The 56,151-nt window shown below is 67.0% G+C and carries 52 protein-coding genes, 3 tRNA genes and 1 pseudogene (2 of these 56 only partly in view); 23 read left to right on the top strand and 33 right to left on the bottom strand.

Annotated elements, in window-relative coordinates:
- Window positions 1–1,685 carry the 5' portion of an FAD-dependent monooxygenase gene (locus EZE58_RS07455; protein WP_009377678.1) on the bottom strand. Its footprint begins 250 nt before the window's first position, so only the first 1,685 of its 1,935 coding nucleotides appear in the window; the start codon lies at window positions 1,683–1,685; the stop codon falls past the left edge of the window.
- Between the two features lie 176 nt (window positions 1,686–1,861).
- Here EZE58_RS07455 and EZE58_RS07450 point away from each other — a divergent pair, with 176 nt between their 5' ends.
- A complete protein-coding gene (locus EZE58_RS07450) occupies window positions 1,862–2,542 on the top strand; it encodes a GntR family transcriptional regulator (protein ID WP_009377680.1) in 681 nt (226 codons plus the stop codon).
- 114 nt (window positions 2,543–2,656) lie between these two features.
- Here the strand turns inward: EZE58_RS07450 and EZE58_RS07445 are convergent.
- The 4 genes from EZE58_RS07445 to EZE58_RS07430 all read right to left on the bottom strand — a co-directional run bounded on the left by EZE58_RS07445 (window position 2,657) and on the right by EZE58_RS07430 (window position 3,268).
- A tRNA-Phe gene (locus tag EZE58_RS07445) sits at window positions 2,657–2,732 on the bottom strand.
- Between the two features lie 69 nt (window positions 2,733–2,801).
- Window positions 2,802–2,875 (bottom strand) — tRNA-Asp (locus tag EZE58_RS07440).
- A 37-nt stretch (window positions 2,876–2,912) separates the two neighbouring features.
- Window positions 2,913–2,985: transfer RNA gene (locus EZE58_RS07435), tRNA-Glu, on the bottom strand.
- Window positions 2,986–3,130: 145 nt separating this feature from the next.
- The gene (locus EZE58_RS07430) at window positions 3,131–3,268 is read right to left on the bottom strand and encodes a hypothetical protein (RefSeq protein ID WP_164672042.1); all 138 of its coding nucleotides are present in this window, start codon (window positions 3,266–3,268) and stop codon (window positions 3,131–3,133) included.
- A gap of 132 nt (window positions 3,269–3,400) precedes the next feature.
- On the opposite strand from EZE58_RS07430, the gene EZE58_RS07425 reads away from it, so the two are divergent.
- Both EZE58_RS07425 and ybaK read left to right on the top strand, forming a co-directional pair.
- Complete coding sequence (locus tag EZE58_RS07425; RefSeq protein ID WP_009377681.1) at window positions 3,401–3,748, top strand: metallopeptidase family protein; 348 nt, start codon at window positions 3,401–3,403, stop codon at window positions 3,746–3,748.
- 231 nt (window positions 3,749–3,979) lie between these two features.
- Window positions 3,980–4,480, top strand: a complete 501-nt coding sequence (gene ybaK / locus EZE58_RS07420) for a Cys-tRNA(Pro) deacylase (protein ID WP_009377682.1) — start codon at window positions 3,980–3,982, stop codon at window positions 4,478–4,480.
- A gap of 34 nt (window positions 4,481–4,514) precedes the next feature.
- Here ybaK and EZE58_RS07415 read toward each other — a convergent pair whose 3' ends face one another.
- A complete protein-coding gene (locus EZE58_RS07415; RefSeq protein WP_009377683.1) occupies window positions 4,515–5,126 on the bottom strand; it encodes a YigZ family protein in 612 nt (203 codons plus the stop codon).
- Window positions 5,127–5,247: 121 nt separating this feature from the next.
- On the opposite strand from EZE58_RS07415, the gene EZE58_RS07410 reads away from it, so the two are divergent.
- Complete coding sequence (locus tag EZE58_RS07410; RefSeq protein ID WP_009377684.1) at window positions 5,248–6,609, top strand: aspartate aminotransferase family protein; 1,362 nt, start codon at window positions 5,248–5,250, stop codon at window positions 6,607–6,609.
- Between the two features lie 5 nt (window positions 6,610–6,614).
- On the opposite strand, the gene EZE58_RS07405 is transcribed toward EZE58_RS07410, so the two are convergent.
- Both EZE58_RS07405 and EZE58_RS07400 read right to left on the bottom strand, forming a co-directional pair.
- Window positions 6,615–8,246: an amidohydrolase gene (locus EZE58_RS07405; protein WP_167560160.1), complete on the bottom strand. Its 1,632-nt coding sequence runs from the start codon at window positions 8,244–8,246 to the stop codon at window positions 6,615–6,617.
- A gap of 22 nt (window positions 8,247–8,268) precedes the next feature.
- Entirely contained in the window at window positions 8,269–10,077 is a 1,809-nt protein-coding gene (locus EZE58_RS07400) for a thiamine pyrophosphate-dependent enzyme (protein ID WP_009377686.1), read from the bottom strand.
- A gap of 126 nt (window positions 10,078–10,203) precedes the next feature.
- On the opposite strand from EZE58_RS07400, the gene EZE58_RS07395 reads away from it, so the two are divergent.
- From EZE58_RS07395 to EZE58_RS07375, 5 genes are all read left to right on the top strand, one after another.
- Window positions 10,204–13,056: a beta-eliminating lyase-related protein gene (locus EZE58_RS07395; protein WP_167560158.1), complete on the top strand. Its 2,853-nt coding sequence runs from the start codon at window positions 10,204–10,206 to the stop codon at window positions 13,054–13,056.
- Between the two features lie 35 nt (window positions 13,057–13,091).
- Window positions 13,092–13,451, top strand: a complete 360-nt coding sequence (locus EZE58_RS07390) for a UBP-type zinc finger domain-containing protein (protein ID WP_063249973.1) — start codon at window positions 13,092–13,094, stop codon at window positions 13,449–13,451.
- 26 nt (window positions 13,452–13,477) lie between these two features.
- Window positions 13,478–13,726 (top strand): DUF2630 family protein, encoded by a 249-nt coding sequence (locus EZE58_RS07385; protein ID WP_009377690.1) that lies wholly within the window; start codon window positions 13,478–13,480, stop codon window positions 13,724–13,726.
- 178 nt (window positions 13,727–13,904) lie between these two features.
- Window positions 13,905–15,614, top strand: coding sequence for a GMC oxidoreductase (locus EZE58_RS17690; protein WP_346773175.1), 1,710 nt, complete (start codon window positions 13,905–13,907; stop codon window positions 15,612–15,614).
- 68 nt (window positions 15,615–15,682) lie between these two features.
- Window positions 15,683–16,288 carry a GNAT family N-acetyltransferase gene (locus EZE58_RS07375; RefSeq protein ID WP_009377693.1) on the top strand — a complete coding sequence of 202 codons (606 nt, stop codon included), beginning with the start codon at window positions 15,683–15,685 and terminating at the stop codon, window positions 16,286–16,288.
- A gap of 20 nt (window positions 16,289–16,308) precedes the next feature.
- Here the strand turns inward: EZE58_RS07375 and EZE58_RS17200 are convergent, their stop codons facing one another.
- Window positions 16,309–16,824, bottom strand: coding sequence for a hypothetical protein (locus tag EZE58_RS17200; protein ID WP_205772156.1), 516 nt, complete (start codon window positions 16,822–16,824; stop codon window positions 16,309–16,311).
- Window positions 16,825–17,001: 177 nt separating this feature from the next.
- Between EZE58_RS17200 and EZE58_RS17195 the strand changes: the two genes are divergently transcribed.
- Window positions 17,002–17,361, top strand: a complete 360-nt coding sequence (locus tag EZE58_RS17195) for a hypothetical protein (protein ID WP_205772155.1) — start codon at window positions 17,002–17,004, stop codon at window positions 17,359–17,361.
- 16 nt (window positions 17,362–17,377) lie between these two features.
- Here the strand turns inward: EZE58_RS17195 and EZE58_RS17190 are convergent, their stop codons facing one another.
- The 6 genes from EZE58_RS17190 to EZE58_RS07340 all read right to left on the bottom strand — a co-directional run bounded on the left by EZE58_RS17190 (window position 17,378) and on the right by EZE58_RS07340 (window position 23,510).
- Window positions 17,378–17,881, bottom strand: coding sequence for a protein-tyrosine phosphatase family protein (locus EZE58_RS17190; protein ID WP_081590995.1), 504 nt, complete (start codon window positions 17,879–17,881; stop codon window positions 17,378–17,380).
- Between the two features lie 22 nt (window positions 17,882–17,903).
- Entirely contained in the window at window positions 17,904–18,689 is a 786-nt protein-coding gene (locus tag EZE58_RS07360) for an amino acid ABC transporter ATP-binding protein (protein WP_205772154.1), read from the bottom strand.
- Window positions 18,686–19,561, bottom strand: coding sequence for an amino acid ABC transporter permease (locus tag EZE58_RS07355; protein WP_330932555.1), 876 nt, complete (start codon window positions 19,559–19,561; stop codon window positions 18,686–18,688). Before EZE58_RS07355 ends, EZE58_RS07360 begins: the two co-directional genes overlap by 4 nt.
- A gap of 122 nt (window positions 19,562–19,683) precedes the next feature.
- Window positions 19,684–20,490, bottom strand: a complete 807-nt coding sequence (locus EZE58_RS07350; protein WP_040341661.1) for a transporter substrate-binding domain-containing protein — start codon at window positions 20,488–20,490, stop codon at window positions 19,684–19,686.
- A gap of 176 nt (window positions 20,491–20,666) precedes the next feature.
- The gene (locus EZE58_RS07345) at window positions 20,667–22,094 is read right to left on the bottom strand and encodes an MFS transporter (RefSeq protein WP_009377701.1); all 1,428 of its coding nucleotides are present in this window, start codon (window positions 22,092–22,094) and stop codon (window positions 20,667–20,669) included.
- 207 nt (window positions 22,095–22,301) lie between these two features.
- Window positions 22,302–23,510, bottom strand: a complete 1,209-nt coding sequence (locus EZE58_RS07340) for an MFS transporter (protein ID WP_009377703.1) — start codon at window positions 23,508–23,510, stop codon at window positions 22,302–22,304.
- 215 nt (window positions 23,511–23,725) lie between these two features.
- Between EZE58_RS07340 and EZE58_RS07335 the strand changes: the two genes are divergently transcribed.
- Window positions 23,726–25,144 carry an MFS transporter gene (locus tag EZE58_RS07335; protein WP_009377705.1) on the top strand — a complete coding sequence of 473 codons (1,419 nt, stop codon included), beginning with the start codon at window positions 23,726–23,728 and terminating at the stop codon, window positions 25,142–25,144.
- A gap of 4 nt (window positions 25,145–25,148) precedes the next feature.
- On the opposite strand, the gene pcaC is transcribed toward EZE58_RS07335, so the two are convergent.
- From pcaC to EZE58_RS07310, 6 genes and pseudogenes are all read right to left on the bottom strand, one after another.
- Window positions 25,149–25,568, bottom strand: a complete 420-nt coding sequence (gene pcaC, locus EZE58_RS17375) for a 4-carboxymuconolactone decarboxylase (RefSeq protein ID WP_236586993.1) — start codon at window positions 25,566–25,568, stop codon at window positions 25,149–25,151.
- Between the two features lie 87 nt (window positions 25,569–25,655).
- Window positions 25,656–26,603 (bottom strand): annotated as a pseudogene (locus EZE58_RS17370) (alpha/beta hydrolase); the annotation flags it as partial.
- A complete protein-coding gene (locus EZE58_RS07325; RefSeq protein ID WP_009377709.1) occupies window positions 26,494–27,882 on the bottom strand; it encodes a lyase family protein in 1,389 nt (462 codons plus the stop codon). The gene EZE58_RS07325 and the pseudogene EZE58_RS17370, both read right to left, overlap by 110 nt.
- A gap of 31 nt (window positions 27,883–27,913) precedes the next feature.
- Complete coding sequence (gene pcaG, locus EZE58_RS07320) at window positions 27,914–28,489, bottom strand: protocatechuate 3,4-dioxygenase subunit alpha (protein WP_009377711.1); 576 nt, start codon at window positions 28,487–28,489, stop codon at window positions 27,914–27,916.
- Window positions 28,482–29,282 carry a protocatechuate 3,4-dioxygenase subunit beta gene (gene pcaH / locus EZE58_RS07315; RefSeq protein WP_009377713.1) on the bottom strand — a complete coding sequence of 267 codons (801 nt, stop codon included), beginning with the start codon at window positions 29,280–29,282 and terminating at the stop codon, window positions 28,482–28,484. Before pcaH ends, pcaG begins: the two co-directional genes overlap by 8 nt.
- Window positions 29,283–29,334: 52 nt before the next feature.
- The gene (locus EZE58_RS07310; protein ID WP_009377715.1) at window positions 29,335–30,519 is read right to left on the bottom strand and encodes a 4-hydroxybenzoate 3-monooxygenase; all 1,185 of its coding nucleotides are present in this window, start codon (window positions 30,517–30,519) and stop codon (window positions 29,335–29,337) included.
- Between the two features lie 245 nt (window positions 30,520–30,764).
- Here EZE58_RS07310 and EZE58_RS07305 point away from each other — a divergent pair, with 245 nt between their 5' ends.
- Genes EZE58_RS07305 through EZE58_RS07285 form a run of 5 tightly spaced genes read left to right on the top strand, consistent with a single transcriptional unit; the run spans window position 30,765 to window position 33,643 of the window.
- Window positions 30,765–31,820, top strand: coding sequence for a YeeE/YedE family protein (locus EZE58_RS07305; protein ID WP_009377717.1), 1,056 nt, complete (start codon window positions 30,765–30,767; stop codon window positions 31,818–31,820).
- Window positions 31,817–32,041 carry a sulfurtransferase TusA family protein gene (locus EZE58_RS07300; RefSeq protein WP_009377718.1) on the top strand — a complete coding sequence of 75 codons (225 nt, stop codon included), beginning with the start codon at window positions 31,817–31,819 and terminating at the stop codon, window positions 32,039–32,041. The genes EZE58_RS07305 and EZE58_RS07300 overlap by 4 nt, the downstream gene beginning before the upstream one ends.
- A 20-nt stretch (window positions 32,042–32,061) precedes the next feature.
- Window positions 32,062–32,595, top strand: a complete 534-nt coding sequence (locus EZE58_RS07295) for an O-acetyl-ADP-ribose deacetylase (protein WP_009377720.1) — start codon at window positions 32,062–32,064, stop codon at window positions 32,593–32,595.
- 9 nt (window positions 32,596–32,604) lie between these two features.
- Window positions 32,605–32,958, top strand: coding sequence for a VOC family protein (locus tag EZE58_RS07290; RefSeq protein WP_009377722.1), 354 nt, complete (start codon window positions 32,605–32,607; stop codon window positions 32,956–32,958).
- Between the two features lie 19 nt (window positions 32,959–32,977).
- Window positions 32,978–33,643 (top strand): SDR family oxidoreductase, encoded by a 666-nt coding sequence (locus EZE58_RS07285; RefSeq protein WP_009377724.1) that lies wholly within the window; start codon window positions 32,978–32,980, stop codon window positions 33,641–33,643.
- 17 nt (window positions 33,644–33,660) lie between these two features.
- Here the strand turns inward: EZE58_RS07285 and EZE58_RS07280 are convergent, their stop codons facing one another.
- Window positions 33,661–34,389: a GTP pyrophosphokinase family protein gene (locus EZE58_RS07280; protein ID WP_009377726.1), complete on the bottom strand. Its 729-nt coding sequence runs from the start codon at window positions 34,387–34,389 to the stop codon at window positions 33,661–33,663.
- A 117-nt stretch (window positions 34,390–34,506) separates the two neighbouring features.
- Here EZE58_RS07280 and EZE58_RS07275 point away from each other — a divergent pair, with 117 nt between their 5' ends.
- Both EZE58_RS07275 and EZE58_RS07270 read left to right on the top strand, forming a co-directional pair.
- Window positions 34,507–35,082: a dihydrofolate reductase family protein gene (locus EZE58_RS07275; RefSeq protein ID WP_040341662.1), complete on the top strand. Its 576-nt coding sequence runs from the start codon at window positions 34,507–34,509 to the stop codon at window positions 35,080–35,082.
- Between the two features lie 3 nt (window positions 35,083–35,085).
- A complete protein-coding gene (locus tag EZE58_RS07270) occupies window positions 35,086–35,349 on the top strand; it encodes a DUF2277 domain-containing protein (protein WP_009377730.1) in 264 nt (87 codons plus the stop codon).
- A gap of 2 nt (window positions 35,350–35,351) precedes the next feature.
- On the opposite strand, the gene EZE58_RS07265 is transcribed toward EZE58_RS07270, so the two are convergent.
- Window positions 35,352–36,125 carry an IclR family transcriptional regulator gene (locus EZE58_RS07265; protein WP_009377735.1) on the bottom strand — a complete coding sequence of 258 codons (774 nt, stop codon included), beginning with the start codon at window positions 36,123–36,125 and terminating at the stop codon, window positions 35,352–35,354.
- A gap of 162 nt (window positions 36,126–36,287) precedes the next feature.
- Between EZE58_RS07265 and mdlC the strand changes: the two genes are divergently transcribed.
- From mdlC to EZE58_RS07250, 3 genes are read left to right on the top strand one after another with little or no spacing between them, the layout of a single operon-like run.
- The gene (mdlC, locus tag EZE58_RS07260; protein ID WP_009377737.1) at window positions 36,288–37,871 is read left to right on the top strand and encodes a benzoylformate decarboxylase; all 1,584 of its coding nucleotides are present in this window, start codon (window positions 36,288–36,290) and stop codon (window positions 37,869–37,871) included.
- A 12-nt stretch (window positions 37,872–37,883) separates the two neighbouring features.
- Window positions 37,884–39,347 (top strand): benzaldehyde dehydrogenase, encoded by a 1,464-nt coding sequence (locus EZE58_RS07255; RefSeq protein ID WP_009377739.1) that lies wholly within the window; start codon window positions 37,884–37,886, stop codon window positions 39,345–39,347.
- Between the two features lie 42 nt (window positions 39,348–39,389).
- The gene (locus EZE58_RS07250; protein WP_009377909.1) at window positions 39,390–40,655 is read left to right on the top strand and encodes an aromatic acid/H+ symport family MFS transporter; all 1,266 of its coding nucleotides are present in this window, start codon (window positions 39,390–39,392) and stop codon (window positions 40,653–40,655) included.
- 29 nt (window positions 40,656–40,684) lie between these two features.
- Here the strand turns inward: EZE58_RS07250 and EZE58_RS07245 are convergent, their stop codons facing one another.
- From EZE58_RS07245 to EZE58_RS07225, 5 genes are all read right to left on the bottom strand, one after another.
- Window positions 40,685–43,072 carry a bifunctional salicylyl-CoA 5-hydroxylase/oxidoreductase gene (locus EZE58_RS07245; protein WP_009377912.1) on the bottom strand — a complete coding sequence of 796 codons (2,388 nt, stop codon included), beginning with the start codon at window positions 43,070–43,072 and terminating at the stop codon, window positions 40,685–40,687.
- A 29-nt stretch (window positions 43,073–43,101) separates the two neighbouring features.
- The gene (locus EZE58_RS07240) at window positions 43,102–44,679 is read right to left on the bottom strand and encodes an AMP-binding protein (protein WP_009377914.1); all 1,578 of its coding nucleotides are present in this window, start codon (window positions 44,677–44,679) and stop codon (window positions 43,102–43,104) included.
- Between the two features lie 125 nt (window positions 44,680–44,804).
- Window positions 44,805–45,755, bottom strand: a complete 951-nt coding sequence (locus EZE58_RS07235) for an acyl-CoA thioesterase domain-containing protein (RefSeq protein ID WP_009377916.1) — start codon at window positions 45,753–45,755, stop codon at window positions 44,805–44,807.
- Window positions 45,756–45,780: 25 nt separating this feature from the next.
- A complete protein-coding gene (locus EZE58_RS07230; protein WP_009377918.1) occupies window positions 45,781–46,254 on the bottom strand; it encodes a cupin domain-containing protein in 474 nt (157 codons plus the stop codon).
- 36 nt (window positions 46,255–46,290) lie between these two features.
- Window positions 46,291–47,106 (bottom strand): fumarylacetoacetate hydrolase family protein, encoded by an 816-nt coding sequence (locus tag EZE58_RS07225; protein ID WP_009377920.1) that lies wholly within the window; start codon window positions 47,104–47,106, stop codon window positions 46,291–46,293.
- Window positions 47,107–47,299: 193 nt separating this feature from the next.
- Between EZE58_RS07225 and EZE58_RS07220 the strand changes: the two genes are divergently transcribed.
- Window positions 47,300–47,728, top strand: a complete 429-nt coding sequence (locus EZE58_RS07220; RefSeq protein ID WP_009377922.1) for a RidA family protein — start codon at window positions 47,300–47,302, stop codon at window positions 47,726–47,728.
- 10 nt (window positions 47,729–47,738) lie between these two features.
- Here EZE58_RS07220 and EZE58_RS07215 read toward each other — a convergent pair whose 3' ends face one another.
- Together EZE58_RS07215 and EZE58_RS07210 are read right to left on the bottom strand one after the other, a co-directional pair.
- Window positions 47,739–48,572, bottom strand: coding sequence for a PaaX family transcriptional regulator C-terminal domain-containing protein (locus EZE58_RS07215; protein WP_009377924.1), 834 nt, complete (start codon window positions 48,570–48,572; stop codon window positions 47,739–47,741).
- Between the two features lie 229 nt (window positions 48,573–48,801).
- Entirely contained in the window at window positions 48,802–50,172 is a 1,371-nt protein-coding gene (locus tag EZE58_RS07210) for an aromatic acid/H+ symport family MFS transporter (protein ID WP_236586900.1), read from the bottom strand.
- A gap of 116 nt (window positions 50,173–50,288) precedes the next feature.
- Between EZE58_RS07210 and EZE58_RS07205 the strand changes: the two genes are divergently transcribed.
- Window positions 50,289–51,464 (top strand): PrpF domain-containing protein, encoded by a 1,176-nt coding sequence (locus tag EZE58_RS07205; protein WP_009377929.1) that lies wholly within the window; start codon window positions 50,289–50,291, stop codon window positions 51,462–51,464.
- A gap of 162 nt (window positions 51,465–51,626) precedes the next feature.
- On the opposite strand, the gene EZE58_RS07200 is transcribed toward EZE58_RS07205, so the two are convergent.
- The 3 genes from EZE58_RS07200 to EZE58_RS07190 all read right to left on the bottom strand — a co-directional run.
- Window positions 51,627–54,506 carry an ExeM/NucH family extracellular endonuclease gene (locus EZE58_RS07200; protein ID WP_167560156.1) on the bottom strand — a complete coding sequence of 960 codons (2,880 nt, stop codon included), beginning with the start codon at window positions 54,504–54,506 and terminating at the stop codon, window positions 51,627–51,629.
- 186 nt (window positions 54,507–54,692) lie between these two features.
- Window positions 54,693–55,373: an HAD family phosphatase gene (locus EZE58_RS07195; RefSeq protein WP_009377933.1), complete on the bottom strand. Its 681-nt coding sequence runs from the start codon at window positions 55,371–55,373 to the stop codon at window positions 54,693–54,695.
- 95 nt (window positions 55,374–55,468) lie between these two features.
- A protein-coding gene (locus EZE58_RS07190) for a bifunctional proline dehydrogenase/L-glutamate gamma-semialdehyde dehydrogenase (RefSeq protein WP_009377936.1) crosses the window boundary here: on the bottom strand, window positions 55,469–56,151 show its 3' portion. The gene runs 2,749 nt beyond the window's last position; only the last 683 of its 3,432 coding nucleotides appear in the window; its start codon lies beyond the right edge, outside the window; its stop codon occupies window positions 55,469–55,471.

The following is a 56,151-nucleotide window of genomic DNA, read 5'->3' as shown; positions in this document are numbered from 1 at the left end:
ACGATGACGACGCCCTCCGAGTTGATCCCGCGGTTCTTCATCCATGCCATCCGCACATCGACGTAGTCGCTGCCTTCGAGCCCGACGGTATGAGCCCTGATCCGCAGGCCGCGGTCAGCGGCGATCTGCTCGGCGGCGGCGACCCAGTCGTGACCGTCTTCGCCGGCAAGGACGAGGAAGTGTCCGCCGTCGACGAGACTGCTGAGGGCGAAGCGCTCGTTCGACTTCTCGACGAAGGCATGGGGGAGCGGATGACCCGGTTTCGTCGACGGTTCGTAGAGTCGGACCGCGTCGATGGGCACATAGTCGGGAGAGCCGTCCGATACGACTGCGGTGGAATCGTAGCGGTACCCGAACTCGACGTTGTGGTGGCGGAACTCCATGGTCTGCGTGCCGATCGCGCGGTTGAGCGCGTGGCGCTTCTCTGCGGCGTTGGGCTTCGAGTCGTCCCAGATGGGTTCGAGCTCCGCCCAGTTCTCAGCCGCGGAGGCCTCCGGAGAGAGGTTGAGGGCTCGGTCGATCGTGAAGTGATTCATCGCCGAGGCGACCGCAGCGTTGACGTTGTCCTGATCGACCGGCTTGCGTTCGGCTTCGTAGGAGTCGAGCAGTGCATCGCCGGCTCTGCCCTCGAGCACGAGAGCGAGCTTCCATGCGAGGTTATAGCCGTCGTGGATCGCAGAGTTGAGTCCGAGGCCTCCGGTCGGCGGGTGCCGGTGGGCTGCGTCCCCGATGATGAAGACGTCCCCGGCGCGGAACCTCTCCGCGACGACGCCTTCCATGATCCACGGTGACACCTTGTGGATCTCGAGCGCCGAGCGATCGACGCCGAGCACCGTGCAGAGGCGGGCGATGACCTGGTCGTCCGTGAGCGCCTCGGCATCATGGGTCGCATAGTCGAGGTGGACGACCCACTCCTCGGACTTCGTGCCCCAGTGCTCCGGGCCCATGGCCACGAGGACTCCTGAGGACCATGATCCCCCGAACTCAGGGTTGACGAGCCAGCGGATGAGCACATCGTCGTCGAGGGCCCATTCCGAGAGGTCGGCGGAGAAGTGGACCGAGACCATCATCATCAGGTCCGTCGGTCCGGTCATCCCGACTCCGAGGGCCGGACCCACCGTGCGGCCCCGGTCCGCGGCGATCGCATACCGGGCGCGCACCGTGTATTCGGAGCCGGAGTCCTTGTCGAGCACTGTCGCGAGGACTCCCTCGTCGAGGAGCTCGACAGCGGTGACCTCGTGATTGAACCGAACGCCGTCGGGACGTCGGTGCAGTCTGCGCGCGTGGTCGAGGAGCAGAGGCTCGAGTCGGATCTGCGGAAGGTTGCATGTGCGCTTCGCACTCGCCGCGATGTAGTCGGGGTCGGTGTAGCCGCCTCCCCAGACCTCGAGGTGGCCGAGGCGACGACCGGAGTATTCGTGATCGCCGACGAGACCGGCGTACCACCCAGTGCTCTTCATGTTCTCCGCTGGGGTGCTGCGCTCCTCGATCGCCGGCGCCACCCCGAGCTCCTCGAAGATCTCCATCGTGCGCTGATTGAGCACGTGGGCCTTCGGCAGCTTCGACGTGTAGGGGAGTGAACTAACCAGGAGGTGATCGACTCCGAGTTTCGACAGGTTCATCGACGCGGACAGTCCTGCGCCTCCGCCTCCGATGATGAGCACGGGTACTTCGATGTCAGCCATGGTGCCTCCTTGCATCCTGGCGCCGGTGCTTCTGTGGCACCGACGGTGGTCCGACGGGAGCGACGAAGTGGACCGCCGCGTGACCTCCACGGTATGAGCTGAATCACTATATTGCAATAGAAAAAAGATATTTTGGCAGGGTCTCGTCGAAATACGCATATGTCTATACTGGCGACATGGCTGCATCTCGGGTCGGAAGCACTCTGTCCGCCGAAGCGTATGACCGTCTGCGGGCGGAGCTTCTGCGGGGATGCTTCACGCCCGGCTCCAAGCTGCGCATCGGCGAGATCGCCGACCGGTTCTCCGTCAGCCCGTCCGTGCTTCGTGAGGCGATGACGAGACTGGCTCAGGACGGACTGCTCAGCGCCAGCCCCCAGCGAGGGTTCTCGGTTCCCGAGCTCACTGCGGGTCTGCTCGAAGATCTCACGCGTGCGCGCCGGATCATCGAAGCCGCCGCGCTGCGGGAGTCGATCGCCGACGGCGATCTGGCGTGGGAGTCCCTGGTGCTGGCGGCCCATCACACGCTTGAGAAGACGCGCTTCACCGACGAGGGCGGGCACATCACCGGGGAGTGGGATCGCGCTCACAGGGCGTTTCATGCCGCCATCCTCGCCGGTGGACGGAGTGAGACCCTGGCGAAGGTCGCGACGGATCTGCGTGCCCGCTCCGAACTCTTCGTCCATTGGTCCCGCGAGCTCGTCGCCGATGAGACCCGCGACGTGCCCGAGGAGCATCGGCGGATCGCCGAGCTCTCGGTCGCCCGTGATGTCGCCGGCGCTGTGGAGGCGCTCGAATGCCATATCCAGCGGTCTGCCGACGTGCTCATCGCCAGTGTGAGCTCTCAGATCAGTGCGTGATCCCCGCAGGGGATGATTGTGCCGGCGGGCGGTCGTGGTTCCACCGGGTGTTCGCGGCTCGCCTGAGCCGGCGAATGCGAAGAACCCCGCGGAATCCGCGGGGTTCTCGTTCTGTGGTGGCTCCGACCGGCGTCGATCCGGTGACCTTTCGATTTTCAGTCGAACGCTCTACCAACTGAGCTACAGAGCCTGGTCGCCGACATACGTGATGTATGCCGAGAGAAACAAAGGCTCTTCCGAAGAAGAGCCTTATGCTCCGCGACCCTGACGGGACTCGAACCCGCGACCTCCGCCGTGACAGGGCGGCGCGCTAACCAACTGCGCCACAGGGCCTTACTGTTGTGGTGTGCGACCTTTCGATCTTACACCGTACCCCCAACGGGATTCGAACCCGTGTCGCCGCCGTGAAAGGGCGGTGTCCTAGGCCTCTAGACGATGGGGGCCTAGTTTGCTCTCGGATTCCCCGTGGGCAACGACGTTAAGCTTATCCCAACCATTTCCGAGAATGCAAAACAGATCCCGGTGTCCTCCGTCACAGATTTCGAGGCCCCGAAATCGGCTTCCGACAGTGCCCGGAACCCCTCCTTCTCACCCCATCGCCGAGGTGCTCGTGCCGCCCCGTCCGACCCCGCCGAGGCGGTCGCCCCACCCCAAACCGAACCCGCCGAGGCTGCTGTGCACTTCCGATCCCACCCCGCCGGGGCGGTCGTGCACGTCGGGGACCACTCCACCTCACCTCGGCGACGGAATGACGATGAGGTGAACGGCCACGGGATGACGATGAGGTGAACGGCGAGGGGACGGCTGCACGGCGAGTGGGGACGCCCCCGTGTCAGTCGCGCCCGCTAGGATCGGGCCATGGAGTACCTGAGCGAGGAGGAGTTCGAGGCGATCCTCGACGAGGCGATCGAGGACCTGCCTGCTGGGGTCACCGACGAGCTCGACAACGTCGCCCTCTTCGTCGAGGACGCACCCGAGGACGGGAGCCCGACCCTGCTCGGGCTCTACGACGGCACTCCGATCGGCGAACGCGGGCAGCGCGGCCTCGAGATGCCCGACACGATCTTCCTCTACCGTGACAACCTCATCGCCTACGCCGAGGACCGCGACCACCTCCGCGAGGAGATCGTCGTGACGATCGTCCACGAGATCGCCCACTTCTACGGCATCGACGACGACCGGCTCCACGAAATCGGTTGGGGGTGACAAGGCACCTGACCTCAATCTCCCCGCGTGAACAGGAGGGAAACAGGCTACCGGCGAGTTCGCAGACGCGCCATTGATTGGCATTGGACTTGACGCTTCGCCTATTGTGGGCGGGTACGGAAACAGCAATCGAGAACAACATTCCGTCCGTATCGACGCGGGACATCTCGGGGCCGCCGGGCCTTGGAGGATGTCCCGTTCGGTCCACGGGCAGGAGGCACGATCCCCCCTATGACAGTTGCATCCAAACCGGCAAGCGCGGCGACCCCGGCCGTCCGAGTCCTCAATCTCGCAGGAATCGACTACAGCCTGCACAGCTTCGACCACGATCCCGCCACCCGACGCTACGGCTCGGAGGCCGCCGACAAGCTCGGCGTCGGATCCGACCAGGTGTTCAAGACCCTGATGATCCAGGTCGACGGCTCGCCCGTCACCGCCCTCGTCCCCGTCTCCGGACAGCTCGACCTCAAGGCGCTGGCCTCGGCACGGGGAGCGAAGAAGGCCCAGCTCGCCGGCGTCGCCGAGACCGAGCGCCGCACCGGCTACCCCGTCGGCGGGGTCTCCCCGTTCGGGCAGCGCCACGCCGTGCCCGTCGTCATCGACCGCACCGCCCTCGAGCACGCCTCCGTCTTCGTCTCCGCCGGCCGCCGCGGCCTCGAGATCGAGATCCGACCCGAGGACCTCGTCATGCTCACGAACGCGCAGGTCGCGAAGATCGCCGCTCTCGACTGAGTGATCCGCCAGCAGGCTCAGCGCACGCGCACCCTCAGGCCCATTCGACGTCACCGACGTTCGGATGGGCCTGACCTGCTGTGAGGTCGGCGAACATCGCCAGTGCCGGGTCCACCTCGGCGACGGGGACGAAAACCGTCAGCTCCACCTCGGCGCCGTAGCTGGCCCGCACCGACCATCCCCGCACTTCAGCCGCCCGTTCGAGGGCGTTCGCCTGGGCATAGTCGACGCTGGCACGCACCGGGACGAGCTCCCGTCTGACCACGACGGAGGCGCGGTCGACCGCCGCCGAGGCGGCCTGCCCATACGCGCGCACGAGTCCTCCCGCCCCGAGCAGGGTGCCGCCGAAGTACCTGGTGACGACGGCGACGACAAAGGTGAGCTCGTGGCCGAGGACGACGTCGAGGATCGGGGCGCCCGCGGTCCCGGCAGGTTCGCCGTCGTCGCTGAAGCGCTGCGTGCGGGAGTCGGGATCGAGGACGAACGCGGTGCAGTGGTGGCGGGCCTTCGGGTGGAGTGAGCGCTGCTCGGCAATGACCTCGCGGGCCTCGGCCTCGTCGGCGACCGGGGCGACGAGGCCTAAGAACCTCGAGCGCTTGATCTCGATCTCGGCCTCGGCACGCTCGGTGATCGTCCGGTAGGGCATGCGGCCCACTCTAGCGAAATGCCACCGGCACGCCCTGACCTGCCCTGCGCAGTCCCGACCTCCTCTACCATGGCCGTAGGCGGCGCCGCCGCACCGAACCCCACGGCGAAAGGCCAGCGACATGGAGAAGCTCAGCGACGCGGAGCTCGAGGCGATCCGAGCCGAGTCGGCCCGTGCCTACGATCTCGACCGGGCCCACGTCTTCCACTCGTGGTCGGCGCAGAGGACGCTCGACCCGATGACCGTCTCCCGGACCGAGGGCTCGTACATCTATGACGGCGAGGGCCGGCCGCTGCTCGACTTCTCCTCCCAGCTCGTCAACACGAACATCGGCCACCAGCACCCCAAAGTCGTCGCCGCGATCAAGGAGCAGGCCGACCTCATCTGCACGATCAGCCCCGCCCACGTCAACACCGCCCGCTCCGAGGCCGCCCGCCTCATCACCGAACGCACCCCGTCAGGCCTCGACCACGTCTTCTTCACCAACGGCGGTGCCGACGCGAACGAGCACGCGATCCGCATGGCCCGCCTCCACACCGGCAAGCACAAGGTCCTCTCCCGCTATCGGTCCTACCACGGCGGCACCCAGACGGCGATCAACGTCACCGGGGATCCGCGGCGGTGGAGGAACGACCTCGGCGACTCCGGCGTCGTCCACTTCTTCGGTCCCTTCCTCTACCGCAGCGAGTTCGACTCGACCACCGAGGCCGAGGAGACCGAGCGCGCCCTGCGCCACCTGCGGCGCACGATCGAACTCGAAGGCCCCTCGACGATCGCGGCGATCGTCCTCGAGTCCATCCCCGGCACCGCCGGCATCATGATCCCGACCCCCGAATACATGCAGGGTGTGCGCGCACTCGCCGACGAGCACGGCATCGTCCTCATCGCCGACGAGGTCATGGCCGGGTTCGGCCGCACCGGGAAGTGGTTCGCCTTCGAGCACTTCGACATCGTCCCCGACATCATCACCTTCGCCAAGGGCGTCAATTCCGGGTATGTGCCGCTGGGTGGGGTGATCATGAGCAACGACATCTACGACTCGTTCGCCGAGGTGGCCTACCCCGGAGGGCTGACGTACTCCGGTCATCCGCTCGCGTGCGCCGCCGCGGTTGCGACGATCGATGCGATGGAGAACGAGGGGATGGTCGAGCACGCGGCCCGCATCGGCGAGGAGATCATCGGACCCCGCCTGCGCCAGATCGCCGAGTCCTCGAAGCACGTCGGCGAGGTCCGCGGCACGGGTGCGTTCTGGGCGATCGAACTCGTCTGGGACAAGGAGACGAAGGAACCGCTCGCCCCCTACGGCGCAGGCTCGCCCGAGGTCGCCTCGGTGCTCGCCTCCCTCAAGGAGTACGGTCTCGTCGCGTTCACCAACTACCACCGCATCCACGTCGTCCCGCCGATCAACATCAGCGAGGACGACCTCGAGAAGGGCCTCGGGATCCTCGACAAGGTCCTCACCGACCTCGATTTCGCCCGCTGAGGCAGCTACCTCGCGTCGTGAGTGAACGCGCCGCCGAGGACGGTGGCGCGCACGGGGATGTCGGCGATGTCGGCCGGGGCCACCTCGGCGGGATGGGCATCCAGGGCGACGAAGTCGGCGAGTTTCCCCCGCGAAAGCGTCCCCTTCTCCGCCCCCTGTCCGGAGGCGATCGCGGCGACCGAGGTGTAGGCGGCGACCGCCTCGGCGGGGGAGAGCCTTTCGGAGGCCGCGCCCATGACGTCGCCCTCCCGGGTGGCGCGGGTGACGAAGGCGCCGATCCCACGCAGGGCGGTGCCGTCGGCACACGGTCGATCCGAGCTGCCCGGCAGCAGGACCCCGGCGTCGACGAAGGACTTCGCGCGGTAGAGCAGCCTCCGACGCTCGGGCCCGAGCGAGCGGTTCATCCCATCCCCGATCGCCTCGGCGAACGCGGCCTGCGGGGTCACGGCGATGCCGTGGGTGGCCAGGGTCTCAAGGTGCTCGTCGTGGACGAGGCCCGCATGCTCGATCCGGTTGGGCACGGCCCGTCTGCCGAAGCGGGTCTGGGCCTCGACGATGTTCGCGATCGCCGCATCGACGGCGGCGTCGCCGATCGCGTGGACGGCGAGTGACCATCCGGAGGCGTAGGTGTCGAGGATGCGCTGCCACAGCTCCTCGGCATCGGCCTGGAGGTAGCCGGGATGGTCGCTGCCCTCGTAGTTCTCCCGCAGCGCCGCGGTCTCCCCGGACATCGCCCCGTCCATGAAGAACTTCACAGGCCCGATGCTGATCATGTCGTCGCCGAGGCCGGTGCGGAGTCCCGCGTCGAGGCCGATGCCGAACCCGTCGGCGGAGTTCGCAGCGATCGGGTGGAGGCCGTCGGCCTGCGGCATGAGCTGGGCTCGGGCGCGCAGCTTGCCTTCTTCGCGGGCGCGCAGGTACGCGGAGATCTCGATGGGGGAGTGGCCGATCCACCCGTAGGCGATGCCGCACTCCCCGAACGAGGTGATGCCCTCCCTGGCGTACTGCGCGGTGGCGAGGTCGAGGGCGTCGACGATCGTGTCCAACGAGTACGGGCGGATGAGGTCCTGGACGAGTCCCTGCGCGGTCTCCTCGACAAGGCCCGTCGGGTGCCCGGCGGCGTCGCGGACGACCTTCCCGCCGATGGGGTCGGTGAAGTCGGCATCGAGGATGCCGGCGAACTTCATCGCCGCGGTGTTGACGATCGCCGCGTGCCCGGATGTCTGGCGCATGAACAGGGGTCGGTCGCCGGTGATCTCGTCGAGGCGGCTCAGTTCCGGGTACTGTCCGTCGTAGTCGCGGTGGGCGAAGCCGGTCGCCTCGATCCACTCCCCGGCAGGGGTGACTGCGGCCGCCTTCTCAAGCGCTGCGTAGACGTCGGGCAACCCGCCGGGCATCGCCGTGACGTCGACCGAGGCAAGCGTGAGGCCGTACCACGTCGTGTGACAGTGGACGTCGTTGAAGCCGGGCAGCACGGTCGCCCCGCCGAGCGACTCGACGCGGTCGGCGCTGATCCCGTCGAGCTCCTCGTCGAAGCCGATGATCCGCCCGGATCTCACGCCGATCTTCGTCGCCCGGGGGCGGGCGGGGTCGAGGGTGTGCGCGTCGAGATCGGTGAAGATCGCGTCGATTCTCACGGAGTGCCTTTCGCGTGTGCGTTCAGAGTCTCGGCCCGCGGATCGCGGGATCGGTGATGCAGTGGACGATGGCCGGTCCCCGGTGGGCCAGTGCCGCGGCGAAGGCCTCCCGGAAGTGCTCGGTCCGCTCGACCCGGATCCCGAGTCCCCCGAATGCCGTGGCCATCGCCGCGAAGTCCGGGTTCTCAAGCGTCGTTCCGGTCGCCCGACCTGGGTAGTCGCGGTCCTGATGACCGCGGATCGTGCCGTAGACCGAGTTGTCGTTGATGACGATCGTGACATCGACCCCGTACTGGACGGCCGTCGCGAGCTCCTGCCCGGTCATGAGGAAGTCCCCGTCGCCGGCGATGCAGAACACCGTCCGGTCGGGGGCGACAAGTCCCGCGGCGACCGCGGCCGGCAGACCGAAGCCCATCGACCCGTTCCGCGGCCCCAGCGCCGAGGGGAATCCGTGCGTGGGCAGGAACCGTGTCGCCCACCCGGAGAAGTTCCCCGCCCCGTACGTGATGATCGCGTCCGCCGGCAGCAGCTCCCTGACGTGGACGAACGCCTCGTCCATGTCGACGAAGGTGCGGTCATCGTTCTTCGCCGAGGCGGCTGTGGCCACCTCGTCTGCCTCTCCCGGCTCCTTCGCCGAGGCAGCTCCCGCCGAGATCGCCCCCACCGGGACCGGGACCGGCTTCGGCTCCCGCCAGTCCGACAGCTCCGCGCGGGCCTCCTGGATCCTGGAGGCCAGGGTCGTGTCGTCGGAGCCGGCGTCGTCGGTCGCCCCGCCTCTCGTCCCACTGTCTGCCACTTCGGCGATGCTGCCGTCGGCGGAGACCGTGTACGCGGGGGTCCCGTCCTCGGTGAAGAGCCGTTCGGCGAACCGGTTCACCGAGGTGACGATGTGCTCGTCGAGACGCCCGAAGTGCCCGTGCGCGTCCGGATCGGGACCGATGATGATCGTGCGCTGATCCGTGCCGATCGTGAACCCGTCGGTGGCGACATCGGTGCGCACGCAGCCGAGGAAGATGTGGAGGTCGGCCTCGGCGAACACCCGCTTGGCCACGGGAGCGGCACCGTAGCCGAGGATCCCGAGGAAGTTCGGCGCATCGTGGTCGATGCCGTCGTAGGCGCGGAACGTGGCGATGACGCCGAGCCCGCGGTCGCGCGACCACCTGGCGATGCGCTCGGCGGTGGCCGGGTCCCAGTCCTCGCCGCCGATGACGAGCACGGGACGTTCGGCCTGGTCGATGCGGGCGCGCAGCTCGGTGAGGTCCCCGTCGGCCGGGGCCGGGACTCCGAGCGCCCGCGGGGCCAGCACCGGCGCGGATGTCCGCTCGGTGAGCACCTCCTCGGGCAGGCCGATGACGACGGGACCCGGCCGGCCGGACACGGCGGTGTGGAGGGCATCGACGACCACCTCGGCGGCCTTGTCGGGATCGTCGAGGACGAGGACCTTCTTCGCCGTCGTTCCGAACCACGCGGAAAGGTCGAACTCCTGGAACGCCTCACGCCCGCGCGCGGCGGTGGGGATGAGGCCGACGAAGACGACAAGCGGGGTCGCATCCTGGTAGGCGGTGTGGACGGCGGCCATGACGTTCGCCGCCCCCGGCCCGCGGGTGACCATGGCGATGCCGGGGATCCCGGTCATCCGCCCCTCGGCCACGGCCATATAGCCGGCACCGCTCTCCTGCCGGCACACGATGGTCTCGATCGGGGAGTCGTGGAGGCCGTCGAGGACGTCGAGGTACGACTCCCCGGGCACGAGATACGCCCGCCTCACTCCGTGGGCCTCGAGCTCCTGGACGATGAGATGGCCGGCGGTCTGTGACTCGGTGACATCCATGATTCATGCTTATCACTCTTTCGTCTCAAGTGGGCACCGCGGTGTCCACGCGTTCGAGGGGAGGCCGTATGATCGTCAGCACAACGGATTCCGCACCAGCGCACCATCACGCCAGGAGGCTCGAGCATGACCGGCATCGATTCCGACGATTTCCCGGGAGGCGCCCCCTTCACCTCCGGCCTGTCCTCGGACCGGGGCGGCAAACCCGTCTCGACGAAGCAGGGATTCCTCGCTCGCCCCGAGAAGGCGCGGCTCGAACGCGACCCGGGGATGCCGGCGAGCACATGGCGGCTGCGTTCGGATGCGTGGGAGTACCTCAAGTACGCGATCAAGCGCCTCGTCATGAGCGGCGGGGACTTCTCGATGATCGCCGCCGACGGCGAGGTGTGGCGGTCCCTGCGGTCCCTGAAGACGATCGAGCTCTACTGGGGCGGCTTCGGTCAGCGCTACGTCGAGGAGATCGCCGAACTCCTCTCCGACGGCGAGTTCGACAAGGCCCACGACATGATCACCAAGGCGGTCAACCGTCTGCGGGGCACGACGGTGCCCGACACGATCGATGAGGAGCTCACCGAGGAGGAACGCGCCGAGCAGCGCGACCGGCAGGATCCGCGCCCCCGGTTCGAGGTCCTCATCGTCGACGAGACGACCGAAGGCGGCCGCGACGAACTCCACTCCGACCTGCTGCGGCTGCGCAGCCCCGGCGACCAGTTCATCTACGACTACGTCATCGTCCCCACCGCCGACGACGCCGTGGTCGCGGCCCTGACGAACCCGAACCTGCTCGCCTGCGTCATCCGCCCCGGCTTCACCGACCGGACCCGGGAGGTGCTCAGCCGCGACCTCCGCAACGCCGTCGCGCTCGCCCACGAGGGCACGACGTCGTCGCCGACAGGGCCGATGAGCCCGCTCAACTCCGTGCGCCGAGTGCTGCGGCTCGCCGACACCCTGGCGGGACTGCGCCCCGAACTCGACCTCTACCTCATGGCCGGCGCCCACATCGAGAGCCTCGCGGGAGCGCTCACCCACCGATTCCGCAGGGTGTTCCGCCGGGAGGACCAGTTCGAACTCCACCTCTCCCTGCTCCGACGCGTCCAGCACCTCTGGGACACCCCGTTCTTCGCCGCCATCCAGGAGCACGCCCGCCGCCCCGCCGGCGTCTTCCACGCCCTGCCCGTCTCCCGCGGCGGCTCCGTCGTCGGATCGAAGTGGATCAGCGACTTCGTCGACTTCTACGGCCTCAACCTGCTCCTCGCCGAGACGAGCGCGACCTCGGGCGAACTCGACTCGCTGCTCGCCCCCGTGCGCACCCTGAAGAAGGCGCAGTCGCTGGCCGCCCGCGCCTTCGGAGCGAAGCGGACGTACTTCGTCACCAACGGCACCTCGACGGCGAACAAGATCGTCCACCAGGCGATCGTCGCCCCCGGCGAGGTCGTCATGGTCGACCGCAACTGCCACAAATCCCACCACCACGCCCTCATGCTCACCGGTGCCCGCACCGCCTACCTCGAGGCGTACCCGCTCAACGACTTCGCGTTCTACGGCGCGGTTCCCCTCAGCCGGATCAAGCAGCTCCTCCTCGACTACCGGGCTGCCGGCCGCCTCGACGAGGTGCGGATGATCACCCTGACGAACTGCACATTCGACGGCATCGTCTACGACCCCGAACGCGTCATGGCCGAATGCCTCGCGATCAAACCCGACCTCGTCTTCCTCTGGGACGAAGCGTGGTTCGCCTTCGCCCGCTTCCACCCCGTCACCCGCAAGCGCACCGCGATGGTCGCGGCCGAACGTCTCGATGAGACGCTGCGGACGAACTCCCACGAGGCCGCCTACCGGGAGCAGCGCAAACGGCTCTTCGACCCGGTCACCGGCGAACCGGCACCCGACGAGGTGTGGCTGAACGAGACCCTGCTCGCGCCCCCGGATGCGACGATCCGGGTGTACGCGACCCAGTCGACGCACAAGACGCTCACCGCGCTGCGGCAGGGTTCGATGATCCACGTCTACGACCAGGAGTTCGGCTCCGGCGCCGAGGAGGCCTTCCACGAGGCCTACATGACGCACACCTCGACCTCGCCGAACTACCAGATCCTCGCCTCCCTCGACCTCGGGCGCCGACAGGTCGAGATGGAGGGCTTCGCGCTCGTCCAGAAGCAGCTCGACCTCGCTGTCAGCCTCGCCTCGGCCGTCGCCCGGCATCCGCTGCTGAAGAAGACGTTCCGCGTGCTCACGGCCAAGGACCTCATCCCCGCCGAATACCGGGAGACGACCCGGTCGATGCCGCTGCGCGACGGGCTGGCCACGTTCTGGAACGCGTGGACGAAGGACGAGTTCGTCGTCGATCCCAGCCGCATCACCGTCGAGATCACCGGCACCGGCGTCGACGGGGACACGTTCAAGCACGAGTACCTCATGGACCGCTACGGCATCCAGGTGAACAAGACGAGCCGGAACACCGTGCTCTTTATGACGAACATCGGCACCTCCCGATCCGCCGTCGCCTACCTCATCGAGGTCCTCGTCAAGCTCGCCGAGCGGTTCACTGACCCGTACAAGGTCGGCCCCTCCGACGCCTCGACCGAGCCGAGCGCGGTGATGCCGCCCCTGCCGGACTTCAGCGCCTTCGCCCCCGAGTACGCCGCCGAGGTGCCCGCCGACGACCCCGCGGCGCAGCTGCCCGACGGGGATCTCCGGTCGGCCTACTACGCGGGCCTGCGGCAGAAGTCCGTCGAGTACGTCCTCCCGCACGAACTGCGGCGGCGCGTCGAGAACGGGGAGGCCCCGGTCTCGGCCGGGTTCGTCACCCCGTACCCGCCAGGGTTCCCCGTGCTCGTGCCCGGTCAGGTCATCACCGCCGAGGTGCTCGACTTCATGTCCGCCCTCGACACCCGGGAGATCCACGGCTACGACGCCCGCCTGGGCTACCGCGTCATCCTCGCCGAGGTGGCCGGAGAGGCAGAGGTCACCGACGTATAGGTTACGGACAGTGTGACCTGTGCCATACTCGGTGCATGGACATCCGACTCGAACCCGGAGACATCGATCCCTCAGTCCCGCCCTCAGGGCCCGGCTGCGTCGAGTGCGAGGAGACCGGCGGGTGGTGGGTCCACCTGCGCCGGTGCGCGGCATGTGGGCACATCGGCTGCTGTGACACCTCGCCCTCACAGCACGCGAGCAGGCACGTCAAGGAGACCGGCCACCCGGTCACCCGCAGCTACGAGCCCGGGGAGGAGTGGTTCTTTGACTTCCGCACCGAGCAGGCCTTCGAGGGCCCGGAGCTCGCGCCGCCCCTGGCCCACCCCGAATCCCAGTCCGTGCCCGGGCCCGCCGACCGCGTGCCGGCAGACTGGATGGACAAGATCCACCGCTGAGGCCCACCCCTGAGAGAGGACTCCCCATGACCACCGACAAATCGATCCACGAGCAGATCAACGCCGCCGTCGAGGAGGAGCGCGAGCTGCGCCGCCGCCTCGGGCAGGGAGAGATCACCGAGGAGCACGAGCACCAGCGCATCGCACAGCTCGAGGGCGAGCTCGACCAGCTCTGGGACCTGCTGCGCCAGCGCCAGGGAGAGCGCGACGCCGGACGCGATCCCAACCTCGCCAAGGAGCGTCCCGTGAGCGAAGTCGAGGGCTACCTCCAGTGACCGAGGCCGTCCAAGGCTCAGGGGACTCCGTCGAGGACGCACCCGAGTACGACTTCGTCATCGTCGGCTCGGGGCCGGTGGCGGTCCGCTCGCGGCCAACCTCGCCGAGGAGGGGTTCACCGTCGCCGTCCTCGAGGCCGGCGGGAACCACGAGTGCGGGTACTACGACACCCCCGTCATGCAGGCCTATGCGAGCGAAGACCCCGACATGGTGTGGAACTTCGCCGTCTCCCACTACGACGATCCCACCCGGGGGCGGGAGGACTCGAAATGGGACGACGACCTCGGCGGGATCCTCTATCCCCGCGGATCGACGCTCGGCGGCAGCACCGCGGTGAGCGCGATGGTCCACATCGCCCCGCAGCCCCGGGACTGGGACGGACTCGCGGAGCTCACCGGCGATGAGAGCTGGGGGCACGGCCCGATGCGGGAGATCTTCGAGCGCATCGAGGACTGGCAGGGCGTCGACGCCCTGCCGCTGCCCGGTGACAGCGAGGCCGACCGGGACGCGAAGGCCCGCCACGGGCGCGACGGGTGGTTGCAGACGACACGGGCGGACCCCGCGATCGCCGGCCGGGAACCCCGCTTCCTCGACATCATCAACGCCACCGAGACGACGAGTCGGCAGCTCTTCGGCATCCCCGAGGACATCTCCCTGCCGCGCGACATCAACGCCGCCGACACCCCGCCGAGCTATCAGGGCATGTCCTTCGTCCCCGTCGCCGCCGGCGGCGGCCGGCGCAACGGCAGCCGGGAGCGCCTGCTCGCCGCACGCGCCGCACATCCGGATCGGCTGACGATCATCGAGGATGCGCTCGCCACCCGGGTGCTCTTCGACGGCACCCGTGCGATCGGCGTCGAATACCTGGCCGGGGCCGGACTCTACGCTGCGACCCCGCCGGAGCGACGCTCCGATGATCCCTCGCCGAGGCGGTCGGCCGTCCGTGCCCGCAACGAAGTCATCGTCGCGGCAGGGGCCTTCAACACCCCGCAGCTGCTCAAGCTCTCGGGCATCGGACCGGCGGCGGAGCTTGAGGAGTTCGGGATCCCCGTCGTCGTCGACGCGCCTGGGGTGGGGGAGAATCTCCACGACCGGTATGAGGTCTCCGTCGTCAACGAACTCGATGCCGACTTCCCGATCTTCGACGACTCGACGCTCGACCTGCCGGCGCCGGGTGAGCCCGATGACCATCTGCTGCGCGAGTGGAAGGACGATCGCGGCGGGCCGTACTCGACGAACGGGTCGCTCGCGGCGATGGTCGCGCACACGAGCGCCGGGGACGGGGACAACGCCGACGTCATCATCTTCTCGCTCGCGGCGGACTTCCACGGGTACTACCCGCACCACTCCTACGATGCGAAGCCGCACCACGATCGGATGAGCATGCTCGTCCTCAAGGGGTGGACGCGGGACCGAGCGGGCTCTGTGCGACTGCGCTCGGCGGATCCGCGCGATGTGCCCGACATCCGCATGCGGTACTTCGACGAGGGGTCTCCCGGGTGGGAGCGCGACCTCGACGGGGTCGTCGACGGACTCGAGATGGCGCGGACGATCGTCGGCAGCATCGAGAACACGAAGGTTGTGCGCGAACTCGTGCCCGGTGCCGAAGTCGCCAGTCGCGAGGAGCTGCGCGAGTTCGTCAAGCGCGAGGCGTGGGGCCACCATGCCTGCGGAACGGCGAAGATCGGCACTGACGATGACCCGATGGCCGTCCTCGACGGAGACCTGCGCGTGCGCGGGGTCGAGGGTCTGCGCGTCGTCGATGCGAGCGTGTTCCCCGACACCCCGGGCTTCTTCATCGCCAGCGCCGTCTACATGGTCAGCGAGAAGGCCTCGGACCAGATCATCGCGGAGTATCGCGGTCCGCGCGCCGAGACCACCACTTAACACTGAGACCGACACTTCTGCGCGTCGGTCTCGCCGTTAGGTGTCCGTCTCGATGAAGAAGGAGACTCATGGGCGACATCGAGTACGTGCCTGTCGACGCATCCCACGCCGCGGACGCACGCACAACGATCGCTCGTGCCTTCGCAGTGGACCCTCTCATCGAGTGGCTCTTCCCGGCCGAGATGTGGAAGGACGGTGAACGCCTCGACCACATCGCGACCTTCTACTGGCCCAGTGTCGAAACATATGCCGCTCAGGGTGCCGGTCATGTCGCCGTCGACGGTGACCGAGTCGTCGGTGTCGCGCTCTGGGGCGTCCCTAACAGCGGCTCGCCGGCGCAGACTCTGCCCAGCGCGTCCGGTGTCGCACGACTGCTGCTCGGCGACCGGCTCGGTGAACTCGCCGAGGGCATGCGCGTCGCTCGCGGGGACACGGCGCTGCCGAGCGGGCCGTACCTTCACGACCTCGCAGTCACTGCGGACCGGCGCGGTGAGGGAATCGGGACGGCCCTCATCGAAGCCGGCCTTCGCGACTTCGGTCGGAACGGCGCGTGGTTGGAGACCACGAACCCGAGAAATCAGGGACTCTACGAGCGGGCGGGATTCGAAGGGGTACACGCCGGTCCGATTGGGAACTCGGGAGTAACGATGACGCGGATGGCTGTGCCCAGCTGAGCCGCTGAGACTAGCGGAGTTTATCTACTGTTTGCATTCATTTGATGATGTTTGTGATCTATTGTAGGCACATGGTCACTGTGTTCAGTATGAATGAGCTGCGCAATCTCGGCGTCGGCCCCGACACATTCGACGACTGTCTGGGGAAGGTACGCCGCGGTTGGTTCGTGCTCAAGCAGCCGTGCAAGAACCAAGCCCACGTCATTCTCCACGAGATTCATGAAGCGTCCGGGCGTTCTTACCCGCAGACCTTCGGAGATATCCGAGACAACACCGAACAGCTGAAGACACTCATCCGTTCGTACGCCAGAGATCTCCTTCCGGGGACCTTCTTCTCCCACGTCTCTGCCGCCATCATCCATGGACTCGACCCAGCGTTTCCCGCTACCGAGGTCGCCGAACTCATCCGGCCCGGCTATGCGAAGAGGAAGCTCAAAGTGCGCTATCGGGATCGCGAAGTCGCAGATGAAGATCGTGCCCAGGTCGGCGATCTCCCGGTGACGTCGATCAGGCGGACACTCCTCGACCTTGCTCACGACTATCCGATCGATGTCTCGGTTCCGCTCATCTCCCAGGCGCTGCGAGAGAAATCGGTGTCAAAGGAGTCGTTGGAGAAAGGGGTCCGCGTCGGCGGCCGCGGGTGCAGAATCGCGCAGCTGGCAATCGAGCTGGCGAGTCCGCTGCACGAATCCGCAGGTGAGTCACTGTACGCGGTGAAGTTCCACGGTTTCGGGATCACCGGCATGGTTCCGCAGGTCGACTCGTACGATGCCAACGGCTCCTGGATCGCCCGCAACGACTTCCGACACGAGTCTCTGCCGCTCGCCGTCGAGTTCCATGGACTCGGCAAGTACTTCCTCAACGAGGGCGGCCCTGATCAGGCGAGTGCGAAGAACCATGAACGGCACATGAAGCTGCTTAACTCCGGGCTGCGCGTGTTCAACCTCGTGTGGGGGGACCTCTTCCGCGCCCAGCCGTTCCGGCAGATCAAGGCCGAGCTCGACGCGCTCGCCTCATCGAGACCGCCACTTAGCGCCGAGACCGACACTTCTAAGCGTCGGTCTCGACGTTAACTGGCGGTCTCGATGCTCAGCCGCTGCTCTCGGGGCCGAAGCGCTCGACGTAGCGGCGCTGCCACGGCGTCTCGACCGCGCGGGGGTCGTAGTGCTCGCGGACGAAGGCGACCGCCTCGGCGGGCGGGACCCCGTCGAGGATGGCGATGCACGCCAGCGCGGTGCCTGTCCGACCGCGGCCGCCGAGGCACGCGACGCCGACGCGCTCGGACAGCGAACGTCTCCACGACTCGGTGAAAGCGGCAGCGGCTTCTCCGCGATCGTGCGGCAGGCGGAAGTCAGGCCACCTCACCCAGCGGTACTCCGTCAACGCTCGACCTCCGGCCACCGTACCGCCAACCACTCCACTCGCCCTCGCCTCGAACTCCCGGCGCGTGCCGAGCAGGATGAGCTCGAAGTCCGCCGGCCATGAGCCGCCTGAGCCTCCGACGCCACCAGAGCGTGCGAGCGAGCGCCCGCGAACCAGGCGACCCGACGGCAGCTCGAGGACGCCCGGCTGCGTGGCCTCCCAGGTGGTCACAGCGTCACCCGACAGACCTCTCTCACTCCAACTGCCCCGGGTGGAGGACCCGGGAGAGGAAGTGCTTCGTGCGCTCGTGCTGGGGGTTGCCGATGACCTCGCGCGCGGGACCCTCCTCGACGACGACGCCGCCGTCCATGAAGACGACGCGGTCGGCGACCTGCCGGGCGAACTCCATCTCGTGGGTGACGACGACCATCGTCATCCCCGCCTCGGCGAGACTGCGCATGACGAGGAGGACATCGCCCACGGTCTCCGGATCAAGCGCTGAGGTGGGCTCGTCGAAGAGCATGACATCGGGGTCCATGCTCAGTGCTCGGGCGATCGCAACGCGCTGTTGCTGACCTCCGGAGAGCGAACCTGGCTTGGCATCGATCTTCTCGGAAAGTCCCACCTTCGCAAGATTCTCCTCGGCGACCTTGTTGGCCTCGGCCTTCGACCTTTTGAGGACCTTGGTTTGGGCGATCGAAAGGTTATCGCGGACCGTGAGGTGACCGAAGAGGTTGAAGCTCTGGAACACCATCCCAATACGTGTTCGCGCGGCGTCGATGTCCAAATCAAGATCGGTCATGTCCATACCGTCGACGACGATCGAGCCGCCGGAAGGTGTCTCAAGGACGTTGATGCAACGGAGCATCGTCGATTTCCCCGATCCTGACGGGCCGATGACGCAGACGACTTCGCCGCGCGCAACGTCGAGATTGATGTCTGTGAGTACCTGGTTGGAACCGAAGCTCTTCTGCAGATTGCGGATGGCGATGATCGGCTCGGCTGTCGTGTCTTCAAGGGCGTTGGTCTCAGTCATCATTTCACTCCAGAATCGGCGGAGCCGTACTTGCGCTCCAGCGCTCGCGACAGGTACGACAACGGAATGGTGATGATGAGGTAGCAGACCGCGATGACGATGAACGGAGTGAGGTTTGCCGAGTTGACGATCTCGGCACGTCCGAGGGCCGCGAGTTCTCGTCCGTCGACCGACGACCCGAGGATGTAGGCAAGCGAGGAGTCTTTCGTCAGGAGGATGAGTTCATTGGTCAGCGGCGGAAGAATAATCCGCATAGCCTGCGGCAGGACGATTGTGAACATAGCTCGCGACGACGACATCCCCAGCGAGCGTGCTGCTTCAACCTGACCTTTTGGGACTGCCTGGATGCCTGCTCTGATCGTCTCCGCCATGTAGGCCGACGACACGAGACCGAGCGCGATCATGATGATGACCAATTGAGGAAGGATGAAACCCTGGAAGGCAACGGGAAGCCCGAATCCCATGACAAGGAATACGACGAGTGCAGGCAGACCGCGGAAGAACTCGATGTAGATCGTGGCCAGCCAGCGGTAGACTCCGACGGACGACAAGCGCATGAGGGCTACGACAAGGGCGATTGCAAGTCCGAGTGCGAAGCCGAGGACCGTGAAGACGATGGTGTTCTTCAATGCGTTGAGGACTTGAGGGAACATTCCCATGGCGATGTCAACGCGTCCGAAGGTCTCAATGAGCGTCGGCCAATCAGCAGTGAATGCAATGACGATGGCGATGACAATCAGAATTGCATACTGGATTCCACGGGAGAGCTTGGCCTTCTGGCGTTTGCTCATCTTCGCCTTTGGTGTGGCAGTTGCCGTGGCTGGAGGCTCGCCGTCGCTCGGGCTGTTGCCTCCGGTCGAGGATGTTTTCGACATAGATGTGATCCTTTGACGATAATGGCGGGTCGTCGCCAAAACTGGCTCAGCGCTGTGGCGCACTCAGGTCAACGAGCGGCCGGTCACAGCCGTGTCGCCGTGACCGACCGCCCGTCATTGGATCAATTGGTCGGAGGTTCGGTGCCGAACCACTTCTTGTAGATCTTGTCGTACTCTCCGCTATCTCGGAGCTCGGTGATCGTCTCGTCGACGACTTTCTTCATCTCGGCATTGCCCTTCTTCATGGCAATGCCGTAGCTTTCGCCGGTATCGATGTCGAAGCCGACTGTGAAACCGTCGTTGTTGGCGGCGTAATCGTAGAGTACGCCGTTGTCATTGATGACTGCGTCGACCTGGCCCGTTTTCAGCGCTTCAAGGGATAGCGGAAGATCCTCGTACGTGACGACCTCGGAATCCTTGAAGTTCTCAGTCGCATAGTCCAAACCTGTCGTGCCGGCCTGCGCAGCGATCTTCTTGCCGTTGAGAGCTGCCGCATCTTTGGCGGCATTGTCCTCCTTGGTCAGGATCGCCTGGTTGGCTGCAAAGTACGGTTCAGAAAAATCGATGACACCTGCGCGTTCGTCAGTGATTGTGATTGCAGCCGCCGCGACATCGCACTTGTTCTGATTGAACTCTGCACCCGAAGTGATCGTCTCGAAGGAGGTGTTGATGATCTCCTGCTCGACTCCGAGCTTCTTCGCCACCGCATCGACGACATCCACGTCGAAACCGACGACTTTGCCGTCCTTCTCGAACTGAAACGGCTGATACGACAGATGTGTGCAGGTAGTCAGTTTCCCTTCTTTGACGAGAGGGACTCCTCCTTCACCAGTTGCGGCGGGTTCCGACCCCGAGCCGCCCCCGCCGCAGGCGGAGAGCGCGAAGAGGGCCCCGGCGGCCACGGCGGCCATGGTCAAGCGTCGTTTCATGGATCCTCCCAGATCATCCGTGACGTCGGCGTCACGCGGGTGTGCGCCGCCCAGACTCTCAAACCTGGGCGGCATCTGTGAAGAATCGTACCGTGTCCTGTGTCACACCCATGTTTCCCCGGCCCTCGCCGAGGTGGTCGTTGCCGAATCGTATCCTTGCCGGGTCCCAGCCCTGCTCAGCTCAGTTCGGCCTCGATGTCGAGGTCCGCGGTCTCCTTCGCAAAATAGAGCGCGACGAGGGTGAGGATCGCGGCACCGACGATGTAGAGGCCGCACCAGAGGATCGTTCCGCCCTCGGCCTGCCAGAGGGCGACCATCGCGAACGGCGCGGGCCCGGCACCGATGACACCGGCCATGTTGTAGCTCACCGCCGAGCCCGTGTAGCGGACGTTGGCGGGGAAGAGTTCGGGCAGGTATGCGGCCATCGGTCCGAAGGTCAGGCCCATGAGGGTGAAGCCGATGATGAGGGCGGCGACGACGCCGACGGTGCCGGCGTTGAAGAGCGCATTGACGCTCAACCCGTAGGCGGCGATGAGGACGGTGACCCCCATGAGCATCTTCCGGCGTCCGAGCCGCTCGGCGAGCGGACCGGAGACGACGGTGAAGATGCCGAAGAACACGACGCCGATGATGAGATAGGTGAGGAACTCGTTCTTCGCATACCCCAGCCCCGCGACGAAGCCCGCGGGATCGAAGGGCTTCCCTGCCGCCTCGGCGGCTGCCTCTGCCTGACCCACGGTCGCGGGCGAGGTGCCGTACGTGAGCGTGAACGCGGTCATGAAGTAGAAGATGACGTAGGTCGCGAGCATGATGAACGTGCCGAGCAGCAGCGGCAGCCAGCTGCCGGTGAAGACGCGGCCGATCGGGGCGCGCGAGATCTGCTGGCGCGCCTCGACGAGCTGGAACGCCGGGGTCTCCATGAGGGTGAGGCGGACATAGAGGCCGACGGCGACGAGGAGGGCGGAGAGCAGGAACGGGATGCGCCAACCCCACGACAGGAACGCCTCGGGTGAGATCCACGTGCTCAGCCCGACGAAGAGGAGGTTCGCGAGGATGAAGCCGACGGGGGCACCGAGCTGCGGGAATGTCCCCCAGATCGCGCGCTTGCCCGGAGGCGCGTTCTCCGTGGCGAGGAGTGCTGCACCCGACCATTCGCCGCCGAGTCCGACACCCTGGCTGAAGCGCAGAAGGACGAGGAAGAGCGGGGCGAGGACGACCCAGCCCGGCGTCGAGGCCGTGGGCAGGAGGCCGATGAGGAACGTGCCGATGCCCATGATGAGCAGGGACGCGATGAGCGTCTTCTTCCGGCCCACCCGGTCGCCGAAGTGGCCGAAGATGATCGACCCGACGGGGCGGGCGACGAAGGCGACGCCGAAGATCGCGAACGAGCTGAGCATCTGCGTCGTCGACGTCTGATTGGGGAAGAAGAGGGCGGGGAAGACGAGCGACGAGGCGGTCGCGTAGGCGTAGAAGTCGAAGAACTCGATCGTCGTGCCGACCATCGAGGCCGAGAGGACCTTGCCTCGGGTGTTGTTCTTCCGGGTCGCAGCGATCCGGTCGGACTCCGCTGCCGACTCCGCGCCGGGCTGTGTTTCAGTGGACATGTTCTCGTGTGCTCCGCGGTGGTGATGAGAGGAAGGCACGGGCGGTGGTGCTCGTGTCGGACGGACCGACAGTACGCCTGTCTCAGGAAGCACACAGTAATCGTCCCGGAAAGTGAGATTGTTCTGATGTCCGAGTATTTCGGGTCAGAATCCTTCCCTCGCCGAGGTGGTCGTCCTTCCCCCGCCGAGGCGGGGCCCGGGTCCGCCTCAGACGTCGAGCTTCGTCCGGTGGGAGGTGTGCGGGCCGCCTCGGCGGAGGGCGATCGCAATGCCGAGGACGATGAGTCCGGCGAGGCAGAGGCCGACCCCCACCCAGGCCGGCGCCCGGTAGCCGAGGCCCGCGGTGATGACGATGCCGCCGAGCCACGCGCCGAGGGCGTTGGCGAGGTTGAACGCGGCATGGTTCATCGCCGCCGCCAGGCTCGGGGCATCGGTCGAGTCGCGGAGCAGTCGCATCTGGAGGGCCGTGGTGATCATCGAACCGGCGATGCCGATGAAGAAGAGGGCGACGATCGCGATCGCCGCGAGCTGCGTGAACGCGCCGAAGATCGAGAGCACGATCGCCGAGAGGACCATGCCGGCGACCCCGGAGCGCTCGATCGACTTGTCGACGAGTGGCCCGGCGATGAGGGAGCCCGCGGTCATCCCGAGGCCGTAGACGGCGAGCACCCAGGGGATCGCGGTGCCGGGGACGTGGGCGACCTCGGTCATCGTCGGGGTGATGTAGGTGTAGACGGCGAACATGCCGCCGAAGCCGACGGAGCCGGCGACGAGGGTGAGGATGATCTGCGGCCTCGCCAGGGCCTTCATCTCCCCGCGGGCAGACGGCGCCTGGCTCAGCCGCACCTTCGGCACGGCGATGGCGACCATGATGACGGTGAGGACGCCGAGGGCGGCGACGAGGGCGTAGGCGCTGCGCCAGCCGAAGGCGTTGCCGAGCGCCGCGGCGACGGGGACGCCGACGATGTTCGCGATCGTCAGGCCGAGCATGACGCGGGCCATCGCCCGTCCACGTCGATTGAGTGGCACGAGAGAGGCGGCGACGATCGCACCGATGCCGAGGTAGGCGCCGTGGGGCAGGCCGCTGACGAAGCGGGCGATGTTGAACGTCGCCGGGTTCGGCGCGAGCATCGAGGCGACGTTGCCGAGGGCGAAGAGGCCCATGAGGCAGAGCAGGAGCACCTTGCGGTCCATGTGCGCGGCGATCGTCGTGATGAGCGGCGCCCCGACGACGACGCCGAGGGCGTAGAGCGAGACGGCGTGCCCCGCCTCGGGGACGGTGATGTCGAGTTCCGCGGCGATGTGCGGCAGCAGACCCATCGTCGCGAACTCGGTGACGCCGATGCCGAAGGCGCCGATCGCGAGCGCGAAGACGGCGAACTTATACGTGCTGCGGGGCACAGGGGCATCGCTCATGGCTGTCCTCTGGACTGGGGTGCGGGTGAGGTCGTGGGCGGCAGGGGCGCTCGCCGCAACCGAACCAGCCTAGTGGCCAGGGCTCGGCGCGGGAAGTCCCGGTCGTCACAATGTGAGCGGTCGAACAGGCGCCGCTGTGTCAGTGCACCGGGCTGCCGTGTCAGCGGTCGGGTCTACGCTGAGGGTGGTCGAGGCAGTTTCGAGAGGAGTGGGCCATGGGTGAGAGCGTTGCCGCGGATCCGCACGCCGCGGACCCCGAACCGCCGCCGGGCGGGCAGCGGACGTTCCTCCATGTCCTCGTCAACACGGCGATCGCGAACGTGACGACGAGCTTCCTCTGGTTCGCGCTCACCTTCTGGGTCTACGTCGAGACGCGCTCGGTGCTCGCCACCGGTGTCATCGGAGGGGCGTACATGCTCCTCGTCGCCGTCTTCTCGATGTTCTTCGGCACCGTCGTCGACCGGTTCCGCAAACGCCGGGTCATGGTCACCGCGACCGCGGGCACCCTCGTCCTCTTCGCGCTCACCGGGCTCATCTACCTTTCCGTGCCCGACGCCGTCCTCCTCGACGTGGCCGGGCCGTGGTTCTGGGTCTTCAGCCTCGTCATGCTCGCCGGCGCCGTCGTCGAACAGCTGCGCGGCATCGCGCTGTCGACGACCGTGTCCCTGCTCGTGCCCGGGCCGAGGCGGGCCAACGCGAACGGCCTCGTCGGCACCGTCCAGGGTCTCGGCTTCCTCGTCACCTCCGTGTTCAGCGGCCTGGCGATCGGCTACCTCGGGATGGGCTGGTCGATCCTCATCGCCGTCGTGTGCATCGCGCTCTCGCTTGCCCACCTGCTCACCCTCCGGATCCCCGAACCGGTCATCGTCCGCGCCGAGGGACAGCCCGGCTGGGTCGACATCCGAGGGGGCCTCGCCGCGGTCCTCGCCGCTCCTGGGCTCTTCGCTCTCGTCCTCTTCACGACGCTGAACAACCTCGTCGGCGGCGTCTACATGGCGCTCATGGACCCCTACGGCATCGAGGTCTTCGGCACCGTCCAGACCTGGGGCATCGCGCTCGCGGTCGTCTCGACGGGCTTCATGGTCGGCGGCGCCCTGGTCGCGAAGTTCGGGCTCGGGCGCAACCCGATCCGCACCATGCTTCTGCTCTGCTGCCTCATCGGCGCCCTCGGAGCGGTCTTCGCGATCCGGGAGGCGTGGCTGCTCTACGGGCTGGGCATGCTCGGGTTCTTCATCGTCCTGCCCGCCGTCGAAGCCGCCGAACAGACCGTCATCCAGCGGGTCGTGCCCTACCGCCAGCAGGGACGGGTGTTCGGCTTCGCAATGACCTTCGAAGCCGCGGCAGCCCCGATCACCGCATTCCTCATTGCCCCGCTCGCGGAGTTCTGGATCATCCCCTACATGGACTCACCCGCAGGTGAGGACCGCTGGGGCTGGCTGCTCGGAACCGGGGAGGTCCGTGGGATCGCGCTCGTCTTCGTGTGGTCGGGAGTGATCTCGATCCTCCTCGCCCTCGCGGCCTTCGGCACCCGCGCCTACCGGATGCTCTCGACCCAGTACCGGGAGGTCGCGGCGAACGACGAGACGGTCGTCGCCGAGGACAGCGACCCCGCGGCCGGCGACCGGACCGCCTGAGTCCTCACTCGAGTCCCTCAGCGTCAACTTCGGCCAGCGCCTCGGAGGCGACGGCGAAGGCGGTGTTGGCAGCGGGCACGGAGCAGTAGATTGCCGACTGGAGGAGGACCTCCTTGATCTCGTCACGGCTGAGCCCGTTGCGCAGGGCGGCTTTGACGTGCATCTTCAGCTCGGCCTCGTGGCCGCCGGCGACCATCGCGGTAAGCGTGATCGCCGAGCGCATCCGGCGGTCGAGTCCCGGCCGGGTCCAGATCTCTCCCCACGCGAAGCGGGTGATGAGGTCCTGGAAGTCGGCGGTGAAGTCGGTGACCGCCGCGTTCGCACGGTCGACGTGGGCGTCGGAGAGGACCGCGCGGCGCACCCGCATGCCCGCGGCCCACACCTCGTCTCGGTCGGCATCGCGGGGTCCCGACTCGGTCGGCAGTCCCGCCGCATCGTCCGCCTCGCCGACGGCCGTCACCCCGTCGGAGAACCGACCGGCGAGGAAGTCGGCGAGCAGCGCCGCGGTGAGCGCAGGTGCCTCGATGGGCACGAGGTGGGCTGCGCCCTCGATGACCTCGAGATGGGACTCGCGCACGCCCGAGGCGATCTCGGCGAGCTTCGGCGGCGGCGTCGGCTTGTCCTCAGACCCGGCGACGGCGAGGACGGGGAGAGCGATATCCGGCAGCCGATCTCGGATGTCGAAGTCGGCGAGGGTGAAGCACAGGGCGGCGTAGGAGAACCGGTCGGCGTCCTGGAGGGAGTGGAGGAGTGCGGCCGAGGCCTCCGGCTCCCGCTCCATGAACCCGGGAGCGAACCAGCGCTCGGCCGAGCCGATGACCTGCGTCGGGGTGCCCGAGATCGCGACGGTCTCCGCCCGCTCCTCCCAGCCCTCGCGTTCGCCGATCTTCGCCCCCGTGCAGAAGGCGGCGACGCGGTCGAAGCGCGTCGGGTGGTCGAGGGCGAGCTGGAGGGAGAGGGCCCCGCCGATCGAATCCCCAGCCACGGAGACCCTGGCGTCGGGGGCGGCGACGTCGGGCAGGACGCGGTCGAGGGTTGCGAGCACCGCCTCGGCGAGGTCGGTCATCGTCACCGTCGGCACGTCCGAGCGGACGGTCCCCGCGGGGACGTCGAGAGCGGGGGAGCGGCCGTGGCCGGGCAGGTCGATGCCGACGACGGCGGTATCCGGGGTGAGCCGTGCGAACTCCTCGGCCGCCGTCTGCCACAGCGCGCCCACGGAGGTGCCGAGGGAGGGGAGGACGACGAGCGCCGAGGCGGCGGGGGTCGTCGGGGCGGTGAGGACAGAGGCGGTGAGTTCCACGGTGGTCGCTTTCGTCGGGGCTGTGCAGGTCAGGGCTGTGCAGGTCAGGTCAGTGCTGATCAGGTCGGGGGTTGCGCTCGGCGATCGTCGCGATGATCGTCTGCCGGATGTCCTCGGCCTCGCCGAGGCTGTTCTCCGGGGCGAAGAATCCCTCGACATCCGGTGGGGTCGGGTCGTCCGACGACCCGGACGACTGCGCGAGAGCGTGTCGCAGCCGCTGCTCCGGGTCACCGCCCGGGGCGGTGATCTCCGCGATCTGCGCCTTCGTCAGGCGGTCGCCGAAGACGGTCGTCACCTTCTCCGCGAAGATGCCGGGACTTGCGGCGTCGAGATTGGTCCGCATCCGCGCCGCGTCCGCGCTCAGTCCGGCCACCGTCTCCTCGAGGAGGGTGAGCGAGGACAGGGCGAGCGTCATGAGCTCGGCCAGGGTCGGCCATTCGGCGTGCCAGGCTCCGTCGGAGCGCTCCTCGACCGCCTCGGCGGCCGTCGTCACCAGGGTCGCCATCGCGCCGGGCACGCGCATCCCGTTGCGGTGGAGGAGGACCGCCGAGGTGGGGTTGGTCTTCTGCGGCATCGCCGAGGATCCGCCGGTCGCCGCCAGGCGCAGCTCCCCGACCTCGGGGCGGGTGCCGATGAGGACGTCGCGGGCGATCGAGGAGCCGACGGTCACGCACTGCGTGAAGTGGGTCCCCCACGTCAGCACGCGGACGCGGTCGGTGTGCCACGGCACCGGCACCGCGGCCAGTGCGGCATCGGGTCCGCGCAGCTGGACCTGGAACTCCCGGAGGAGGACCTCGGTGCGCTCGCCGGCGAACTCCCGGATCGCCGCCCGGGTCCCTGCCGCGCCTCCAACCTGGACGGAGTCGATGACAGGCGTCAGCCGCCTGACTTCGTCGACCTCGGCCGCCCATGTCGCGACCCGCAGCCCGAAGGTCGTCGGCAGGGCCGGCTGGGTGAGCGTGCGGGCGAGGCAGAGGGTCTCGGCGTGGGCGTCGGAGAGCGCGACGAGCCGGGCGCTGATCCCCTCGAGTGCGGCCTGCGTCTGCCGGACGGCTCGGGAGACGAGGACACCGAGGGCGGAGTCGAGGACGTCCTGGCTCGTCAGGCCCCGATGGACGATGCGACCGGTCGCGGGGGCGAGGCGGGATCGGACTGCGGTGAGGAACGGGATGACGGGGTTGCCGCCGGCCTCGGCGTCGGCGGCGAGGGTCTCGAGCGCGGTCGCATCGGCGGCCAGCGACCACGCGCTCGCCTCGATGGCCTCGACCGCCTCGGTCCGCTGATCGGCGGAGATGAGGCCGGCGGCCGACTGCGCGTTCACCCATGCCGCCTCGACGTCGCCGATGGCCGTGATGAGTGCCGCGTCGTCGATGCTCTCAGCCCCCCGGAGGTCGCCGGGGGCGAAGAGGAGGCGGGTGTGGGCCACCGGGTCGCTCATGCGGTCTCTTTCGTCGATGCTCGGTGCTGCCTCAGTCGTCGTGGCTGGGGAAGCGGAGGAACGGGGTCTCGTCCTCACCCTGCAACCGTATGTCGAAACGCAGGGATCCGTCAGCCTCCCGGACGGCGATGAGACGCTGCCGCTCCGCAGACTCCAGTGAGCTGAGGAGCGGATCGGTCGCGTGCGCCTCGGTGTCCTCGGGGAGGTAGACGCGGGTGAAGAGCCGGTTGAGCAGGCCCCGGGCGAAGACGACGACGCTGATGAACCGGGCCCGTCCCGCCTCGGTGGGGCCGGGTTCGACGGTCGAGAAGCTGAAGCGTCCTTCGGGGTCGGCCGCACACCGGCCGAAGCCGGTGAAGGTGAACCCGTCGCGGCGCAGGGACCCGGTCCTGAGAACGACGGTCCCGGTCTCGTCAGGCTGCCAGATCTCGAGGATCGCGTCGGGCACGGGGTCTCCGGCCCCGTCGTAGACGACGCCGTGGAGCTCCACGGCCCGGCTGGAACCCGGCGGGACGAGTTCTCGGTCGCCGGGGTAGGGCAGGGCGTAGCCGTAGAAGGGCCCGACGGTCTGGCCGGGGGTGGGGGTGAGGCGCGTCTGCTCAGTCATGGTCTTCCTCTTCCATCCAGGTGCGGTTCGACCCGGTGAGCACGATGTCCCACTGGTAGCCCATGAGGTACTCGTGTTCGGTGAGGTCGTGGTCGTAGGTCGCGATGAGGCGCTGCCGGGCCTTCTCGTCGGTGATCGACTGATAGATCGGATCGAGGGCGAAGAGCGGGTCACCCGGGAAGTACATCTGCGTGACCATCCGCTGCGTGAACTCCGAGCCGAAGAGCGAGAAGTGGATGTGGGCCGGCCGCCACGCATTGTGGTGGTTCTTCCACGGGTAGGGGCCCGGCTTGATCGTGAGGAACGAGTACGACCCGTCGGGGCCGGTGAGCGTGCGGCCGACACCGGTGAAGTTCGGGTCGATCGGGGCCGGATGCTGGTCGCGCTTGTGGATGTAGCGTCCCGCCGAGTTCGCCTGCCAGATCTCGACGAGCTGACCGGCCACGGGGCGGCCGTCGCCGTCGAGGACCCTGCCGGTCACGCGGATGCGCTCACCGATCGGCTCCCCGCCGTGCTGGACGGTGAGGTCGGATTCGAGGATGCCGATGTCGCGGTGGCCGAAGGCGGGGGAGTGGAGTTCGATCGTCTCCGGGTCGGTGTGGCGCAGGTCCTTCGTCGGGTGGCGCAGGAGGGATGACCGGTAGGGCAGGTAGTCGAGTCGCGGCTGCGTTTCGGCCGGGGCTCCGCCGGCAACGGCGTCACGGTATTCGGTGCCGATCGCATCGATCTCGGCGCTCAGGGTCGCCTGCGACTCCGCGGCATCGTCGGGACCGGGGACTCTCGTCGCACTCATGATCGGGCCTCTCTTCTCTCGTGGTCAGGTCTCTCGTGGTTTAGGGAACTGGTCAGCCGTGCGGCCATCCGGTGTAGCACTCGGCGAGGTAGCGTCGGCCGTGCTCGGAGTCGAGCAGGGAGGTGAGCTCGCCGAGGCTGCGCTTCGTCTCGAAGGCATCCGCGGTCGGGTCGGTGTGGAGCATCCGCGTCATCTGGTAGGAGAAGTTCTGCGCCTTCCACACCCGCTTCGTCGCCGTCGTCGAGTACCGGGCGAGCGCCTCGGCGTCGGAGTCGCGCAGCGCCGCGACCAGCGCGGGGGCGAGGACGGCGACGTCGGCGAAGGCGAGGTTGAGTCCCTTCGCCCCGGTCGGGGGCACGGTGTGGGCGCTGTCGCCGGCGAGGAAGAGGGAGCCGTGCTGCATCGGTTCGGTGACGGCCGAGCGGAAGGGGAGGACGACCTTGTCCGTGATCGGTCCTGTCTTGAGTTCGAACCCGTCGGGGCCTGCGACTCGGGCCTGGAGTTCGGTCCAGATGCGGTCGTCGGACCAGTCGTCGGGATCCGTTCCCGGGTCGGCCTGGAAGTACATGCGCTGGACGTCGGCACTACGCTGGGAGATGAGCGCGAAGCCGCGGTCCGAGCGGGAGTAGATGAGGACCTCGTGGCTCGGCGGGGCCTGGCAGAGGATCCCGAACCAGGCGAACGGGTACTCGTGGAAGAAGCGTTGCCTCGAGGCCTCGGGGATCGACGCGCGCGACGGGCTGCGGGAGCCGTCGGCGCCGACGACATAGCGGGCGGAGATGCTCAGCTGCTCACCGTCCTCGGTGACCGCGCGGACGGACGGGGAGGTCGAGTCGATGTCGGCGAGGCGAGTGTCGGTGACCGAGTAGAAGGTCGGGCTGCCGGTCCGGGCACGGGCGGCGGCGAGGTCGACGAAGGCCTCGTTCTGCGGGTAGAGCCACACGGACTCCCCGACGAGGGAGGGGAAGTCGAGAGGGTGGCTGATCCCGTCGACGCGGACGTCGATGCCGTCGTGGCGATGGCCTGCGGAGTGGACACGGGAGTCGATGCCCGGAGTCTCGAGCATCCGGACCGAGGCGGCTTCGAGGATGCCGGCACGATGGGTGGCGGCGATGTCGTCACGGCTGCGGTTGTCGATGACGACCGAGTCGATGCCCGCGGCGTGGAGCAGGTGGGCGAGCATGAGCCCCGCGGGTCCTGCGCCGACGATCGCGACGTCGGTGTGGAGATCTGGCACCGTGGCCTCCTTGCCTGTGTGGGTGATCCCAGTGTGCTCTGGGCCACTCCGCTGCCGCGAGGGCGTTCCCATTGAACGGAAAAGAGATCCTTGACGTCGTCGTGCAGATTGCTCAACAATGGAGGGCGTTGTCCATCGAATCCGTATCTCGTTACCAGACTGTATGAACGATCGGTGCGGAGGCGATGCTCAACAGTCTCCGCCTCCCGGTGTGTGCCGGGAGGCCTCCCACAGAAGGACCACTCATGATCATCACCGGACTCGTCGTCGGTCTGCTCCTCGGTTTCGTCCTCCAGCGAGGGCGCTTCTGCGTCACCGGCGCGTTCCGCGACCTCACTTTGACGGGGAACACGCGATGGTTCTCCGCCCTCATCGTCATCATCGCCGTCCATGCGGTCGGACTCGCGCTGCTCACCTCTCTCGGCATCATCGCCCCGGAGGCGACGGCCTTCCCGTGGCTCGCATCGATCCTCGGCGGGCTGATCTTCGGGTTCTCGATGATCCTCGCCGGCGGCTGCGCGACGGGGACCTACTACCGGGTCGGTGAGGGCCTCGTCGGCAGCTGGATGGCGCTCATCTTCTTCGCCCTCACCGCCGCCGTGATGAAGACCGGTCCTGCGGCCGGGCTGACCGACGGGCTGCGGTCGATCACGGTCGCCGACGGGTCGCTGCCGGCGACGACCGGTCTGAGTCCGTGGGTGTTCGCCGTCGTCCTCTCCGGTATCGCGGTGTGGCTGACGATCCGCCACAATCGGAAGCTCGGAACGCCGGTGGCGACTCTGCCTCCGCGGAAGACGGGGCTGGCGCATCTGCTCACCGAGAAGCGCTGGAATCCGTTCGCGACAGCGGTCGTCATCGGCATCATCGCCACGGTCGCGTGGCCTCTGTCGGCGGCGACGGGACAGAACTCGGGGCTGGGCATCACGACTCCATCGGCGAATCTCGTCGCGTTCTTCGCGACGGGCGACCTCACCCTCGTCGACTGGGGAGTCATGCTCGTCATCGGCATCCTCGTCGGCTCCTTCATCGCGGCGAAGGCCTCCGGGGAGTTCCGGGTGCGCGTGCCCGATCGGGACACGCTCCTCAAGGCCATCGTCGGCGGAGTCGGCATGGGCATCGGCGCGGCGATCGCCGGGGGATGCACCGTCGGCAACGCGATGGTCTCGACCGCACAGTTCGAATACCAGGGATGGGTGGCGACGTTCTTCATGATCGTCGGCGCAGGAATCGCTGCGAAGGCCACCATCAGTCCACGAAGCACAGCGGGAGCTCCGGTGCCCGCGGAAAGCAGGACAGCATGAAGCAGATCCTCGAGACCAACGGGCTCGTCTGCCCCTTCCCTCTCGTCGAGGCCAAGGACGCGATCGGGCAGCTGAGCGCAGGCGACGAACTCGTCATCAACTTCGACTGCACCCAGGCCACCGAGGCGATCCCGCAGTGGGCAGCCGAGAACGGCTACCCGGTCACCCACTTCGACCGCACCGGCGACGCCTCGTGGACGATCACCGTCCAAAAGGCGTAGCCCCTGACTAGACTCGCCGTATGAGGATCACGGTACTCGAAGGCGACATCACCACGGTCCACGCCGACGCGATCGTCAACGCGGCGAACTCGAGCCTCCTCGGCGGAGGCGGCGTCGACGGGGCGATCCACCGCGCTGCGGGGCCGAGCCTGCTCGAGGAGGCCCGCGAGATCCGGCGGACGACGCATCCGCGGGGACTGCCTCCCGGTCAGGCCGTCGCGACCGGGGCCGGCGACCTCCCCGCGCGCTGGGTCATCCACACGGTCGGCCCCAACCGCAATGCCGGGGAGGCCGACCCCGAGGTGCTCGAGTCGTGCTTCGAGTCGAGCCTCAACCTCGCCGAGGAGCTCGGGGCGACCACGATTGCGTTCCCCGCGATCGGCGGCGGGGTCTACGGGTGGTCGCCCCGGGACGTCGCCGAGGCGGCGGCCTCCGTCATCGTCGACGGCCGGGCCCGCGGGCGCTGGGACTCGATCGCCGAAGTCCAGTTCGTCCTCTTCTCCGACACGATGACGAGCGTGTTCTGCCAGGTCTTCGACCACGACCAGTGGTGAGGGGGAGTCATGAAGGTCCACAGCATCATCGCCGATCTGCCGGTGCCCGACATCGACGGTGCCAAGGAGTTCTATGCCGACTACCTCGGACTGTCGACGGAGGAGTTCAACCTCGGCTGGGTCGCCCGGTTCACCTCCCCGGAGACCGGCGCGCACCTCCAGGTCGTGACCAAGGATGCGACGTCCCCGGTCGATGCCGTCGTCTCGGTCAAGGTCGACGATGTCGGCGCCGCCTTCGCCGAGGCGGTCGACCGCGGGTATGAGATCGTCCACCCGCTCACCGACGAGGAATGGGGAGTCCGCCGCTTCTTCGTCCGCGCCCCCGACGGCAACGTCCTCAACATCGTCGCCCACCGGGAGTAGGGGGCGCTAGGCTCAGGACATGCCCCTTGCCCTCATCACCGGTGCCGCTCGGGAGAACAGCATCGCCGCCGGCATCGTGCCCCGATTGCGCGTCGACGGCTGGACCGTCGTCACGAGCGACCTCGAGAATGCCGACTACGCGTGCGATCTCGCGACGCCGACCGGACCCGAGGAGCTCATCGCGGCGGTGAGGGCCGACCACGGCACGATCGACGCGCTCGTCCTCTCCCACGCCCACGACGTCGAATCCGGAATCCTCGACACGAGTGCCGAGAGCTTCGACGCCCACCTCGCCGTCAACGCGCGGGCGAGCCTCCTCCTCATCGCCGACTTCGCCCGTCAGGTCTCCGATGGCGGCGGCGCGATCGTCGCCTTCACCAGTGACCACACCACGGGCAACCTCCCCTACGGGGCGTCGAAGGGCGCGCTCGACCGCATCGTCATCTCCGCGGCCCGCGAGCTCGGCCCCAAGGGGATCTCGGCGAACGTCGTCAATCCCGGCCCCATCGACACGGGGTGGATGGACGAGGAGCTGCGGTCGTCGCTGCGCCCGCACCAGCCGCTCGGGCGCCTCGGCACTCCAGGCGACATCGCCGGCGTCGTCGCCTTCCTCCTCTCACCCGAGGGGCGGTGGGTCTCCGGTCAGCTGTTCGGCGCCGACGGTGGGTTCTCGGCCCGGTACTGAGCGCCGCCTCGGCGGGCTCACCCCTCGTCGCGGGTGAGTCTGAGGAGGAGGCGGAGGAGTTCGCCGTCGGAGTCGTCGTCCTCCGCGGGACTGTCGACATCGTGGACCTCGGCGTGGAGCTGCTCCATCTTGCGATCAAGCTCCCCGGCGGCGTTCGCTGCCCTGGTGAGTTCCTCGACGAGGCGGTCGGGCACGTCACCTTGGTACTTGTAGTGGATCTTGTGCTCGAGGCTCGCCCAGAAGTCCATCGCGATCGTGCGCACCTGCACCTCGCAGACGATCGGCACCGGCCCAGCGGTGAGGAACACCGGGATCTCGAGGATCGCGTGCAGACTCTTGTACCCGTTCGGCTTGGGGTGGGCGATGTAGTCCTTGATCTCGATGATCCGCACGTCGTTCTGCGAGGTGAGCGTCTCGAGCACGCGGTACGTGTCGGCGATGAAGCTGCACGTGATGCGGATGCCGGCGATGTCGGTGATGTTCGCCGTGATCGCGTCGATCTCGAGCGGCAGGCCCCGGCGCGTGATCTTCTCGATGAGGCTGCGCGGGGACTTCACCCGCGAGCTGATGTGTTCGATCGGGTTGTAGCGGTGGAGGTGGAGGAACTCCTCGCGGAGGATCGAGACCTTCGTGAGCATCTCATCGATCGCGAACTGGTGGTGCATGAGCATGCGCGAGAAGTCGGTGCGCAGGCGCCGGACCCGCTCGGCTTGGCCTGGGGTGAACGGGTCTGCGGGGGTGGCCATCGACGCTCCTGGGGTTCGCATTCCTCACCGGGTGCGAGGACGCTGTCAGTCTACGACGGCCGGTGCGGGGGTTCCCGTGTTGCCGGGAATGTGATTGAGTCAGCTCAAGGAGGAGTGATGGGAAAAGTGGCATGGGGCTTCTCGTGCTCGCTCGACGGGTTCATCGCCGGACCCGGCCACGACATGTCGTGGCTTTCGGCAGCCGAACCGCTCGTCGACGGCACCACCGAGGCGATGGCCGCGCAGGTCGCCGTCATCATCTCCGGCCGCCGCGGCTACGACGCGGCCAAGTCCCAGGCCGAGATCCGCGACGAGATGACCGCGGAGGCCTACGGCGGCGCGTGGTCGGGCACCGAGTTCGTCCTCACCCACCGGCCCGAGGAGCTCGCCGATGACCCGTCGGTCATCCCCCTCGACTGCTCCATCGCCGAGGCGGTCGAGCGTGCCCAGGTCATCGCGGGTGAGCGGGACATTCAGATCATCAGCGCCGACATCGCCCGGCAGGCGCTCGAGGCCGACCTCATCGACGAACTCCAGTACTTCTCCGTGCCCGTCTTCCTCGGCGACGGGGTCCGGATCTTCGATGTCCCCGGCGGTCGGCGCCTCGACTGGGAGCTCGTCGACATCGACGAGGCGAATCCGCGCAGCTTCGGCAGAACCTACCGCCCCAAGGGCCGTGCGGCGTACCGTTGAGGCATGTGCCGGAACATCCGAACCCTCCACAACTTCGAACCCGCCGCCACCTCGGACGAGGTCCACGCCGCGGCCCTGCAGTACGTGCGCAAGATCGCGGGGACGACGAAGCCCTCGCAGGCCAACGCCGAGGCCTTCGACGCAGCCGTCGAGGAGATCGCCCACGCCACCCAGCACCTCCTCGATGCGCTCGTGACGAATGCCCCGCCGAAGAACCGTGAGGTCGAGGCCGAGAAGCGCCGGGCGAGGTACGCCGCCCGCGCGTGAGCTCACTCGCCCGCCCGGGTCCCCTGGGCGATGAGGTCCTGCGTGATCCCCGCCGAGGCGGTCCGCAGTGCCTGCATGATCGCAGGCATCCCGACATTGCGCTCGGAGTCGACGACGACGCCGAGGCCGGCGATCGTCAGCCCGCTGCCGTCGAAGACAGGCACCGCGATCCCCGTGGTGCCCTCGTCGATGTGTCCGACGAGCTCGGCCCGATGGTAGGTCCTGATCGTCTGGAGCATCCGGCGCAGGATCGTCGGATCCGTCGTCGTGTGCTCGGTGAAGGCCGAGAGGGGACCGCGCAGGTACGCTTCGCGCACGTGACGGGGAGCGTGGGCGAGGAGGACGAGACCGCACGACGAGGCATGGGCGGGCAGACGTCCTGCGGTGCGGGAGCGGTGGACGACCGCGCTCGGCTTCGACATCCGTTCGACGAAGAGGACCTCGCGTTCGCGGAGGATCCCCAACTGCGTGTTCTCCCCGACGAAATCGTGGAGGTTGGTCATGTGCGGGCGGGCCAGGGAGGCGAGCTCGACGGCGTCGGAGGCGCGGTTCGACAGCTCCCACATCCCCACCCCGATGCGGATCCTCCCCGACGGATCCCGCTGCAGGAGGTCGTGGCGCATCATGTCGTTGATGAGGCGATAGGCCGTCGACTTCGGCAGCTGCGCCCGCGCCGAGAGCTCGTCGGTGCTCAGCGACGGGTGGTCCGGATCGAAGGAGCTGAGGACGCGGACGAGTCGATCGATCATCGAATCGCCCGATGGTGAGTTCGCCATGTCAGCCATCGTAGCTGCGCAGCGGTCCGCTTCCCAATGAATGAAACACTTCTCGCTCTCGGTGGTGCGCGTCACTATCGTGGCAAGCAGTGCGGTGCGCACCGCGGATCCGCGGTGCGCACGGCAGCCATCCTGGTCCCGCCTCAAAGGAGAGCAGCGTCGATGACGACGGTCTCGGTCCGACACGCAGTCCACGAACTCATGGCCTTTCACGGCATGTCCACGGTCTTCGGCAACCCCGGTTCGAACGAGCTGCCGTTCCTCAAGGACCTGCCGGCCCACTACGTCCTCGGACTCGGCGAGAGCTCCGTCGTCGCCATGGCCGACGGCTACTCGCAGATCACCGACCGACCCACCCTCGTCAACCTCCACGCTGCATCCGGGACCGGCAACGGACTCGGTGCGCTGACGAATGCGACCATCTCCCGGTCGAAGCTCGTCCTCACCGCCGGCCAGCAGGTCCGGGACATGGTCGGCCCCGAGGTCATGCTCGCCAATGTCCGGGCCACCGCCCTGGCCGCGCCGCTCGTCCACCAGTCCCTCGAACCGCTCTCGGCCGCCGATGTGCCCCGCGCGTTCTCCCAGTCCGTCTTCGCCGCTGAGGCCGGACCCGTCTACCTCTCCGTGCCCTACGACGACTGGGACGCCGAGGTGCCCGCTGCCGTCATCGACCAGCTCTCTCGAACCGTCGCCTCAGGTGAGACCGTCGATGCGCAGACCGTTGCCGAGCTGCACTCCCGTCTGCTCGAGGCGAACGACCCCGTCCTCGTCCTCGGTCCCGACGTCGACGACCCCCGCGCCTGGGAGTCCTCCATCGCACTCGCCGAGGCGCTCGATACTCCTGTCTGGGCCGCGCCCTCCCTTCCCCGGCTGCCCTTCCCCAACCAGCATCCGCTCTTCCGCGGGGTCCTGCCAGCATCCATCGCCGGCATCGGGGAGATCCTCGGAGCCCACGACCTCGCGCTCGTCATCGGTGCCCCCGTCTTCCGCTATCACCAGTGGCAGCCCGGCGAGTACCTGCCCGAGTCGACGACGCTCATCCAGATCGGCGATGACCCGGCCGCCGCGGCCCGCGCCCCGTTCGGCGACGCCGTCCTCGCCGATCCCGTGGCCCTCGTCCGCGCCCTCGCCGAGGCGGTCGCCCCCGCACCCCACACCGTGAGCGAGTGGACGGCCGAGATCGACCCGCCGGTCACCTCGGCGAGTGAGGGAACCCTCCACCCCGAGGAGGTCTTCGCGACCCTGCGGGAGGAGCTGCCGAAGGACACTCGGTTCGTCGTCGAATCGACATCGACGAACGCCGCCTTCTGGGCGCAGATGGACCTGCGCGAGCCCGGCTCCTACTTCTTCCCCGCCTCGGGAGGCCTCGGCTGGGGTCTGCCCGCCTCCATGGGCATCGCGCTCGCCGACTCCGATCGCCCGGTCGTCGCGATCATCGGCGACGGATCGGCCCACTACTCGATCGCCGCCCTGCGCACCGCCGTCGACGAGGGCATCGAGCTGACCATCGTGGTGCTGCGCAACGGTTCGTACGCGGCACTGGACTGGTTCGCAGGCATGCTCGGCGTCGACAAGGCACCGGGACTCGACCTCGGCGAGGTCGACTTCGTCTCGATCGCCCGCGGCTACGGAATGACCGCCCACCACGCCGACGACAGCGCTGACCTCGCCCGACTCCTGGGTGAGGCGTCCGGACCCACGCTCATCGAGGTGAGCACCGAGAAGACCCGACCCGAGAAGAAGTAAGAGGAGACCACGATGAGCACGGACACGTTCCTCGGCACCGACTGGCACGGATCGATCTTCACCGGGGCGTGGAGCCCAGGCGGAGGCGAGACCTACCCTGTCGTCGAACCCGCGACAGGTCAGACCCTGGCCGAGATCGGTGCGGCGAGCGCCGACGACGTCTACGCGGCGGCCGCCCGCGCCGCCTCCGCCCAGAAGCAGTGGGGGAGGACGACCCCGGCGGAGAAGGCGGCGGTGCTGCGCCGGGCCGGTGACCTCTGGGCCGAGCACGCCGCGGAGATCGGCGAGTGGATCGTCCGCGAATCCGGGGCGATCCAGCCCAAGGCCGACCTCGAGACGACGATGGCCACGCAGATCTGCTTTGAATCGGCGAGCCTGCCCAGCCACCCGAAGGGCGAGGTGCTGCCCTCGAACGAACCGCGCTGGTCGTTCTCCAGGCGCCTGCCCGCCGGAGTCGTCTCGGTCATCGCACCGTTCAACTTCCCGCTCATCCTCTCCATCCGCTCGGTCGCGCCTGCGCTCGCCCTCGGCAATGCCGTCCTCCTCAAACCCGACCCGCGCACCGCGGTCTCCGGTGGCGTGACCCTGGCCCGGATCTTCGCCGAGGCGGGACTCCCTGAGGGGCTCCTCCAGGTTCTGCCCGGAGGCCGGGACGTCGGCGAAGCCGTCGTCGACGCCCCCGAGGTCTCGGTCATCTCCTTCACCGGGTCGACCGCGGCGGGGCGGAAGGTCGGTGAGGCGGCCGGTCGCCTCCTCAAGCGCTGCCACCTCGAACTCGGCGGGAACAATGCGCTCATCGTCCTGCCCGGTGCCGATCTGGCGGCGGCCACCTCGGCGGGGGCCTTCGGATCCTGGATGCACCAGGGGCAGATCTGCATGACGACGGGCCGTCACCTCGTCCACGACAGCCTCTACGACGACTACGTCGGCGCCCTGTCCGAGCGCGCCCGGAACCTGCCGGTCGGCAACCCCGCCGCCGAGGAGGTGGCGCTCGGGCCGATCATCGACGAAGGGCAGCGGAGACGGGTTCGGGACATCATCGACAAAGCCCAGGCCGACGGCGCACGCCTGGCCGCGGGAGGGGCGGGGGAGGGGGCGTTCGTGCCGCCGACCGTGCTCGCCGACCTCACGCCGACGAACCCGGCGTGGACGCAGGAGATCTTCGGCCCGGTCGCCCCGGTCGGACGCTTCTCGACGCTCGAGGAGGCGGCCGAACTCGTCAACGCGAGCGAATACGGGCTCTCGCTCGGCATCCTCGGCGATGTCGGGATGGCGCTCGAACTCGCCGACCTCGTCGACACGGGCAAGGTCCACATCAACGAGCAGACCGTCTCCGATGAAGCCAACGTCCCCTTCGGCGGGATGAAGGACTCCGGCAACGGATCCCGCTTCGGCGGGGCGCAGGCGAACATCGAGGCCTTCACCGAGACCCAGTGGGTGACGATGCGCCCGGAGATCGCTGCGTACCCGTTCTGATCCCTGCCACCGCCTGGCCCGACCACACGACCGGAGACACCGATGTCCGCACCCGCCGCCCCCTCCCTGCGCCCTGCCGGGGAGACCCGCTGGCCCGCCGTTCTGTGCTGGCTCGCCGTCGCCCTCGAGGGCTTCGACCTCGTCGTCCTCGGCGCCGTCATTCCCCAGCTGCTCGCCACCGGCGCGCTCGGATTCACCCCGGAGGGGGCGACCCTCGCGGCGACGATGAGCCTCGTCGGCGTCGGCCTCGGGGCCGCAGGCGTCGGACCGATCGTCGACCGGGTGGGCAGGCGCTGGACGATCATCGTCTGCGTGATCGTCTTCTCCGTGTTCACCCTCCTCGTCGCGTTCGCCCCGAACGTCGCCCTCTTCACGCTCTTCCGGTTCATCGCCGGGCTCGCTCTGGGCGCGGTCATGCCGAGCTGCCTCGCCTACATCAGCGAGCACAACCGCTCCGGCAGGACGGGGAAGGCGACGACCCTGACGATGACCGGGTACCACGCGGGTGCCGTCGCGATCTCCCTGCTCGCCGTCTTCTACTCCCACAACTGGCATCTGCTCTTCATCGCCGGCGGCCTCGCGGGGCTCCTCCTCGTGCCGCTGCTGTGGTGGAAGCTGCCGGAGTCGAACGAGTTCCTCGCCGCGAAGGCGGCTGTCGGTGCCGGTGCGTCGACCCCCGCCGAGGCGGTCCCGAAGCCGGGCATGGCCTCGCTGTTCACCGGCCGGTTCGCCCTCGTGACGATCGGCGTGTGGCTCGGCAGCTTCATGGGCCTCCTCCTCGTCTACGGCCTCAACACGTGGCTGCCGAAGATCATGGCCGATGCCGGCTACGAGGTCTCCGATTCCCTCGTCATGCTCCTCGTCCTCAACCTCGGCGCCGTCGTCGGCCTCGTCATCGCCGGCTGGCTCGCCGACAGACACGGCACGAAGCGCATCGTCCTCCTGTGGTTCGTCCTCGCAGCGGTCTTCCTCGCGGTGCTGAGCATCCCGATGACGAGCCAGGTGCTGCTCAACCTCATCGTCTTCATCACCGGAGTCTTCGTCTTCTCCGCGCAGGTCCTCATCTACGCGTTCGTCTCCGGGATCTACCCGGCGACCGTGCGCGGCACGGCACTCGGCATGGCGTCGGCGATCGGTCGACTCGGCGCGATCACCGGGCCCTTCATCACCGGCACCCTCGTGGCAGCGGGCATCGCCTACCCGTGGGGGTTCTACCTCTTCGCCGTCGTCGCCGTCCTCGGCTTCGCCGCGATGGCGATCGTGCCGAAGTCAGTCGCTCCCGCGGCAGGGGAGGGGCGGGGCCGCTGAGCGATCCCGCGCCTCCGGCTGTGTCGGATTCAGACGGCGGCCGTCTCCAGCTTCGCCGCCGGTTTCCACCTCAGGTGCGGATCGTCTGTCAGCTCGTCTTCGCGCAACAGGGACAGTCGAGGCCGGACGGCATCGGTGCGTGATGTCGGCGGCTTGCGCCGACCAGCTTTGAATTGGTCGATCCAGGCGGCACCGTCACCCTGATATTCCTGCTCTGCGGCTGCCTGCAGGGTCCAATTCGGGTTGTACAGATGAGTGCGTCCGACTGCGATGAGATCGGCCCGTCCGGCCAGCAGGATCGAGTTGGCATCGTCGAACGACGAAATCGCACCGACGGCGATTACTGCCGCGCCCGCCGGTTCGGTGACGTTGCGCTTGATGCGATCGGCGAACGGCGTCTGGTACGACCTGCCGTAGGCAGGCTTCTCCTCCGGAGTGACCTGGCCGCTCGATACGTCGATGCCGTCGGCGCCGTGGTCGACGAAAGCCTGGGCGATGATCACCGCATCGTCGACAGTCGTGCCTCCCTCGACCCAGTCCGTGGCCGAGATGCGCACTGTGATCGCGCGGTCCTCTGGCCACACCGCCTTGATCGCATCGAACACCTCGAGCGGAAAGCGCAGTCGGTTCTCCATTCGTCCGCCGTACTCGTCGTTGCGGTGATTCGTCACCGGTGACAGGAACGAAGAGAGCAGATATCCGTGCGCGGCATGGAGTTCGATGACATCGAACCCTGCTTCGGCGGCATTCTTCGCAGCCGCAACGAAGTCGGCGACGACGTCGTCCATGCCCGCGCGGTCGAGTTCAGCCGGAACCGTGTTGGCAGGGGCGTAGGGCAACGCCGATGCGGATACGATGTCCCAGTTTCCTGTCTCCAAGGGTTCGTCGATGCCCTCCCACATCCGCTTAGTCGAACCTTTGCGGCCGGCGTGACCGAGCTGGACCCCGATCTTCGCCTGAGTGGTCGAATGCACGAAGTCGGTGATGCGCCGCCATCCGTCCGTCTGGTCCTGAGTGTGCAGACCGACACACGAGGGAGTGATCCGCGCGTCCCTGCTGACGGCTGTCATCTCGGCCATTACAAGGCCGGCTCCACCCATCGCCTTCGATCCGAGGTGGGCGAGGTGGAAATCCGTCGGCACACCGTCATCCTCAGCGGAATACATGTTCATGGGAGAGACAACGATCCGATTGATCAGTTCGACCCCGCCGAGGCGGTACGGCTGGAACATAGCCGGGGCGCTCTCGGTGAGGTTCTGGGACGAGGCGAAGTGGTCTTCGACTCTGCGCGCGAACTCCGGGTCGCGCAGTCGCAGGTTCTCCTGAGTGATCCTGCGTGAACGAGTGAGCAGGTTGAAGGCGAACTGTGCCGAGTCCTGACCCACGTACATTCCGATGTTCTCGAACCACTCGAGGGATGCCTGCGCGGCCCGTTGCGTGGACTCGACGACAGGGCGACGCTCGGATTCGTAGGCGCGCAACGCGCCGTCGATCTTCGGGTTCTCGAACAGACACGCAGCCAAAGCGAGAGCATCCTCCATGGCGAGCTTGGTGCCCGAACCGATCGAGAAGTGAGCCGAGTGAGCGGCGTCGCCGAGGAGAACGATGTTCTCATGCACCCAACTTTCGTTGCGCACCGTCGTGAAGTTGATCCACTTCGAGTTGTTCGTCAGCAGCTCGTGCCCTGCGAGTTCGTCGGCGAAGATCTCACGTATGCGGTCGACTGCATAGTCGTCGTTGACACCCGGGCCGAAGACTTCGTTCTCCGTCTTGTCGAAGCCGGCTCGTCGCCACACGTCCTCGTGCATTTCGACGATGAAGGTCGACCCTTGGTCGGAGAACGGGTAGCCGTGGACCTGCATGACCCCATATTCGGTCTCCTTGATGAAGAACTTGAAGGCCTCGAAGACCTCGCTGGTTCCGAGCCAGATGTATTTGTTCGCACGCCGGTCGACGGAGGGCTTGAATCTGTCCTCGAAGGTACGTCGGATGTGCGAGTTGAGACCGTCGGCTGCGACGACGAGATCATAGCTTTCCGACAGCTCAGATACGTCTGGTGCCCTGGTCGAAAAGCGCACGTCGACGCCCAGCTCGCGGGTTCTCTGCTGGAGCATCTCGAGCAGGTCCTTGCGATACATTGCGGCGAAGCCCTGCCCGCCGACGGTGAGCTGTTCACCCCTGTAGTGGATGTCGATGTCCGCCCACCGTGCGAAATGCTGTTCCATGTAATCGGCGACCACGGGGTCGGCGTTGCCGATTCCGCCGAGTGTCTCGTCAGAGAACACGACGCCGAACCCGAAAGTGTCCGAGGCTGCATTCTGCTCCCAAACGGTGACTTCGACGTTCGGACGCAGCTGCTTGACGAGGGCGGAGAAGTACAGGCCTCCCGGCCCGCCTCCGACGACGGCGATCTTCATGAGTGATGTCCTTTCATTGCAGGGAGCGCTCAGACCCCTTCGGGAACCCGCGGTCCTGTCTCGTGCTGGAGCTGTTCGCGGAGTTTGAAATGCTGGAGTTTGCCGCTGGGATTCTTCGGCAGCTGATCGACGAAGCGAATCTCCCGGGGGTACTTGTACGGAGCGATCTGTGTCTTGACGAATGTTTGAACTTCGTGGGCTTTGTCCTTCCCGGCGGCGACACCGTCGCGCAGGACGATGAATGCCGTGACCACTGAGCCCCGTGCTTCGTCGGGTTTGGCGACGACTGCGCACTCGAGCACATCGGGGTGCTCGTTGATTGCGGTCTCCACCTCTGGTGCACCGATGTTGTACCCGGAGGAGATGATCATGTTGTCGCTCCGGGCCTGATAGATGAAGTAGCCCTCGTCGTCCCGGTAGAAGGTGTCGCCGGTGACGTTCCACCCGTCCACGACGTAGTCCGCCTGGCGTGGGTCATTGAGGTAACGGCAGCCGAGGGGGCCGCGAACGGCCAGTCGGCCAGGTTCGTTGTCGCCGAGTTCATTTCCCTCCTCGTCGAGGATGACGGCCCTGAACCCTGGCACCGGCTTGCCGACGGCTCCGGGCTTGATGTCGTCGCCTGCCGCGGAGATGAAAACGTGGAGCATCTCGGTGCCCCCGATGCCGTCGATGAGCTCGAGACCTGTCGCCTCGAGGACGGCTTCACGGGTCTGCTTCGGCAGGTGCTCGCCAGCGGACACGGCTTTGCGGAGCCCGCGCAGGAGATCTCCGCGACCTTCCTTGACGATGACGCGGTACGCGGTCGGGGCTGTGTAGAGGATCGTCGCACCGGCGTCGGCGGCGTGCGTCGCCAATTCGACGGGAGCGGCCCTCTCGACCATGAGCGAAGCCGCTCCGAAGTAGAGCGGAAAGACGACGAGGGCGCCCAGTCCGAAGGTGAAGGCCAACGGAGCCGAACAGGCGCAGATGTCATCGGCTTGAACGTTGACGATGTGTCGGCCGAAAGTGTCGGCATTGATGAGGATGTCGCGGTGGAAGTGCATCGTCACTTTGGGAGTGCCGGTGGTTCCAGAGGTGGGGCACAGGAGCGCGACGTCGTCGGCAGCAGTCTCGACGTTGTCGAACGACGTCGGTTTCTGAGCGGTGGCACGGATGAGGTCTGCCTCGTCAGCGCCGCCGACAGGAATCAGAGCTGTTCCATGGGCCTCTGCCGGGCTGACGATGTCGGTGAGGAATCGATGGTCGGCGATTGCGACGGTGGGTGAAGTGAGCTCGATGAGCTTGTCCACCTCGGACTCACGCAGCAACGGCATCGTCGTGACGACGACTGCGCCGGCTTTGAGTGAACCGAGCCAAGCGGCGACCAGCCATGGATTGTTCGGAGCCCGAAGCAGCACTCGATTCCCTGGCTCGAGTCCATAGTCCTCGACGAGGAGGTTCGCAATCTGGTTCGAGCGGTCGAGCAGTTGGCCGTACGTCCACCGGTCGTCGTCGGGCGTCGTCAGGGCCAGCCGATCGCGACCGAATATTCTGACCGGCTCATCGATCAGCGCTGTTGCGGCGTTGAGCCTGTCAGGATATTCGACGTCCTTTATGGTGAATTCCATGACTGGCCATTGGTCAGCAGGGGGGAGGTTGTCTCGGGCGAAGCTGTCAAGGTATCCGGAAGGTGACAGTTCCATGGGATGCTCTTCCTCTCGTGTGCATCTTTGCAGGCACGGTTCGGTGGGAATCAGTGGGGAGTCGGATCCGGCCGGTGGCTGACCATTCCTTCCTGCGCCACGGTGGCCACCAGGCGACCGGACCGATCGAAGAAGCGGCCGAGTGCCAGCCCGCGCGAGCTCTGCAGCGACTCAGCTTCCTGCGCGTAGAGGATCCAATCGTCGACATCGACGGGTCGGTGGAACCACATGGCGTGGTCGAGGCTGGCAGTGACAAGCCCCTGCGACGACCAGGACAGATTCTGCGAGCGCAGGAGTGGCTCAAGGATCGTGTAGTCGCAGACATAGCTCAGAGCGACGCGATGGAGGTTCGCAGTCTGATCGGCGGTCGGCTGCGTCGGCAATGCTGTGAACGACTTGAGCCAGACGGCCTGTGCCACGGTGCTCCCTGAAGGCGCCGATGCTTCTCTTGGCGGCGTAGCGGGTCCGCTGAGATAGAGAGGGCCGGGGATGTGGCGCATATCGAAGCTGCGTCCGGTGGCCCAGTACTCGGCTGCCGGAGAAGATTCGGATTCGAGCACCGCCTCGGCGGAGTCCAGAGAGTGCGGATCCACGCGGAGATCGTTGACCGCATCACGCTGGAAATCCTCGCCGTCCTGCGGGACCTGGAACGACCCCGTCGACATGAACACCGTCTTGTCGTTCTGGATGCCTCGGACGTGCCGGGTCGAATAGTTTCGCCCGTCTCGGATCCGCTCGACGTCGTAACGGACGGGCTCGAGCATATTCACCGGGCGCAGGAACGTCGAATGGGTGGAGTGCAGCACGCGATCGTCACCCGCAGTCGCAATCATCGCGGCAGTTGCCTGCGCAACCATGTCGCCGCCGTAGGCTTTGGGCCACGGCGCGTACTGCGGCACTGCGGTGAAGCTGTCGTCCCCGGCGGTACCGCTGACCGGGGTCAGCCGTACCGCCTCGGTGAACGTCGTGGAGGTACCCGGATCGATGATGTTCTCTCTCATCTCTGCTCTTTCGACATCGGTCGGATCAGGAGCGGCGGTAGCCTTCGAGCTGCTCGTCGGGGACGTCGTCGAGATTGACTACGATGTTCTCCGGAGTCCTCGTGGTGATCCAGACGAGCTCCTCTGTCGTGGACATGTTCGCCTCGACGTGGGGCATGAATGGTGGGACGAACACCCAATCGCCCTCGACCATGTCGATGAACTTCTTGTAGTCCTCGCCGAAATAGATCCGTCCTTTGCCCTTGAGCACGCGGCCACCTGTTTCGGCTTCACCGTGATGGTGGGGCAGCGAACGGTAGCCGGGTTCGTTGGAGACTTCGCCGAACCAGATCTTCGTAGCAGGCGTGTGCTGAATGGATACGCCGGAGACGCGGATGCAGTCTCCCGACTGGGTGGTGTTCCTGTCTTCCTCGCCTTTCTTCGTCACCACCGGAACGACTTGTCCCGATTCATCGGCGTAGATCGAGTTGTCGGTCTCGATGAGGTTCTGATCGGTCATGATGTGCGGCCTTTCTTCTCTGTTGTGATTCGGATTTCAGACAGTCACGGGATTGATCAGGGTGCCCAGTCCCTCGATGTGCGTGCGAATGACATCACCGGAGATGGCGAATCGAGGCGGATCCATGCCCTGGCCGACTCCGCCGGGCGTGCCGGTGAGGATGACGTCTCCGGGTCTGAGGGTGGTGAAGGTGCTGACGTATTCCAGCAATTCAACTGGTGAGAAGACCAAGGATGCGGTCTCGCCTCGCTGCACCTGTTCGTCGTTGATCCAGCCTTCGACGACGAACGTCGGATCATCATCGAATTCATCCGCAGTCGTCAACCAGGGCCCCAAGGGAGTGCTCGCGGTGAAGTTCTTGCCCTGAAACCACTGCAGCGTGCGGTTCTGCCAGTCTCGCATCGACACATCATTGGCCACGCAGTAGCCGGCTATGGCTGAGGCCGCCTCCTCTGTTCCAGCCTCCGAAAGCTCGCTGCCGACCACTACGGCGAGTTCCGCTTCCCAATCCACGGCTCGGCTGCCGGCGGCAGAGATCGGGTCGGTGGAGCCCGTGAGCGTGTCTGAGTACTTCGCGAAGAGCGTTGGATGAGTGGGGAGGCTCCGTCCCATCTCGAGTATGTGGTCGGAGTAGTTGAGACCGCAGCAGATGACCTTTCGCGGAGTGGCGATGACTGACGCGAAGCGAGCGTCGGTATCTGCAACGGGCGCCTCAGTCGACGCTGAGAGGGCAGAGTTGACTGCTGAGCGCCAGTTCGGTGTGTTGAGCAGGTCGCCGACATCGCCATAGGGGAGGAGGATCCAACCGGATTCGGTCTCCACAGCTGCTCGAGTCGTCTCGCTCAGACGCATGGTTGCCAGTCTCATCGTCTTTCCCGTCCTACCTCATTGTTATACGCAAAATGTGACGAGCGTCATTGAAGTGAAATCTAGCATAGGAGGTGCGCGCCTCGGTAGGGTTGCCGGGATTTTTATGTAGACATTTTGACGGTCGTCACATACTGTCGAAATGCGATAGATGCATTCATCACTCTCGGAGGACACCATGACCGGCGCGCAGCTTCCCTCGACCGACCATACGATCGTCAATCCCGAGGTGCTGCCCAGGCCCTCCGGCTACGCGCACGGTGTGCGTGCGGGGAACACGGTGTATCTCGGTGGACAGACGGCACTGGACAAAGACATGAAGATCGTCCCGGGTGGGATCGTCGCCCAATTCGAGCAGGCGTTCTCGAACGTGCTCGTTACGCTGCGCGAAGCCGGAGGGCAGCCGCAGGATCTGGTCAGCGTGACGATCTATCTCACCGACGTCGACGACTATATGTCGAACGGGCGGGAGATCGGCCGCCTATGGCGATCGATGGCGGGATCCGACTACCCGGCGATGGCCGGGATCGGAGTGTCTCGACTGTGGCAGACCGACGCGCTGATTGAGATTCAGGGAGTCGCTGTGATTCCCGATCACCGCGCATGACCGGCGCACCCTAATCTTCGAGCACCTGGGAGACGTAGCGTTCTGCACTTTCCGCCAGCCGGTCGTGCGCTGTGTAGAAGAGTGAGCGGACTCGTGGTCCGTTCCAATCGGTGGGAACGAACTCGGGTGGAAGCGGGGGAATCGAGTAGGGCAGTTCCCGCCACATCGTGAGCATCGGGGCGTAGAGCCGAAAGGCGTCGCGATCATTGTCTGCGGCTGCGGCGAGCGTTTCCTCCCAGACCTGGTCATTCGGCGCGTACACCGAGAGGAACGGCTCGAAGCGGGTGTTGAGTTCGTTGAGATCCCACCACTGTCCGATCTTCGTCGCCAGTTGTGTCTCGTCGACATAAGTGCCGACGAAGAAGTCGACGTACTTGGCGAGTCCACGTCTTCGGAGCACGACCTCCGCCTCGTGCAGATTCGCGGCGGGAGCGATCCACAGGCCCTGACCCGCGTTCCCAAAGCCGAGACGGGTGAGCGATGAGCGGATCTGGTGTCGCAGCGAGCGCTGCGTTTCGGGGACGGTGAACGTGACCAGCGCCCATTTTCCCGCGCTGTCGGGGCGTGTGTCTGCGAAGATCCTCACGTCGCCCTTGTCAATCGTCTCCGTCATCGACGGATCGATGCTGTACGCCGCTTGGCTCCCGAGCTTGGATGAAACGAGAATGCCCTTGCTCTTGAGGCGTGAGATGGCGGACCGGACGCCTGGTGCATCGTATCCGAGGTCGCCCATCAGCTGCACGAGCTTCGCGATTCGGATGCGGTCGCGGGGAGGTCGTGCGTAAAGGGCGAAGAGCGTGATGATGAGATCTTGGTGGCGTTGTGCCGGCCGAGGTATGGTCATTTGTCGCCTTTTGGTCAGAGGTCCTCCGTCGCCAGTATGCCACCGCCGTCGCTGGGGGCTGACTTCGGCGCGATTGCAACGCGTGGCTCGAGGCGGAAGATCCCGTCGAGGCGTGATCGGGGTGTTCGCAATCGTTGCCGCTTCGTGGGATGAATGCGCGAGGACCGCAGAGTCATTGCCCTGCGATCCTCGCGTGCCTGTGGCCGAGATGGCGTTATCGGACCCGCGGTCAGTCGTATGCGAGTCTGCGTACCTGCGTTTCACTGCGCTCGCGGTTGCGTGTCGGTATCGCCATGACGCTGAAGGCGGCAAGAGCGCCGATGCCTGCAAAGACTACGAAGTTCCATTGGAACGGAAGCTGTGCTGAGCCGATCCAGCCGCCGAGCAACGGGCCGGAGATCGCACCCAGCCTGGCAAAGGACAGTGCGAAGCCGGTCGCCGTGCCGCGAGCATATGAAGGGTAGTAGTCGGCGACCCAGCCGGTGAGCACCAGCGACGTGGAGATTGAGCCGACACCGGCAAGTGAGACGAAAGCGTAATTGATGAAGATCTGGTTGGGGAACATGAGGAGGAGAATGCCGCACGCCCCAACCAGGTAGAACACCGTCAGGCAGACCTTCTTTCCCCATCTGTCCGCGATGTTTCCGATGAGAACTCCTCCGATTGCCGATGCCAGGGAGAACACGATGAGGAACGTCAACGACGAGCCCAGGTCGTATCCGGCGGCGCGCATCAGCGAGGGCAGCCAGGTGTTGAGTCCGTAGACGAGCAGCAGGCCGCAGAAGAGGCTGATCCAGAACCCGATGGTTCCCAGCGCGTACTCGCGGGAGAACATCACCTTGATCGAATCCACCGGGGAATAGCGCTTCCCGTCCGCCTTCGGAGCAGGTGCCCAATCGGCGGACCTGTAGGGGTCGATCCGGAGCCGGTCGGCCATTCTCTGCGCGCGTTCGAACTGGTGCCTGGTCAGCAGGTACTCCAGGGATTCGGGGGTCGATCGGAGGAGGAATGGGAGGATGAGGATCGGGAGTACGCCCAAGCCGACAACCAGTCGCCAGCCGAACTGCTCGACGAGGAGGAGGGCGGTGAGTCCGGACAGCAGGATGCCCAGGGAATAGCCGGAGTACATGAGTCCGTAGTTGAGCGACCTCCGGTTGGGCGGCGAGAACTCGATGGTGAGCGCCGCGCACACCGGTATGATTCCGCCCATGCCGAGTCCGCCGATGAGCCGGAAGAAGCCGAAGACCTCAGGCGTGGGTGCGAGTGCGACCCCGAGCTGAGCGCCGGCGAAGAGGATGACGGAGACTCCGATCATCGATCGTCTGCCGAATCTGTCTGAGAGGCTCCCGATGCACATTGCGCCGATGAGCATACCGACCAGCGCCCATGAGCCCAGGGCGCCGAGTTCGATGGGACTGAGTTGCCACGGTGTGTATCCCGCCAGGGCTGGAAGTATGGCTCCGATGACTCCGACGTCATATCCCTCGGCCAGGATCGGAATGAAACAGCAGATGAGGACTCGGCGGACACTGCTTTTGGGGACGGGCCATGTTTCTCGTTCTTGGTTCATCGCATCTCCGTTGATGACTAGTGGATCCATGGACGAAACATTTCACGTATGTCAGTTGTGTGACGCACGTCGCAATCAGCATATATGAATTGACGGAAAGGGTCACTACAGATGGTCGTAATTCCGCGCTCGACTACCCTGGCCTCATGACGCGATGGATCGACGCCGCCTTCGTCCGCGGCGGGACGAGCAAGGGCGTGTTCTTCCGCGCCGACGACCTCCCGCCGCTCGCGGACGACACGGGTGGAGATGATCCCTCCGCGGGCCGAGACCGCTCCGCGTGGGATGCGATCTTCACGGCCGTGATAGGCTCGCCGGATCCCTTCGGCCGTCAGCTCGACGGCATGGGCGGCGGGATCTCGTCCCTGTCGAAGGTCATGGTCGTCTCCGCCTCGGAGCGTCCCGGCGTCGACCTCGACTACACGTTTGCGCAGGTCGAGATCACTGAGGCGACCGTCGACTACTCCGGCAACTGCGGCAACCTCTCCTCCGGAGTCGTCCCCTTCGCCCTGCTCGCCGGGCTCGTCGACGCCGGCGACGGATGGCACGTCTTCCGCCTCTTCAACACGAACACGGGCAAGCTCGTCGACGTCGGACTCACCGTCGAGGGCGGTCAGGCCGCCGTCGACGGCGACTTCACCCTCCCGGGAGTAAGCGGCACAGGCGCGCCGATCGAGCTCATCTACCCCTACCCGGCAGGCAGCAGGACCGGTGCGCTCCTGCCGACCGGGAAGGCGAGCGAATCGATCGATGCCGATGGGATCATGTTCGATGCCACCCTCATCGATGCGACGCTTCCGCTCGTCATCGTCCCCGCCGCGGCTGTCGGCCTGAACGGAGACGAGCTGCCCGAGAGGATCGACGCCGACGGACCTGCGATGCGCGTCATCGGCGACCTCCGGCGGAACGCGGCCGTGCGCATGAGTCTGAGCGAGACCCGGGAGACCGCTCCGCAGGTCGTGCCCAAGGTCGCCGTCGTCACCACGCCGACGCCGACGCGTCTCCTCGACGGGACGACGCTCGCCGCGGAGGACGCCGACATCGTCGTCCGGGTGATCTCGATGGGGCAGGCGCACCGGGCCGTTCCCGGCACCGCAGCGATGTGCCTGGCCGCGGCGGCCCTCGTGCCCGACACGATCGTCAATCTCATCCTCACCCGCTCCGAACGCCCTCCGGCAGGACCCGAACTGAGGATCGGCACGCCCTCCGGCGTCGTCACGGCCGCCGCTGTGCGCGATGAGAGCACCGGAGCGGTCACCGCGGCGTCCCTCTTCCGCACCGCGCGCGTGCTCATGCGCGGACAGGTCGCTGTCCCGGACTGAGACTCGCCGTCCCGGACTGAGAATGCTGCTGTCTTGGGCTGTGGCTCGGAGATGACACGGGCCGAGACAGGCGTGAGCCCCGGACCGAGCGGTCCGGGGCTCACAGTCTGCTCGGGGCTGCGACTGGGTCAGTGCTGTGGCTGCATCAGCGCGTCGGCGAGATCAGTGCTCGGCACTCGCCTTGCGACGCCGAGCGATTGCCACGGCTGCGGCTCCGACGAGCAAGAGGCCCGCCGCGATCGACACCGGCGCGGTGAGCTCGGAACCGGTCCGCGGGAGGTTCCCGCCGCGGCCTGCATCGCTCGCGGAGGTCCCATTCGCCGAGGTCCCGTTCGCGGTGCTGCCGGAGTTCGCGCCGGCAGAGGAGTCCTGCCTGCCGACGTTCTCGTCAGCATCGTTCTGCGAACCGTCGGAGTCGGCACTGTCCTGATCGCCGTCGGAATCGTCCTGTCCGCCGTCGGCGTTCCCGTTGTCCTGCGAGCCGTCGGCGTCATCCTGCGCCCCGTCGGCGTTCGCGCCGTTGTCGTCCGCCGTGGCGTTCGCCTGTCCGCCGTCGGCATCATCGCCTCCGCCGCTGCTGTCCTCGTCGAAGAGACCGACGAGAACGGGATCGTGGTCAGAGGCGCGGAACTGATCCGGCTCGTAGAGGTCGCTGATGTTGTAGTTGAAGCGGCTGTACTCGAAGGCGAGCGGTTCGACGGAGTTGATGCTCCAGATGTCGGCTCCGGTGACCGCGTCGAACGCGCTCGTCGGCAGGTCCGCCTGGCTGCCGGTGCCTGCGGTCCCGGAGGTGTCGAGGGCGAGGATATGGTCGAGGCTGCCCGTCCGACCCTTGAAGACGTACGTCGACTTGTCCGTCATCTCCGAACCGACGTCCTTGTACCCGGCCTCGTAGAGGACCTGCATCGGGTCCTCCTGCGTGTACGAGTTGAAGTCGCCGAGGAGGTAGACGTAGTCGGAGTCCGCTGCCTTCTGCTGTTCGCCGGCGAAGTCGACGAGCGATTTCGCCTGCTTGACGCGGTCGGCGTTCGAGAAGCCCTGCCCGTCACCGGTGTCCTCGTTGCCCGGGCCCTCGCCCGAGCCCTTCGACTTGAAGTGGTTCGACACGGTGACGAAGGTCTTCTCGGCCTCCGGGGTGCCGGAGGCATCCTTCGGAGCGTAGGCCTGGGCGAGCGGTTCGCGCGCATTGGAGAAGGCGTCTTCGTCGTCGAGGATGACGGACTCGCCCTGCGGGGCCACCTCGGCGAGCTGATAGATCTGCGCAGTGCGGATGACGTCCTCGTCGGCGGGAACCTTCTCCGGGGAGGGGACGAAGGCCCACTTCTCCGACCCGGCCGCCTCGTTGAGGCGGTCGACGAGCGTCTTCAGCGCGGCATCGCGGTCGTCGCCGAACCTCGCTGAGTTCTCGATCTCCATGAGGGAGACGACCGAGGCGTCGAGGGTGTTGATCGCGGTGACGATCTTCGTCTCCTGGCGCTCGAGGCTCTCAGCGGTCGCCGCACCGCGGGCATCGCAGCCCCCGCGGACCGTGATCGGGTTGCCCTCGCGGTCCTCGTAGAACGTGCAGCCGGGGACCTGGTCACCGGTCGTCGTGAAGTAGTTGAGGACGTTGAATGCCGCGAGACTGACCTGGCCGCCGACCGCCTCAGGCGTGTCCTGTCGGGTGTTCGTGAACGTCGCCGGCTGGACCGCCTCGGCGTTGGCCCCGGTCAGACGCGTCAACGGCTGGAACCGCCACTTGCTGTGGTCGAAGCCGAGGACGACGGGCGAGGTGAACGTCGCGCTCGCACCGACGCGGACGGGAGCATCCTCGGTGAGGTAGGGGAGCGGGACGTCCTTGTCCCTTTTGAGGTAGTCGACCGTCGCACCGTCGTCGAGGACGACCTCACGGGCGAGGTTCTTCTCCTCGATGGCCTTCGCCTCGGCGCTGCCGGGACGGGCGACATCGGTGGGCTGGCGCAGGACCCCGTCGCCGGTGGCGAGCGTGACCTCGCCGTAGGTGTTCGTGTTGTAGTTGTCGGTCACGGTGAGCTCACCGCTCGGCTGGAGGAGCATGCCCTCAAGCGCCTCGCGCTCGGCATCGCCGGTGGGGAACGCCTCCTCGACGGGCTTGACCGCCTCGGCGGGTTCGTCGAGGGTCGTCGCACCGGAGGCGGCGACGCTCATCTGGGTCTGGCCGTAGCGTTCGGACACGGTGCCGGTGAGTTCGAGGTGGTCGCCGATGCTGATGTCGCCCACGGTGTCGGGGGAGTAGACGAAGATGCCGTCGGAGGCCCCCGGGGTCGCGTCCTCGGCGCCCCCGGTGCCGGGCGTCTGCACGTAGTAGCCGCCGAGCCCACCGCTCGGGTAGGCGGCGGTGACGACGCCGCGGGTCCTCACCGTCTGGCCCTGCAGCGGACTCTCCGCGCCGGTGCCCTGGATGTCGGCGATCGGGGTGATCTCCCTGGGCTCGGGGTTCTCCCCGCCGTTACCGTCGGGCAGCACGTTCGGGGTCGGGGGAGCCGAGGTCCACGAGCCGTCGACGAATTGGATCGACTGCCCGCCTGCCGCGACGGCACCAGTCGGCTCGGCCTCCTGGTCGACGACGGGATCCGGGGTGTACGTCCCTGACTTCCCCGTCACACCCCTGCCGCCTGTGACTCCGCCGATCTGGTCGAAGTCGATGAGGCTGCCCGAGTCGTCGATCGCGAACGCCGAGGAGCCGTACTCGCCGTCAGCGGCGGAACCGGACTTCACGGAGTTCGTGATCGGCACCTCGATCGCCAGCGCCCCGGAGTCGCCGACGGTTGTGCCGTCGGGAACCGTGACGGCGTTCTCGGCGGCCTGGACGCTGCCGCCACGGGTGACCGAGCCGATCGTCCACCCGGAGAGATCGGTGCCCGGATCAGCGGCGATCTCGATGAAGTCGGCATCGAGGGTGTAGCCGATCTCGCTGATGTGCGGGCTGACGGCTGCTGCGGCCGGGCCGGTCGGCGCGACGAGACCGATACCGGCGACGAGGCCGAGGACAGCTGCGGAGGAGAGGGTGGTCGAGACTTTCATGGAGGCCTTTCGGGTCACGATGGCACACGGAGTCACAGAGGCAGGAACCCTTGCACACTATCGGGCCCCATGGAGTCGACGACGGCAACCATGTGAACGCGATGTGAACACTCGGGAAGTCCACTGAACGCTGGAAGTGTGACCGAGCCTACATGGAGGTCAGGACATGGGCGGGGAGCCGCGCTGTCAGCCCTGCGGATCGACGATCACGGCTTTCTCCGCTGCGTCGAAGCGCACCTTCCCCATGTCGGAGAGCCGCACTTCGGCGGCGAGAGGGATCTGCAGGTCGGCATTGATGCCGATGACCGTGCATCCGGCGGCGGTAGCGGCCTGCGAACCGACAGGGGAGTCCTCGAAGGCCACCGCCGTCGCGGCGTCGAGCCCCAACTTCTCAGCCGCACGGAGATAGACGTCGGGTGCCGGCTTCCCCTGCTCGACGTCGTCGATCGTGACGATCGCATCGAAGAACCCGAGCAGTCCCGCTCGGTCGAGGAGTCCGCGGACATCGTCGCCGCGGCCGTTGCTCGCGACAGCGATGGGGACGGTGCCCGAGAGCGCCCGGACGAGTTCCGGTGCCCCCGGCATCGGGGAGGACACCTCGGCGAGGGCGGCCGTGTAGTCACGGTCGACCTCGGCCGCCGTCGGCGCAGTCCCACTGCCGGCCTCGACTTCGGAGCTCACGCGCCGCAACTGCTCAGCCGCCTCGGCGCCGGTCAACCCCCGGAACGACTCCGCGGGAACCCCACCGGCACCGAGGCGGTCGAGGTAGGCGGCCATGAGGTCGATCCACGGCTGCTCGGAGTCGACGAGGATGCCGTCGCAGTCGAAGATCGCACCGCCGAGAGGAATGGTCTGTCGAAGAGTCACAGCGTTACTCTAGCGGCAACCCGAAGGGCGCTCAGCCACCTCTCGCAAGGTGGCTGAGCGCCCTTCGTGTCGCTGGGGTGATCAGGCTCGGGTGATCACGCCTTGAGCTCGGCGGCGAGCTCGTGGAAGTCACGGCTCGGGTTGCCGAAGCGGTGCAGCGTCATCGACACGGCCTGCTCCTGCACGTAGTAGCGCAGCTCGACCCGACCCGAGGAGGTGACGGGCTCGTCGATGACGGCGACCTCGGGACGCTTCGCCGCAGCGGCGAGCAGCTCCGGCTCAAAGTCGCCGAGCACGCGGATGCGGGCACCGACGGTGTCGTCGTACCTGCCGTCGGCGACCATCGTCGCGAAGACACCGGCCGATTCGGTGCGGGAGGGCACCCCCGCCTCGGTGACGGCGATCTTCACATCGGCCGTGACGTCCTCGGCGACGCTCAGCTGCACCGTCGACCCGACGGTCGCGGCTGCCGAGAGCGAGCGCTTGAGGTCGAAGACCGTGGCGGCCGAGGTCACGCGCAGGGTGACGGGACGCGGACGGTAGCGGAAGATGTTCGCCTCCGAGCGCAGACCCGTGTGGTCCTTGGCGGCACCGAACTCGGCCTCGAACCAGCGCTTGTCATCGGCCTGGGCCCGCTCGAGGCTCTGCCCGCCGCCGACCGAACCCGGCAGGGTCGCCGGATCGTCGGTGTAGTGGCCGAAGAGCATGAGGTAGTTCGGACCGCCGGCCTTCGAGCCGAGCCCCACCGAGGACTGCTTCCAGCCACCGAAGGACTGGC

This window comes from Brevibacterium sp. LS14 (assembly GCF_012027885.1).
Classification (GTDB): domain Bacteria; phylum Actinomycetota; class Actinomycetes; order Actinomycetales; family Brevibacteriaceae; genus Brevibacterium; species Brevibacterium casei.
Note: the sequence above shows the minus strand (reverse complement) of the source record. Positions and strands in the feature narration are given on the sequence as shown.

Bases quoted from the DNA above. Each gene is read 5' to 3' on its own strand.
- ybaK (WP_009377682.1), top strand. From the start codon at position 3,980: ATGACAGTTGCATCCAAACCGGCAAGCGCGGCGACCCCGGCCGTCCGA.
- EZE58_RS07325 (WP_009377709.1), bottom strand. From the start codon at position 27,882: ATGAGCGACCCGGTGGCCCACACCCGCCTCCTCTTCGCCCCCGGCGAC.
- EZE58_RS07400 (WP_009377686.1), bottom strand. From the start codon at position 10,077: ATGGATGTCACCGAGTCACAGACCGCCGGCCATCTCATCGTCCAGGAG.
- EZE58_RS07235 (WP_009377916.1), bottom strand. From the start codon at position 45,755: ATGAGAGAGAACATCATCGATCCGGGTACCTCCACGACGTTCACCGAG.
- EZE58_RS07375 (WP_009377693.1), top strand. From the start codon at position 15,683: ATGGGCGACATCGAGTACGTGCCTGTCGACGCATCCCACGCCGCGGAC.
- EZE58_RS07355 (WP_330932555.1), bottom strand. From the start codon at position 19,561: ATGTCGAAAACATCCTCGACCGGAGGCAACAGCCCGAGCGACGGCGAG.
- EZE58_RS07240 (WP_009377914.1), bottom strand. From the start codon at position 44,679: ATGGAATTCACCATAAAGGACGTCGAATATCCTGACAGGCTCAACGCC.
- EZE58_RS07300 (WP_009377718.1), top strand. From the start codon at position 31,817: ATGAAGCAGATCCTCGAGACCAACGGGCTCGTCTGCCCCTTCCCTCTC.
- EZE58_RS07335 (WP_009377705.1), top strand. From the start codon at position 23,726: ATGGGTGAGAGCGTTGCCGCGGATCCGCACGCCGCGGACCCCGAACCG.
- EZE58_RS07275 (WP_040341662.1), top strand. From the start codon at position 34,507: ATGGGAAAAGTGGCATGGGGCTTCTCGTGCTCGCTCGACGGGTTCATC.
- EZE58_RS07200 (WP_167560156.1), bottom strand. From the start codon at position 54,506: ATGAAAGTCTCGACCACCCTCTCCTCCGCAGCTGTCCTCGGCCTCGTC.
- EZE58_RS07270 (WP_009377730.1), top strand. From the start codon at position 35,086: ATGTGCCGGAACATCCGAACCCTCCACAACTTCGAACCCGCCGCCACC.
- EZE58_RS07265 (WP_009377735.1), bottom strand. From the start codon at position 36,125: ATGGCGAACTCACCATCGGGCGATTCGATGATCGATCGACTCGTCCGC.
- EZE58_RS07410 (WP_009377684.1), top strand. From the start codon at position 5,248: ATGGAGAAGCTCAGCGACGCGGAGCTCGAGGCGATCCGAGCCGAGTCG.
- EZE58_RS07295 (WP_009377720.1), top strand. From the start codon at position 32,062: ATGAGGATCACGGTACTCGAAGGCGACATCACCACGGTCCACGCCGAC.
- EZE58_RS07290 (WP_009377722.1), top strand. From the start codon at position 32,605: ATGAAGGTCCACAGCATCATCGCCGATCTGCCGGTGCCCGACATCGAC.
- pcaG (WP_009377711.1), bottom strand. From the start codon at position 28,489: ATGACTGAGCAGACGCGCCTCACCCCCACCCCCGGCCAGACCGTCGGG.
- pcaH (WP_009377713.1), bottom strand. From the start codon at position 29,282: ATGAGTGCGACGAGAGTCCCCGGTCCCGACGATGCCGCGGAGTCGCAG.
- EZE58_RS07360 (WP_205772154.1), bottom strand. From the start codon at position 18,689: ATGATGACTGAGACCAACGCCCTTGAAGACACGACAGCCGAGCCGATC.
- EZE58_RS07215 (WP_009377924.1), bottom strand. From the start codon at position 48,572: ATGACCATACCTCGGCCGGCACAACGCCACCAAGATCTCATCATCACG.
- EZE58_RS07425 (WP_009377681.1), top strand. From the start codon at position 3,401: ATGGAGTACCTGAGCGAGGAGGAGTTCGAGGCGATCCTCGACGAGGCG.
- EZE58_RS07220 (WP_009377922.1), top strand. From the start codon at position 47,300: ATGACCGGCGCGCAGCTTCCCTCGACCGACCATACGATCGTCAATCCC.
- EZE58_RS07415 (WP_009377683.1), bottom strand. From the start codon at position 5,126: ATGCCCTACCGGACGATCACCGAGCGTGCCGAGGCCGAGATCGAGATC.
- EZE58_RS07285 (WP_009377724.1), top strand. From the start codon at position 32,978: ATGCCCCTTGCCCTCATCACCGGTGCCGCTCGGGAGAACAGCATCGCC.
- EZE58_RS17690 (WP_346773175.1), top strand. From the start codon at position 13,905: ATGCAGGCCTATGCGAGCGAAGACCCCGACATGGTGTGGAACTTCGCC.
- EZE58_RS07450 (WP_009377680.1), top strand. From the start codon at position 1,862: ATGGCTGCATCTCGGGTCGGAAGCACTCTGTCCGCCGAAGCGTATGAC.
- EZE58_RS07205 (WP_009377929.1), top strand. From the start codon at position 50,289: ATGACGCGATGGATCGACGCCGCCTTCGTCCGCGGCGGGACGAGCAAG.
- EZE58_RS07345 (WP_009377701.1), bottom strand. From the start codon at position 22,094: ATGTCCACTGAAACACAGCCCGGCGCGGAGTCGGCAGCGGAGTCCGAC.
- EZE58_RS07350 (WP_040341661.1), bottom strand. From the start codon at position 20,490: ATGAAACGACGCTTGACCATGGCCGCCGTGGCCGCCGGGGCCCTCTTC.
- EZE58_RS07385 (WP_009377690.1), top strand. From the start codon at position 13,478: ATGACCACCGACAAATCGATCCACGAGCAGATCAACGCCGCCGTCGAG.
- EZE58_RS07230 (WP_009377918.1), bottom strand. From the start codon at position 46,254: ATGACCGATCAGAACCTCATCGAGACCGACAACTCGATCTACGCCGAT.
- mdlC (WP_009377737.1), top strand. From the start codon at position 36,288: ATGACGACGGTCTCGGTCCGACACGCAGTCCACGAACTCATGGCCTTT.
- EZE58_RS07245 (WP_009377912.1), bottom strand. From the start codon at position 43,072: ATGAAGATCGCCGTCGTCGGAGGCGGGCCGGGAGGCCTGTACTTCTCC.
- EZE58_RS07340 (WP_009377703.1), bottom strand. From the start codon at position 23,510: ATGAGCGATGCCCCTGTGCCCCGCAGCACGTATAAGTTCGCCGTCTTC.
- EZE58_RS07390 (WP_063249973.1), top strand. From the start codon at position 13,092: ATGGACATCCGACTCGAACCCGGAGACATCGATCCCTCAGTCCCGCCC.
- EZE58_RS07255 (WP_009377739.1), top strand. From the start codon at position 37,884: ATGAGCACGGACACGTTCCTCGGCACCGACTGGCACGGATCGATCTTC.
- EZE58_RS07225 (WP_009377920.1), bottom strand. From the start codon at position 47,106: ATGCGTCTGAGCGAGACGACTCGAGCAGCTGTGGAGACCGAATCCGGT.
- EZE58_RS07395 (WP_167560158.1), top strand. From the start codon at position 10,204: ATGACCGGCATCGATTCCGACGATTTCCCGGGAGGCGCCCCCTTCACC.
- EZE58_RS07250 (WP_009377909.1), top strand. From the start codon at position 39,390: ATGTCCGCACCCGCCGCCCCCTCCCTGCGCCCTGCCGGGGAGACCCGC.
- EZE58_RS07280 (WP_009377726.1), bottom strand. From the start codon at position 34,389: ATGGCCACCCCCGCAGACCCGTTCACCCCAGGCCAAGCCGAGCGGGTC.
- EZE58_RS07210 (WP_236586900.1), bottom strand. From the start codon at position 50,172: ATGGATCCACTAGTCATCAACGGAGATGCGATGAACCAAGAACGAGAA.
- EZE58_RS07305 (WP_009377717.1), top strand. From the start codon at position 30,765: ATGATCATCACCGGACTCGTCGTCGGTCTGCTCCTCGGTTTCGTCCTC.